We start from the raw sequence: 56,052 nt of genomic DNA on the forward strand, positions 1-56,052 counted from the left end.
GGCATGCCGACCGAGAACGGCAAGCCCCGCGCCGACGGCTACACCCGCTCCGATCACCTACGCGACACCGTCTACTGGCTCACCCGCGCCAAGGCCGACGGCATGAACATCGTGGGCTACAACTACTGGTCGCTCACCGACAACTACGAGTGGGGTTCCTACGCACCGCGATTCGGCCTCTACAGCGTCGACGCGCTCACCGATCCGAACCTGACGCGCAAACCCACCGACGGCGTGGACACCTACCGCCAGATCATCACAGCCGGCGGCGTCCCGAGTGCCTACGAGCCGGTGCGCTTCCCCGCGGAATGCCACCTGGTCGATCCACCCGCCAGCTGCGACTCCCCCGTCACCGTCCCGACCGCGACCCCGGTCCCCTGATGCGGGCGGGCTCAGCGATCGAGTTCGCGCACCGCCCGCTCAATTTCCTCCACCAGCGTCGCCCCGCCGACCTCGTGTGCGGCCGTCCGGAAGCGGTCGCGGAAGCGGTCGAGGTCGTAGCCCACCCCTTCACCCGTGTACTCCGCGCCGGACGCTTCGCGGATGACCCGGATCATCTCGTCGGCGAGAGTGGCCAGATGTGTGCGAATCAGCTTGCGCAGCACGCCCGAGAGGGCGATGTCGGTGCCGACGTCGTAGAGGATGAGCGCACCCGACAGCATCGCCGGTTCCGGCACTCGCCAGCGGTCGCCGTCGGGTTCGAGGTAGCCGGCCGCCACCAGATCCTCGAGCACCTCCGGGCGGCGATCACCGAGCAACGCGGTCAGACCCTCGTCGTCGAGGACCGTCCCCGCCTCCGGGTCGCCGCTGTAGCGGGGGTCGAAGACCTCACGCCAGTCGCCGTCGCCGGGAACTTCGGCGTCGAACACCTCGCGAATCGCGTCCAGGCGCAGCCCGCGCGCCTGCATGGCGGTGATCGCCTGCAGTCGTTCGAGGTGTTCGGGCCCGTAGACGGCTTCCTTTCCCGCGCGTCCGGGCTTGGGCAGCACGCCGACCGAGTGGTAGTAGCGGATGGTGCGGGCGGCGACCCCGCTGAGTTCCGCGAGTTGCAGTCGGCTGTATCGGTCCACGCGAACAGCATAGATACCGCTACCGGCGTACGTTGACAGTGGCAACTGTCCGCGTTAGCGTAACCGCCGCCACACTGTCGACGACGACACAGGGAGAATCCATGACCCAACGCGACACCGATTTCGACGTCCTCATCGTCGGATCCGGATTCGGCGGCAGTGTGAGCGCGCTGCGGCTGACCGAGAAGGGCTATCGCGTCGGGGTGCTCGAGGCCGGTCAGCGCTATGCCGACGACGAGCTGCCCGAGACCAGCTGGGATCTCAAGAAGTTCCTGTGGGCGCCCAAGCTCGGCTGCTTCGGCATTCAGCGCATCCATCCGCTGCGTGACGTGCTGATCCTGGCCGGGGCGGGCGTGGGTGGCGGTTCGCTCAACTACGCCAACACCCTCTATGTCCCGCCCGCGCCGTTCTTCGCCGACCCGCAGTGGCGTGACATCACCGACTGGCACGACGAGCTCATGCCGTACTACACGCAGGCGCGCAAGATGCTCGGCGTGGTCACCAACCCGCACATGACCCCCGCCGACGAGATCTTCAAGCAGGTCGCCGACGACATGGGTGTGGGCGACACCTTCGTGCAAACCCCGGTCGGTGTCTTCTTCGGCGAGGCGGGCAAGACCGTCGACGACCCGTACTTCGGTGGCGCGGGACCGCGGCGCACCGGCTGCATCGAATGCGGCGAGTGCATGACCGGCTGCCGCCACAATGCCAAGAACACGCTGGTCAAGAACTACCTGTACCTGGCGGAATCCGGTGGCGCGCAAGTGTTCCCGATGACCACGGTCACCACCGTGCGCCAGCAGGCCGACGGCACCTGGGATGTGGAGACCGAGCGCACCGGGACCTGGGTGCGCAAGCAGCCCAAGACCTACACCGCCAAGCACGTGGTGCTGGCCGCCGGTACCCGCGGCACCCAGCAGTTGCTGTTCGCGATGCGTGACAAGGGGGTGCTGCCGAATCTGTCGGAGCGGCTGGGCGTGCTGACGCGCACCAACTCCGAGTCCATCGTGGGCGCGGCGACGCGCAAGGTGAACCCGGACATCGACTTCACCCGCGGTGTCGCCATCACCTCCTCGATCCACCCGACGCCCGACACTCACATCGAGCCGGTCCGCTACGGCAAGGGCTCCAACTCGATGGGCCTGCTGCAGACCCTCATGGTCGACGGCGGCGGCAAGCTCCCGCGCTGGCTGCGGTTCCTGTGGACGGTGCTGCTGCATCCGTTGACGCTGTTGCAGTTCATGTCGGTGAAGAACTGGAGTGAGCGGACCATCATCTCGCTGGTCATGCAGCATCTCGATAATTCGATCACCACCTACACCAAGCGTGGGCTGTTCGGTCGCAAGCTGACTTCCAAACAGGGCCACGGCGAACCGAATCCGACCTGGATCCCGGCGGGCAACGAGGTCACCCGCAAGGTCGCCGACAAGATCGGCGGCGTGGCGGGCGGTTCCTGGGGTGAGGTGTTCAATATCCCGCTGACCGCGCACTTCCTGGGCGGCGCGGCGATCGGCGCGGACCGCGAGCACGGTGTCATCGACGCTTACCACCGTGTTTACGGCTACCCGACGCTGAGCGTGGTCGACGGTGCGGCGGTGTCGGCGAACCTGGGTGTGAACCCGTCGCTGACGATCACCGCGCAGGCCGAGCGCGCGGCGGCGATGTGGCCCAACAACGGTGAGGCCGACACTCGCCCGGCGCAGGACGCGGGCTACACCCGTATTGCACCCGTTGCACCCAAGCAGCCGATGGTCCCCGCGAGCGCCCCGGCCGCGCTGGTGCTGCCGATCGTCGAGATCCGCAGCGGCGAGAGCAAGTCCACCCCGGCCTGACGCCATCGCGACCGGCTGCACCCTTCGACCAGCAGCACCCTTTTCGACACAGCAGCGGGCCCGCCGATCAGTCGGCGGGCCCGTTTCGCTGTCCCGATGAGCGGACGCGTCGTCCCGATCAGCGGGCGTGGATGTGAGCCATGGGCGAGGTGGGCGGCGGGACGTCGCCCAGCGGCGCCCGGAATTCCTGCAGCGCGGCAAGCACATCCACGTGCCGGGCGGCGTAGCAGCGCACCTGCGGCAGCGCGTGGGCGACCTCGCTGCGCTCGAGCGGCTCGGAGTCGATGTAGCCGACCTGGTCCAGGCCGACGCCGAGGGTTTCGGCGATGCGGGTGATGGCCGCGGACTTGCGACCCCAGCCGACCTCGACGGCGGCAAAGCGTTCGGCCACCCCGTGGCGACGCAATTGCTCTACCGTCCAGGCCCATTCACCGCGCGAGGCGATGGCGTGCATGACGCCACGCTCGGCCAGGATGCGCAGGGAGCGCGCGGCATCGGCGCGCAGCGCACCGGCGCTCGAGTCGCACACCACCCCGTCCCACAGGGTGTTGTCGCACTCCCACACAAGCAATTTCACGTTCGCGGCGTTCATTGAGCCCCTACCAGTCAGCAACCATCCGGTACCAAGGGTGCCGGACGGTCCCCTCTTTTACGAACCGCCCTGCGCGTGCCATCGTAGGGTCCGTCTGGGTCAATGCACCAGCGCAGGGTGAATTCGGAACGCTGAAGTTCCCATCTCCCTGCGGGTTCGGTGTATATATGATCGCCGCTGGTAGCGTCGGATCCGGGCGGGACGGATCGGATCGAAAGGGGCAATGCCCATGCGGCGGCGCTGGAAACTCGCGGGTGGCCCGCCCGTGCTCGCGCTGGCACTGGTACTAACCGGTTGCGGCGCGGCCGAGGAGTCGGCACCGGTGGTGGTGAGTTCGCTGACCCTGGCACCACAGACGGCAACCCCCACGGCCGGACCCCCATCAGGATCGTCCGCACCGATCGCCCCGGCCCCGACGGCCTCGCCGATCGGCGTGCCCACGATCGACCCGTTCCCGGATCAGGCGCTCATCGATCGCACCGAGTGGACCGACGACATCGACGGCCGCCGCCTGCACATCTACCCGACCCAAGCCGGACGCACCGACAAATTCCCCGCCGCCCTCGGCCGCGCGTGGCAGGAAGTGCTCACCGACGCCCCCGACGCCGACACACCCGGCATGTACGACCAATTCCGCTGCCACTGGGAGTGGGCGCGCGTGGTTGCCCCCGACAAACCCAGCTGGAACATCGAGCCCTGGCGCCCCGCCGTCGGCTACGACGCGACCGTGGCCGCCATGTGCAACCCGGGCGGCCCCGAACGCTGACCCGCCCGCGCGGAAGCGTTCTTTCGACGCGGTAACGAAGGCGTACCGACGAAAGAGGTTGCCCCCGAGAACCTTCGAGCCGCACGGTAATTGTGCGTATCGTTGAGGAGGTCCAGCGCGAACTCTTCGGAGGGAGGCACCGGTGCGCGCCTCCGCACCAGCGTCAGTCGGCGCTGCACGAGCGTCGAGTGCTGTCGGGCCTGCCGCCCGCGAAACGGTAGTCACTGCTGCGCGGACCCTGTTTCCCGCGCTGAGCGCGACCTCGGACGTGTATCTGGATTCCGCGTCCACCACACAGAAGCCCTTGCCGGTGATCGAGGTGGTGCAGGGCTATCACAGCGCGCGGACCGCCAATGCCGGGCGCGGCACCTATCCGTGGGCATCGAGCCTGACCCGCCGCATCGAGGAGGTGCGGGCGGCGATGGCCGAATTCATCGGGGCCGCAGCGGATGAGGTGGTGTTCACCGGTGGGGCGACGGCCGGGTTGAATGCGGTGGCGTTGTCGTGGGCGCTGACCAATCTCGCGGACGGCGATGAAATCCTTTACAGCCCACGCGATCACGCGTCGAATGTGTATCCGTGGTTGCAGGTGCGGCAGTTGCTGGCACGGTTCGGGCGCAGCGTCACGCTGGTGCCGTATCGGGTGAACGCGCTGGGTGAGGCCGATACCGACGACATTGCCGCCCGGATCACCGCGCGCACGCGGTTGATCACCGTGAGCCATCTGCATCACGTGTTCGGGGCGCTCAACACCCTCGAGGAGTTGCGCGGACGCATCGATCCCTCGATCGCACTGTGTTTCGACTGCAGTCAGTCCGGCGGGCATCTGCGGGTCGATGTCGGTGAGCTGGATGCGGATTTCGCGGTGTTCTCCGCGCACAAGATGTTCGGTGCGCCCGGCACCGGGGTGTTGTACAGCCGTCGCCGACGCCACGGCGAGCTCGCGCCGTTCCTGCCCGGCGGGAATTCGGCGGTGTCGCTGGGTGATTCGGGGCTGCTGGCCGGGGCGATGCCGCAACTGTTGGAGGGCGGCACCCATAACATTCCCGGGATTCTCGCGCTGGGCGCGGCGCTCGAGGTGCTCGGCGAGGTGGGCCTCGAGGCCATCGCCGAACACAATCGGGCGTTGACACAGCGGTTGATCGCGGGCTTGCGCCCGGTTCCGGGGCTGGAGTTCCTGCCCGGGCCCGCCTACGCGCCCTGTGAGACCGGCTACGGGATCGTGTCGTTCACGCTGGCCGGGATCAGTTCCAACGATCTGGGTTTCGTGCTCAGCGAGCTGGGTTTCCTGGTCCGCACCGGTGCGCACTGCGTGCCCGCCGAGACGAACGCACCGGAGGCTCCGGCCGACGAGGACTCGGTGCGGGTGTCGACCCATCTCTACAACACCTTCGACGAGATCGACCGGTTCACCGAGTGTGTCGCCACGATTGCCGAGGAGGTCTCTTGACAACCACCGGTCCCGAACCCCGCTACGACCGGCGCGCCGCGTCGCGAGTGCTGGCCGTGCTGGCCCGCCCCGGGCTGGGTGCACCACCGGTGCTGCCACCGCCGCGGCGCATCGAATACACGTGCGCGGCATTGCAACCGGAGCCGGGCTCGCACCTCAACCTGTCGCAGCGGCTGTATCTGGAGCGGTTCATGCGGCCGTGTCGCGCCGATCAGGTCACCAGCGCCACCCATCGCATCGCCTGGACCGACAGCGACGGCATCCCCAACACCGGGCACTTTCGCAGCGGCGGGCTGGGTCCGATCGTGCCGATCGCCATGCGCGAGACGGTGCTGACGCTGTGGCACGCGCTGCAGGCCGATACCGCGCTGGCGCAGCGTATGTCGGAGTCGAGCCCGCGTGACGAGGCGGTGCTCGAGGGCACCACCACCGATCACGAACCGTACGAGATCTTCCGGGTCGGCATCGAGGCGGCGGGCCGCGCGCTGGCCCAGCACGCGCTGCTGGCGCGAACCACGCCGTATCGCAGCGCCGCCGAATTCGCGGTCGGGATGAAGGATTCGGGCATCTATTCGGCGGTGGCCACCCGCTGGTTCTGGGAGTTGCAGGCCTCGAGCTATCGGCGCGGCATGATCGCGGTCACGCTCAGCACCCAACCCGATGGGACCGTGCGGTATTCGGCCGAGACGGTGGCGACGCTGCGCGCCATGAAGGACATGACCATCGAGGAGGCGCACCGGGTCATGCGCCGCGCCATGCACACCGAGGGGTTGAGCGAGGCCGAGGCGATCGCCAAGTACCACGACGAGCTGGATCTGATCTCGCGCCAGTACGCGCTGCTGCCGCCGGGCACCCGCCCGGCCTGTCTGGCGGCGATGCCGCATCAGCTCGACGGCGCGCACTACAGCATCCTGCCGCTGGTCATCGACAAGTTCACCGACCTGTTCACCCGGATCGTCGAGCGGGTCACCGTCGCCGAGGTGGCGGCCGAAACCGGTTCGGAGACCGCCGAACTGGCGGCCGAGGATCGAGTGTTCTACGTGCCCGACATGACCTGCAAGCATTGCGTGCGCACCATCACCGGCGTGCTGGAGTCGATGAGCATCGACGTGACCGAGGTCGATCTGGTCAGCAAGCGCGTGATCGCCGACTTCCGCAGTCCCCGCAACCGGCATCGCGCCTTCGAGGCGTTGCGCGACGGCGGCTACAACCCGACTTTGGTCACGCCCGCGGCGGCGGCCAGCGAAACAGCGGTATGACGGCTGCCGCGCCGCCGGGGCTGCCGGCGAAGATGCATGCGCTGGTGCGGGGGTTCCTGGAGTCACCGGGCGCGGTGGAGGCGGCGGTGGCCGAGTTCGGGTCGCCGGCGCATCTGGTGTTTCCGCAGGTGTTCGCGGAGAACCTGGAACGGTTGCGGGCGGTGCTGGCCGCGCGGGTGCCGGGGTTCCGGATCTGTTACGCGCACAAGGTGAATCAGTCGCGGGCGTTCGTGGTGACCGCCCGGGCGGCCGGGGTGGGCATCGATGTGGCCTCGACCGCGGAGCTCGACAGTGCGCTGGGGGCGGGGTTCACGCCGGGCCGCATCGAGGTGACCGGGCCCAAAGGTGCTGAGTTCGTGGCGCAGTTGGTCGGCAGCGGGGTGACGATCAATGTCGATAATCAGTGGGAGCTCGAACGCATTGCGGCGCTGACTGAACCGGGGGCGCGGGTGCCGGTGCTGGTGCGGGTCAGTGGTTTCGCGGGCACGCCGGTGAGCCGGTTCGGGGTGCCCTTGCAGCGCGTGGACGCCGTGGTGAAGGTGCTGGCCGCCGAGCGGGAGCGGATCGAGTTCCGCGGGTTCGCCTTTCATCTCGACTCCGGTGAACCGGCCGAGCGGGTGCGCGCGGTGGAGAGTTGCCTGGAGTTGACCGAGCGCGCGTACGCGGCCGGTTTGACGCCGTCGGTACTCAACATCGGCGGCGGATTCCGGCAGGTGTTCACCGCCGATGCCACGGCATTCGACGCATATGTGCACGCGCTGCGGGAATCGTTGCTGGGTCGCGGGGAGCCGATGACCTGGGGCGGCAACACTTTCGGGTTCCATCTCGAGGACGGCGCGGTGCACGGGACACCGGTTTTTCACAAATACGCCAACACTGTGGATGCCGAGCGGATGCTCTCGGATCTGCTCGATACCGGGCTGGAATCACACGGCGGCCGCGAGATCGCGGCGGTGGCGGCGGAGAATCTGCTGGACGTGTGGCTGGAGCCGGGCAAGTCGCTGGTCGATCATGCCGGAATCACGGTGGCGCGGGTGGAATTCGTGAAGGAGACCGCCGACGGGTCGACGCTGGTGAATCTGGATCTCAGCCGCGACACCGTCACACCGGCGGATCAGGAGGTGATGGTGGATCCGATCCTGGTGCCCGCGAACGAGACCGCCGGGCCTGCGAATTCCGGTGCGGTCGGGGTGTTCCTGGCCGGGCGGCTGTGCCTGGAACGGGATCTGATCACCAATCACAAGGTGTGGCTGCCGCGCTGTCCCGCGCCGGGGGACTTCCTGGTCTTCCCCAATACCGCTGCCTACCACATGGATTTATCGGCAGCGCGCGCATCGATGCATTCGGTGCCACCCAAACTGGCAGTGACGCAACGGTCCGGGACGTTTCGCGTGCGCCGCGACGTTGACTACCGGCACGAGGTGCCCTGATGCGCTACGACCACATCACCGAACTGATCGGCAACACACCGCTGCTGCGGCTGGATCCGGCCGTGCACGGGCTGCCGCATGTCGAGTTGTACGCGAAACTCGAGTTCTACAACCCGTTCGGGTCGGTGAAGGACCGGGTGGCGTGGGGCATGATCCGCGACGACCTCGACGACATCGTCGCCGGGAAGAAGACGCTGATCGAGGCGTCGAGCGGCAATACCGCCAAGGCGCTGCGGATTCTGGCCGCCATGCACGGGGTCGGGTTGCGGGCGGTCACCAATCGGATCAAGGTCGCCGAGGTGCGGGAGCTGTTGCAGCTGTTGGGCACCGAGATCGAGGAGCTGCCCGGACTGTCGGAATGTCCGGATCCGACCGCGCCCAACGACGTGTACTCGGTGATCGAGTCGACCATGGCCCGCACACCCGGGGCCTGGTATCACCCCTCGCAGTACACGAGTGAGAAGAACATCGAGGCGCACTATCAGGGCACGGGACGCGAGATCCACGAGGATCTTTCGCGCGACGGCATCACCCGCGTCGACTATCTGATCGGCGGGCTCGGCACCACCGGATCCACGCGCGGCACCGCGACCTTTCTGCGCAAACACAATCCGGATCTCGAGACCATCGCCGTGGTCTCCGAACGCGGCGACTTCATTCCGGGCATCCGCTCGGAAACCGAGATGTGGGATGTGGGCCTGTTCCAGCCCGACTTCTACGACCAGATCCTGGCCGTGGAAGCCGGGCGCGCCGTCGACGCCACCCTCGCACTGGCCACCACCCACGGCGTCCTGGCCGGGCCCACCAGCGGCGCGACCTACGCTGCGGCACTGGACTTCCTGGCCACCATCGAGCCGCGCACCGAACCGCTGGTCGCGGTGTTCATCGTCTGCGACCGCCTCGAACCGTATCTGTCCTACATCCGCAAGCGCCGCCCGGAACTGTTCGGCAAGCCCGGCCGCGCCCAACCCCCAACGAGTACCGAGCTTTCCGCCACCCCCACCCTCACCCCCGACGCCCTCGAGCGACTCGACCGTGAGGCCCGGCCCACCATCGTCGACACCCGCGGCGCGATGGCCTATCGCATCGGGCATGTGCCGGGCGCGTTGAACATTCGCGACGACCAACTCGAAGACATGTTCACGCAGGGCATCCCGTTCTCCCGCTCGCGCCCACTGGTTTTCGTATGCCCCGTCGGTGAGGTGTCCCTGCGTTTCGCCGCCCTGGCCCGCCGCAGCGGCTACGACGCGTTCAGCCTCGCCGGCGGTCTCACCGCCTGGCGAGACGCGGGCAAACCCCTCGAATCCGCGCCGCGTCCGGGCTAGGTCGACGGGATGATGGCGAGGGTGCCGTCGCGGCCTGGGATCGCGACGCCCCAGGACTGGGGTGTTCGGAGGGTCGCACCGAAGTAGCTCACGGCGACATCTATGGTGAGGATGGGGTTCTCGCCGCCGGGGAGCGGTCCGGGACCGATGACCACGCTGCGGTGGCCGTCGGTGAGATCGAAGGCCACGACCCAGCCGGACTCGGGTTTGCCGAACTCGTATTTGAAGGCGTCACCGCACTCGCTGTTGTCTTCCCGCCGCCAGGCCATGAGGAGTTCGTTGCCGGTGATGGTCCAGTCGCACGCGTGCAGACCGTCCGGGATCTGTGCGCTCCACTGCGGTTTGGCATCCGGCCCCAGCAGCCGGAAGGTCTTCCCGCTGAACAGCCCGGTGGACGCGTACACAAACGAACCGTCCAGAACGTGCCCGTCCAGTAGGACGGTGGAGGCGTCGCAACCGCTGTCGAAATGGCCGATGGTCGCACCGGTCCGCGCGTCGACGGTGTCGCAGCCGTCCGGCAGCGCGAGTGCGGCGACCTTGTCCACCGTCATCCGGATCAATCCCCGTACGCCGGAACGCTTCCACAAGACCTGGCCCGTACCGGCGGCCACACCGGCCACCGTGTAGTCGGGAGATTTGCCACCCGCGGTGTACGGGCCTTCCGGGCATTCGTACAGCATCACGTCGCTGCCGCGCACCGGGGTGGATTCCCTTCCCGGCACACAGCCGACCGCCGCGGGGTCGAAGGTCCATGTCGGCTTGCCGGTGTGCTGATCGGCCCGGAACGGCTCGGCCACACCGGTATCGGTGTCGATGATCAGCGGTGTCAGATCCGAGTAGAAGGCCAAATCGAGGTATTGATCGCCGACAGCACCGGAGCCGAGCACATTCGGTTCCGCGCCCGCGCGGCGCACCTGCCAGCGGGTCTTTCCGGACCGTGGATCGATCCCGACCGCCCACCCTAACGAGGGTTCGGTCACGAGGGCCCAGGGCCCGGCCGGGGCCGACCCCAGCTTCGCTATCCGATCGATCGGCGGCATCGAGGTCCGGGACAGGTCGAGCATCGGCAGATGGTTGATCGCCGGATTCGATTCGGCCGCCGTGTCGTTCACGTCGACGGCGTGCAGACCGCCCGCCGATAGCGCGGTGACGGTGGCGACGGTCGCCGCCGCGACCACGGCCGTCCCGGACCTCCAGGCCCAGGCCCGAATTCGGCCGGTCGGATCGATGCCAAGGCGTCCTGTGATCAAGACCGACACCGTCGGGACAAGCTGCAACACGACGACGAGTGCCACTTGCGTCACCGTGAAGCGCAACAGCAGGTACCCGATCGACGTCGGAAACGGCAGGTAGCTGGTGAAATTCGCGGGCCCGTACCGAGCCTGGGCGATCACCGAGGGCGCGGCGGCGAGCGCGATCAGCAGCAACAGCCACGTCACCGCCATCAACCGCAGCCGCCGCCACGGCCGCCGTGCCGCTCGAACCACCACCCACACGCCCGCCGCGGGAGCCGGAATCAGCCAGGCCAGCAAGACCATCGGGCGATGCCCGAGGTAATGATTCCCGCTCCGCACCGCGACAATGCCGAGGGCAACGAGATACGTCACCGCCGCGGACAGCAGCACACCGTCCTGAACCCGCTTCACCCACAACTCGATCCGGCTGCTCGCCGCCCCCTCGACAATCACGCCGCAACCCTAGAGCACTCGAATCCACGCCGCGGACCGGCTGGTTCGGCTACTTCGTGTCGATACGACCGATCGGGTGCGATGTGTCGGCCATCTCGGCTTGGGTTCGCGTCCAGTCGGAATCGTCGCGAGACAGCGCGGAACGCAGGTAGGCGAGGGTTACCCGCTGCACCGTGGCGACGCGCTCGGGATTCTCGTCGGTGGTTTCGGCGACGTCGTAGCCGGAGATACCGCCCAGACCGTGTTCGGCGCCGTACAGGGTGAGCAGGGATTTGGGGCCGGGGGCGAAGGTGTAGGGGTCGACGTGCCAGTCCGGGCCCGCCGCGGTCAGATGGGGTGAGGCGTCCTTGTCTCCGGCGACCACGAGCGCCGGGGTCGTCATCGTGGTGAAGTCGGTGGTCGAAAGGAACGGATAGTTCTGGGCGACGAAGTCGGTGACCGCATCACCGCGGCCGGGTGCCGCGAACAGCATGCCCGCGGCGATGCGGGGTTCGGCGTGGCTCACCAGGTTCCCGCTGGCGGGATCGGTGAGGCGCGCACCGAGTAGCAGGCCGGCGGTGTGCCCGCCCATCGAGTGCCCGGCCACGGCGACCTTGCTCGGATCCAGGCGGCCGCGCAGCTGTGGGACCGCGGCCTCGATCGCCTCGAGCCGGTCGAGGATGAACGTCATGTCCTCGGCGCGTGATCGCCAGTGCGGAACCGACTCGGCCGCAGTTTGTTTCAGGGCGGGGTGGTCGGCGAGGGTCATGGAGTCCAGATGCGTCGGCTGGATCACCACGAAACCGTGCGCGGCCCAGTAATGGGCGAGCGGGGCATAGCCGTCGAGGGAGGACAGGTGGTTGGAGTGACCGAGGCCGTGGGACAACAGCACGATCGGCAGGTTGTTCCCTGTGACGGGCGCGGAGACCCGCAGCTGCAGATCGACCGCGCGTCCGGGACTGTTCAGCACCACCGGGGCGACCGAGGCCACCGCCATGGGATTGGTGTCAGAGGCTGATTCGTTCATGACTGGATTCCTTCCCTGAATCGTGTGACCGCTCGAGCTAAGCTGCACAAGCGGAACGATGTTCCGGAACTATACGGAACAATGTTCCGCTTTGTAAACAGTTCGTGGGAAGGAGTGCGCGCGGTGTCGAGCACAGACGGGTCCGAGCAGGTCTCGGGGCGCGGTAAACGCGCCGATGCGGTGCGCAATCAGCAGACGCTGCTGTCGGCGGCGGCCGAGGTGTTCGTGACGTCGGGTGTCAATGCACCGATCCGTGAGATCGCCGCCCGCGCGGGTGTCGGGATCGGGACGATGTACCGGCATTTTCCGACGCGGGCGGAGTTGGTCGTGGCTGTGTACCGCCACCAGGTCGAGGCGTGCGCGGAGGCGGGCCCGATCCTGTTGGCCGAGAACGATTCCGCGTTGACCGCTCTGCGTCTTTGGATCGATCTGTTCATCGATTTCCTGGTCACCAAGCACGGGTTGGCCGACGCGCCGCGCAGCGACGGCTTCGATGCGCTGCACACGTATTTCCTCGACCGGCTGGTGCCGGTCTGCGCGCAGTTGCTCGCCGCTGCCGAGGCGGCCGGTGAAATCACGCCCGGTACCGAGGCTTTCGAGCTGATGCGTGGCGTCGGCAACCTCTGCATCGGCCGCGACGACGATCCGCGCTACGACCCCCGCCGACTGGTCGGCCTACTGCTGCGGGGGTTGCAACTCCCTGCCGGTAAGGACAACTAGCCGCACTCGGAGCCGTGCAGCAGGTTCAGGTCGACGGCTTCGGCCATGGCCTGATAACCGGCGGGGTTGGGGTGCAGGTTGTCCGGCCCGGCGAAGCGAGGATCGAGGGTGCTGGGGTCGGCCGGGTTCGCGAGGGCGGCAGCGAAATCGATGACGCTGTCGGCGAGGGTCTGGTGGCGGATCCAGTCGTTGAGACGCAGGCGCACGCCATCGGCCAGGGGCGCGGACAGGCCGTCGGTGATGGCATTGGCGGCGGGGGTCAGGGTGCCCAGATGGACGTGCAGGCCCGCGGCTTTCATGCGGGCGATCAGGGTGGTGTATCCGGCGACGAGTTGCTCGTAATTCGCGCCGATGGGGACGCCGAGGTCGTTGATGCCCTCCAGGAGGATGACATCGGTGACGCCGGATTGTGCGAGGACATCGCGGTCGAGACGGTCCAGGGTGCTGGGTCCGAATTGCGGGATGAAACCACCGGCGAGCACCCGGTTGCCGGAGATCCCCAGGTTGAGCACCGAGATAGCGCGCCCGGCCGCGTCGAGGCGGCGTTGCAGGAAGTCCGGATAGCGGGAGTCGGTGTCCACCACGTTCGAGTCCTGCGGGACGCCCAGCACATTCGAGGCGACGTAGCCGTCGGTGATCGAATCACCCAGGGCGACCAGGCTCGACACCGAACCGGGGGCCTGCACATCGATGCCGGAGGCCAGCGGCACCGCGGTGGTGTGCAGGGCGAAGGCGTCGGGTGCGGTGTCGGCAGTGTGGTCGCCGGTGCCGGGTAGCGCGTAGTAGCTGGTGGCCTCACCGTCGAAATGCTCGGTCGACAGCGGCGCGAACTCCGGCAGATGCACGCTCACCGCGAGCCGCTGCCACGCCCGCACCGGCAGCTCGATCGGATCACTGATCAGGTCGTCGCCCGCGGCGATGGTCGCGCCGGCGCGGCCGGAGAAGGTCACCGGGCGAAGCGATTCCGGGTCGACGCCCGCCCCGCTCGCCTGCACCCCGATCGTCACCGCACCGATGGTGAGCGGCAGCGGGCGATAGCGGTTGGTGAGATGGAGGCGGACGCTGCCGCCACCCAGGTGCGGTGTGACGACGATCCGATAGGTCTGATCGCCGACGGAAACCTGCGGGGCCAGCGCGGGATCGGCCAGTCCCAACCAGTCCGACGGCGCGGCCGCCCACGCTCCGACCCAGTGCGATCCGGTGCACGCGAGCGGCGAAACCGGTTCCGCGCCTGCCGTTCCCGCGCCCAGAGCCGGCATGCCCAGTGCGAGCGTCGCGGCCATCGCCATCCCCAGTGCACCCGGTCCGGGCCCGCCGAGCCTGGTCTTGGGCCGGTGTGTTGGTAGGGACATCGATACTCCGTGGGTCTGGCTGCGCGCAGTAGTTCGCGTGCGGCGCACCCTATCGCGGCCGATTACTCCGGCGATGCCGAACGCGAATATCGTTGTCCTGCCCGCTGGTTGGCACCGACTCGGCGGTGTGGGCCGGGACACGCTAAGGTCCCGTGGTTGGGATCAGTAGTCGGGCAGGGAGATTCACCATCAGTATCGAGCCAACCGCGGGTCTGCCCGTCGGCCTGCACATCACGCGCAACGTCTGCAATGGGGTCACGGCCCTGTGTTTCGGTTCGGGGGTGGTCGCCATCCTCGCCGGGACGTACGCCAATTCGGGGACGGAATGGAGTCTCATCGGGATCGGGCTGTGGGTGCTGGCGTTGATCGCCCGCATCGGGGTGTTCGCCATCTCCCGGTCGATCTCCGGACACGCCGAATAGCAGCGGTTCACGGGCGCGCGTGTTCGCCCGTGGCGAGCCGGTGCGGGGTTCAGGGGCCGCAACTGGCAGGATATTCCCGTGGAGTGGGCGTTCGGACTCGTCGTGCTGGTGTCGGTGGCGGTCGCATTGGCGGCCGGTGCGCGACGGCTGGGGTGGGGTGAGCCGTTCGTTCTGACGGTGGCCGGTGTGCTGGCCTCGTATCTGCCGTTCGTGCCGGAGTTCGATATCGAACCCGAGCTGGTGTTGCTGGGGTTGCTGCCGCCGCTGCTGTACACGACCGCGATCCGCACCTCGCTGGTCGACTTCCGGCCCAAGAAGACCTCGATCACCATGCTGTCGGTGGGGTTGGTGTTGTTCACCGCGTTCGCGGTGGGCGGGGTGGTGTATTGGCTGCTGCCGGTGCCGTTCTCGGCCGCCGTCGCGATCGGGGCGATCGTCGCCCCGCCCGACGCCGTGGCGGCCACGGCGGTGGCGCGGCGCGTGGGGATGCCGCGGCGGATCGTGACCCTGCTCGAAGGCGAATCCCTGTTCAACGACGCCACCGCGCTGGTGACGCTGCGGACCGCGGTCGCGGCCATGGCGGGCAGTGTGACGATGTGGCAGGCGGGGGCCAGTTTCGTCGGCGCGGCCGGTGGTGGCGCGCTCATCGGCGGTGTGGCAGCGATGGTGCTGGCGTTTCTGCGACGGCGCATCAACGATCCGGTGTTGGACACCTCGGTGTCGCTGCTCGCGCCGTGGATCGCCTATCTGCCTGCGGAGGCCATCCACGCTTCAGGCGTGATCGCGGTGGTCACCTGCGGGCTCATCCTCGGTCACGGTGCGCCGCAATGGCAGAGCGCGGCCTCGCGCATCGCCGAGCACACCAACTGGCGCACCATCCAGTTCCTGCTCGAGAGCGCGGTCTTCCTGCTCATCGGCTTGCAGGTGCGTCATCTCGTGGAGGCTGCGTGGCACAGCGGGCTGCCGCACACCACGCTGCTGCTGACGTGTGCGGCGGTGCTGGTGACGGTGATCGTGGTGCGGCCGATCTGGACGTTCCCGGCCACGTATCTGGCCTGGGCGATCGAGGGAAAGCGGCAGGGCAAGCCCAAACCGGATTGGACCGGTCCAGCCGTCGTGGGCTGGGCGGGCATGCGCGGCGTGGTGACGTTGGCCGCGGCGCTGCTGCTGCCCAGTGATACACCGGAATTGGCGACCCTGCGACTGCTGGCCGTGGTCGTGGTGGGCGGAACCCTGCTGCTGCAAGGACTCTCGCTGCCGGCGCTGGTGCGGGTGCTGCGCCTGCGCGGGCCCAGTCAGGCCGAAGACTTGCTGCAGGAAGCCAATCTGCTGCAGCAGGCCACCACCGCGGGCCTCAAGGCGCTCGAGGAGAACATCTCGCCGGAAACCCCACCCGACGTCGTCGACGCCCTGCGCAACCGCGTGGTGGTACGCGCCCAATCCGCATGGGAGTTGCTGGGCCGCTCCGAATCCCAGCGCGTCACCCCCAGCGGCGAATACCGCCGACTACGCCTGGCCATGCTCGCCGCCGAACGCGAAACCGTGCTGCGCATCCGCGATTCCGGCGTCATCGATCAGGAAGTCCTGCAAGCGGTCATGGCCACCCTCGACATCGAGGAATCCACCATCGACCGCATCTCGGAAGCCGACGATGACGACGGCCTCGCCCTGAGCTCCCCCATCACCGCCGGTTGCGAACACCTCCGCGAAGCCCCCTGCGTCCGCACCCCCGACACCCCCGATGCCTGCGGCGAATGCCTCGACGAGGGCCTGGTCTGGGTCCACCTCCGCATGTGCCTCGACTGCGGCCACGTAGCCTGCTGCGACTCCTCCCCCGGCAACCACGCCACCAAACACTTCAACAACACCGCCCACCCGGTCATGCGCAGCGTGGAACCGGGCGAATCCTGGCGCTGGTGCTATTTGGACGAACTGTTGGGCTGAGTCGCGCCATGTTGTCTAAGGGCACGGTATCCGGTAATCGAATCCCGCAGGCAGATGAGGTTTCATCCGGTCGATTTCCGGTTGCCCTGTCGCAGAACAGATGTGCGATGCGATCGCAGAGAGATCTAAGCTCCAGAGATATAGGCCCGAGGTGACGTCGTAGGTGACCACCGCGTCAGGAATGCCCAGAGGGTAGAGCTCCCAACCGCCTGCGAGCGGGCTGATCGATACGTCACCAGGTACGGGGTGCGATGGATCGCTCAGATCCCACACGCGCACTGACCCGCTCGTATCCGAAACTACTGCCCGGCCAGTCTGTCCGACGAACTCGAGACCCCTGATCCCTTCGGCAGAGACGTCCAGAACTCCGCTAGCTGTCATCAGCCCAGTTTCGCCGGTGTCCGTCCAGGACTGAATCTTCCCGCCCCTATATACGGTTGTCAGTGTCTGGAGGTTCGGGTGAAACGCGAACGATGAGATCGGCAATCGAGCGGACAACAGTGGACCGTATCGCTCGAGCCTGTGCTCATCTGTCCACCTCCAAAGTTGCAGTTTCCCAGCGATATCGAGCACGGCAATCAGCTTGCCATCGGGGCTGAACCCGATCTGCTGGAAATTCGCCAGCAGGTCGCCGACGGGTTGGGGACTCGAACGGTCCGCGAGGTCCCACACCCGTATGTGTTGATTCTGGACGATGATCAAGAACCTGGAGTCGGGGCTGAAATCTTTCAACGCGAACGGCCACGCCGAATCCGGCTCGTGGATCGCCGCCCCGATGGCAGTGCTCAAAAGGACCGGGTGCGATGGGATGGTGAGATCGTAAAGCATTACGGTGGGCCAATTTTGCGACTTTTCCAAGAAGGCAACGGCAAAAGTCTTTCCATCGGGACTCAGCTTCGCACCCAAGCAACGAATGCCACAGTGGATGTTCGCGATCCGGCGCGGACGGTACGGGTCGGACAGGTTGAACAAATCTACGACTTGATCGGCATCGACAACCGCTGACATCAACCGCGCGTCACTGCTGAAGGAAAGTTCAGATAGGCGCGGGTCACCTCCGGCATCACCTCCGACCACAGCAGTCGGCAATGTCCAGATGCGCAGTTCACCCTTAGCATTTTCGGTCATCACACGCCCTGCGGGACCCACCGCCACAAGCCCGATTTCGTCATTACCGACCGTCAACGCCGGCCCCAATTGGGTAGGGTGAAGCGGATCGCTCAGATTCCACACTCGCGGTTTCTTGGTACCTTGATCGACAACAATGAGCGTTGAATCATCAGCGAAGGCCAGATCCGGGCTTGTCATCTGCAATGGGTCGATCTTCAGCGGCGGAAATGATTGTGGGTGTTGCAAATCGGCAATATCCCACAGCCGCACGGATCCATCATGACCACTCGAAGCGAGGTAGCGTCGGTTCGGGCTCATGACAAGTTTTCCCGATAGCCCCCTGGCTGTCGAACATTCGTGTTGATCGCCGATCTGCGCCGGGCTGTCGCCGTCTATGCTCACCAAAGTAATAAGCGCGCCACAGTGATCCGACACTGCCAGCAGCGTGCCGTCATGACTGATCGCAATCGATCCCATGTTTTGCGATAGTGGCAATGGAATGTACCTGGATCTCGCCGGATCGCGATAGTTCCACATATGTACACCATCGCCCTCCCCCATTGCGAGGACGGGATCAGTCGGGTCGAATGCTACGCCGACTCCAAAACTTTCGTTCCGATCGACGTAGAAGTCGATCTTGCGTGGCGAGCCTGGCTGACTAATGTCCCACAGATCGGCGTTACCACCGAAGTAGGAAACTACAAGCAACGTACCATCGTTGTTCAGCACCAGATGTTCAATGAGATCGCCGGTGGGTTTCAGCTTGTCGACAAGTACGTGCGGCTTCGCCATATCGGTCAGTGACCACACGCGGATACTAACTTCAGTTGCAGTACCGTACTCGGCGGCCAGCACATTGCCATCCCCGCTGTAGCCTACAAGTCGAGGTCCGTCGGGTTCGATGGTGCCCAATGCCACCGATAGCGGCTGATACTCGGTCCTGACCATCCGTGACACGACCGCGGGGTCGGATGGCCGAATTCTGGATGCTGTCAGGACGAGTTGCGCGGACAGTGATGGGTCCGTATCGACCAGACGATCCGACTCGGCCAGAATTGCAGCGAAATCCGCGTTCCGGTGTTGGAGATCGCTGTTGTCGAAGGCCCCCTTGACGACGACCCCGATTCCAGCGATCACCGCGACCAGCAGTGCGACCACCGCGAGACTGGCTATCCGGATTCGGCGCTGGGCGCCTGCGGAGGCCGTGAGGAATTGCTGATCGGTTCCATCGAGAGGACCGTGTTGGCGCGCCCACAGCCTCGCATCCGCGAGTTTCGTCCCTCGATACAGGTCTTCACGATTTCGCCCGCCCCGATCCCACTCGGCGGCGGCCAGCCGAAGTTGTTGACGCACGAGTAATCCCGCACGGTCGGCAGCGATCCACTGGCGCAGTCTCGGCCAGGCGCGGAGCAGGGCGTCGTGGGCGATCTGCGCGGTGTCGCTGTCGACGCTGACGAGTCTGCTTTGGACGAAGGCACCCAGGGCATGTTCGAGGGCTGCGGTGTCGCGGGGGTTGGCTCTGAGCAGGTCGTGGATGTCGAGGCTGCGGCGGGTGTCCTCGGTGTCGGTGCCGAGGTGAATCATGCGGAGTAGCAGAGCTTTCGCGGCTTCACGGTCGGTGGGGGCGAGGCTGGTGTAGGCGTTCTCGGCCTGCTGAGCGACTGCGTGGCGGATGCCGCCGGTGGACGCATAGCCCGCCAGAGTCAGCGTGGCGCCGGATCGGCGAGACCAGATGCGTTGCAGGGCATAGGAGAGCAGGGGTAGGGCGGCGACGGCTCGGTCGGGCTCGTCGGCGAGGTCTTGGAGGAGTTCGGTGGTGAGGCCGGGTTCGAGGGTGAGGCCGGCGAGGCGGGCGGGTTCGTCGATGACCTGGGTCAGGTCGTCGATGGTCATGGGGGTGATGGGGATTTGGCGGTGGCGGATGGATTCGAGGAGGTCGGGGTACTTCCAGCAGTGGGCGTAGAAGTCGGCGCGTAGACCCACCACGATCAGCGCGACCGCGCGGTCGAGGGTGGTGAGGGCGGTGATGAAGGCTTGGCGTTCGGATTCGTCGGTGCAGGTGGTGAAGGTTTCTTCGAATTGGTCGATCACCATCAGCAGGCGGGTGCCGGAGGGAAGGTTCTTCGACAGCAGTGGGGTCAGGTCCGCCGGAATCTCGGAGATCGCCTGTCGGAGCTCGTCTTCCGACTCCTCACAGAGGTCACTGAGGCGCTGTGCCAGCGTGGTGACCGGGTGGGGGCCCGGTGTCATCGCCAGTGTCGGCCACGCGCCCGAACCGGCGATCGACAGGTCTCCGCGTGCCACGGCGGGCAACAGTCCCGCGTGGAGCAGCGAGGTCTTGCCGACCCCGGAGGTACCGACGACGACGCTGAGTCCAGCGGTGGAGAAATCGGCCAGTTTCTCCAGCAGGTTCGACAGGACGGCATCGCGGCCGAAGAAGTAGGCCGCGTCGTCGGAGGTGAAGGATTGCAGGCCGCGGTAGGGGCAGTCGGTGAGATCCTCGAGATCCGTTGGCACCTCGGGTGGTTGCCCGTTGGTTCCGGTCAGAGCGGGTGCGGCGGGGTTCAGCGCGAGGACGACGTCGCCCGCGCGGCCGGACATGCTGCGGACCGGGGCGGGTGCATGGTGGGTGGGTAGCTCACGGCGGAGGTGTCGCCAGGCCCCTTCGATGGTGATAAGTGGCGGTAGTCCTGGGTCGCCGTTGGTCAGGAGGGTCAGTAACGCGCCGGTGAAGGCGGTGTGGGTGTCTCCGATGGGGGCGAGTGCTTGGACGGTGGAGGAGGCGGCGGCCAGCAGGTAGGCGCCGCCGGTTTCGGCGAGGTTGAGGATCTCGGAGGGCGCGCGGGGGGCGTTGCCGCGGGCGCGGCCGGCGAAGCAGCAGTCGAGGATCACCACGACGGTGCGGGCCGGGCAGTGGGTGATCAGGTCGCGAATTCGACTGTAGGGCAGAGCTTTGTAGGTCAGATCGGTGAGGTGGTCGGTGGCGAAGGTGGCCAGGTACAGCTCGTTGTCGGCGTTGAGCAGGCCGTGGCCGACGAAGTAGAGGACGAAGGTGTCGGTGGCCTCGGTCATCGCCGATTTGAGCGCGCCATAGAGGGCCGATGGGTCGACGGGGTCGATGAGGGTGGTGAGGGTGTCGGGCCGGACGTCACAGTGGTCGGTGAGGGCGGCGGCGATGTCGGTGACGCTGGCCGCGACGGCGGATACCGGTGGCAGGGCGGAGCCTTCGGTGTAGCTGCCGGAGCCGACTACCACTACTCGGACTCCGGGTCCGTTCAGGCCGAGACGAATCGCGGGACCTGTTGGGTCAGTCGGCATCTGGCGTGCTGTCGAGGCTGCGGCTGAGCTTGTCCACGGCCGCATCGACTTCCGACAGGGTCATGCCGGAGACCGCCTTCGCCTCGTACTCGAGCGAAGAGCCGTCAGCGCGCACCAGGGTGATCTTCACATCGCCGGTGCGGCGTTGCAGCCACTGGATCACCACCGCCGAAAGGGCTTTGGCGCTCGCCGCCACCGCACCACCGCTGCCGAGCGCGACGACGAGCGTATCGAGCACCGGCCCGAGTTTGCCTACGTCGAGGAACATGGGCTCCGGCTGCACCCGGCCTCGCAGTTCGTCCTCGGCTCCGAGCCAGTCCCGTAGCGCCGCCAGCTCGGCCGACACGTCTTGCGCCTCGATTCGGATGGCAATGTCCACGCCCACCGCTCCCCCACATGCTGTTTCGGCAATCCTGGCCACCCGCGGCTCGGCTGTCAATCCCGTTAGCTCACAACGCTCTTCGTGGAGGCCCGCCGTCGGGGCTTGTCACAGATGCGACGAAATCGTATAGTACGAAATCGTGGTATCTACGTCGGCGTCTTCGGAATGGTCTGCTGTGCTTGCGTTGCAGCGGGCGACACATGCCACGTTGCAGGTGCTTGCGGGGCAGTTGGTTGATCTGGATTTGACTGCTTCGGAGATCAACGCGTTGGCTAACCTGGCCGATGGCCGCGGGCGCACGGTGTCCGAGTTGGGGGTCGACGTGGGTACCCGGCCTACGACGTTGACCAGCGTGTTGGATCGGTTGGAGCGGCGGGGGCATATCACGCGCGGTAGTCGGCCGGGTGATCGGCGGGCGGTGTTGATCGAGCTCACGGCGTCGGGGCGGGCGACCGCCGCGATCATCCGGCAAGCCATGGCCGATCTGGAGCGCCGGGCGCTTGCGGGGCTGCCCGCGGACGTTGTTGCGGGGCTGCGGGATGCATTGCAAGCACTGACGGAGGTGTCGTCATGACCTCACAATCGGAGTTCCCCGACGAATTCGACGAGATGATGGCCGAAGTGATGGCTGAGGCTGAGCGGTTCGGGCATCGGCAGCATGTGCATCTGACGTGGCTGGCGGTGCGGCGGTGTGGGGTGGCTGCGGCGATCGAGTTGGTGAGCAATGGGATTCAGCGCACGGCGCGGTATGCGGGGGCGCCGCAGAAGTATCACGTCACCGTCAGTCGCGCCTGGGTGGAACTGGTCGGGCATCATGCCTTCGAGTCCGGGGAGGACGAGTTCGCCGCGTTCGCCGAGCATCATCGCGCCCTGCTCGACAAGCGGCTGCTGATGCGTTTCTATCGGCCGGGCACGCTGGCGCTGCCGCAGGCTCGGAACGGGTGGGTGGAGCCGGATCTCACCGATTTCCCTTGGCGCGCACAGCCGTAGCGGGACGCGGGCGGGCAGGGCTGCCCCAGGCGAGGTGGTCGACGGCGAGGAAGGGTTCGTCGATGACCGTGGCGGGGGTGGTTCCGGTGAAGGACATGACGTCTCGGTGTAGGTGGGATTGGTCGACGTAACCGGATTCGGCGGCGACCGCGGCCGGGGCGTGGCCCGCGACCAGGCGGTGGACGGCGTGGTCGAAGCGGATGAGTTTCGCGGCGCGTTTGGGCGGGAGGCCGAGTTGAGAATTGAAGCGCGACCACAAGCGCTTGCGGCTCCAGCCCAGTTCGGCGGCCAGGTCCTCGATACGGGGTGTGCCGTGGCCGGTGACGAGCCGCTGCCAGGCCCAGGTGATCTCCGGGTAGACCGGCGCAAGGGCGGCGCGCCCCGCGACCCAGTGCTCGGCCCAGGCGAAGCGCTCGTCCCAGGAGCGGAAAACGTTGAGCTGCTCGCTGATTCGGGTCGCCTCGGGGCCGAGCAATTCGTCGAGAGTGACGACCGCATCGTTGAGGTCGGCCACCGCAGGGCCCAGTACCGCCTGCGCGAGCGTCGGTGCCAGCCGCATCTGCAGGCAATCGGGGGCGCGCACGTCCGGGCCGTGCAGGACATCGCCGAAACCGGCCCCGATGACGAAACTGCCCCGATGTCGTCGCCCGGCGGGATCCTCGAGGGTGAACGGGTCGCCGAGGACGAACAGCACGGTGACGGCCGGATGCGGGATCAGGCGTAGCCGGGCCGGGGTCAGGCCGCGGTCACCGAAACCGGCCATCGTGACGCCGGGAACGCGCAGCGGCCGTCGTGGGCCGGCGATGTCCCACAACAGCGCATCGCCGTGCTCGGTCGTCACGGACCCCATGCGGCCATGCTACCGAGATCGGTGACGGGAACATTTGTCCAATCCACCGGCACCCCTCGGCGGCGATAGTGCAGGAATGACTGTTTCCGACAACCCGTTACGCGCCGGTGAGCTGCACATCAGCCAGGATGCCCCCGGGACGCACCGGCGTTGCTGCTCATTCACGGCACCGGCGCCTCGGGACGATCGTGGGAAGCGATGGTCCCCTTGCTGGCCGGTTCCCACCACGTCGTGCGGGTCGATCTGCTCGGATGCGGCGAGTCGCCCGGACTTGACGGCACGCCATACACCGTCGCGGACCAAGCGCGGCGGCTCGGTGCTGTGGCGGATCGACTCGGTCTCGAAACCCTGACGGCTGTAGGCCATTCCAGCGGCGGGGCGGTGGTCACCGCGCTCGCCGAGCAGCGACCCGCATTGGTGCGCGCGGTCGTCATCATCGACTTCGGGCCGGATATGAGCGGCTATGTCGCGCCGGACATTGCCTCCGGATCCACGCAGGCCTCGGCCGAGGACCCGTTCCGGCGGCTGTTGGGGTCGGCGTTCAGCCCGGACTTCGAGATCCCCCAGGAGTTGGTCGATCAGTTCCGCGCGGTCGACCCCGCCGTCTTCGCCGAAGCATCGGCCGCCAACGGCGCCTACCTGGACGAGCTGTCACTGCCGGAACGCCTTGCGCCCCTGGGCAAGCCGCTGCTGGTCATCTTCGGTGAAGACGACAGCCGGTGGCGCCCCTCGGGTGCCGCGCGGTATCTCACCGTGCCCGCGGCGACGGTCGAGTTGCTCGCGGGTGTCGGGCATTCACCGATCCTCGAGGATCCGGCGCGCACCGCCGCGCTGCTGCTGGCCTTCACCGCCGAACAAAACCCACACGCCGACTGACCTACCCACTTACCTGACGAGGAGAAACCCATGCAGGAAACCGAACTGACCGCGGTGCCCGAGACGGCCCTGTGGACGTTGCGCAACCGGGCCGAGGAGGCACTGCGGCCCGACTCCACCTTCACCGACACAGAAGCCGTGCGCCTGTATCGCGCGCTGAGCGGCGAGGACTTCGAGCGGTTCGGGCCGCCGAGTCAGGTGCATTCCATGCGGGCCGTGGTGATCGACACGGTGATCACCGACTACCTCGCCGCACACCCCGACGCGCCGGTGGTCGCCCTCGGGGAGGGTCTGCAGACGACCTACTGGCGACTGGGGGAACCCGCAGTCGCCTGGTACTCCCTCGACCTGCCGGAAATGGTTGCCACCCAACGGCAACTACTGCCCACCGCGCCGGGAATCACGCGGCTGCCGCATTCGGTGCTCGACCGCTCCTGGCTCCAACAGGTGCCGTCGGGGCCCGCGGTGATCACCGCCGAGGGCTTGTTCATGTACCTGCCGCCCGCCGACGTCGCGCAGTTGATCGCGGACCTCGCGCGCCACTTCCCCGGCGGCACACTCGTTTACGACTCCATCCCGCGCGTGTTCAGCATGGCGACGATGCGGGGCAAGGTGCGCCTGAGCGACCGCTACGTCGCACCGCCGATGCCCTACAGCCAATCACTGCGCCAGGCCCGCCGCCTGCCCGATCGCATCCCGGGAGTCGTTGCCGCACAGGACCTCATCCCGCCGCGTGGGCGTGGGCGGTGGGGTTCACCGCTGCTGCGCTGGGCCGCGAACACGCCGATCGGCCGTGCTCTGCGGCCGTCGATGACGTTGCTGCGCTTCGCGGAGTGACCCCACACGGTTTCGTGGAGTGACCCGGCAACCCCGTCCTTGACTTTCCTACCGGGAAAGTGGAGTCTTACTTTCCAGGTAGGAAAGTAGGGAGGCGTCATGGACGGAATCACTCCGGACCAGGCTCGGGCCGCACTCGAGGCGGCGGGGCAGGCACGGCAGCAGATGGCCGAGGAGGTGGGTCTGCCACGCGGCTACTGGTGGGGAATGGCCTGCGGCTGGATCGTTTTGGGGGTGATCGGCGATTTCGGCCCCAATTGGCTGACGATCGTGGCGACCTTCTTGTTCGGTGCGGGTCACTCGGCGCTGGCGTCGCGGTGGCTCGACGGGCGCCGACGCACCGGGCAGGTGCAACTCAGCACCGAAGTCGCAGGTCGGCGCACACCGCTGGTCGTGATCGGGATGCTGCTGGGCCTGGTCGCGCTGACCGTCGCGCTGGCGTTCGCGCTGCACGCCGACGGGGCCGAGCACACCGGCACCTTCGCGGCACTGGTGGTCGCGGCGATCATCGGTTTCGGCGGCCCGGAGATGCTGCGGGTGCTGCGCCGCTGGGCCCACGCATGACCGCGGCCCGCTTCGACGAATTGATCCACCCCAGTACGCGATTGAACCTGGTGGCGACGCTGGCGGCCGCCGACTGGGCGGAGTTCGCCTTCCTCAAGGACCGCCTGCAACTGTCGGATTCGGCGCTGTCCAAACAGCTTGCGACACTCGAGGAAGCAGGCTACGTCGCCACCGAACGCCGCCTCGAGGGCAGCCGACGCAAGGTCCGCGCCCGCCTCACCCCGGCCGGGCGCACCGCCTTCGACGGGCACATCGCGGCCCTGCGCGAAATCGTCGCGGGTGCGACGGAACTGCGCACCGATTAGCGCCTGGGCAACTGCACCGGACTCGGTTCGCCGAGCCGGTGCGAACCGGTCTAGTTGCGGTCGGCCATCGCCTTGGCCGCCCAGCGCACGGCGTAGCCGACCACGAAGCACGGCAGCGACATCAGTGCGAACAGCAGTGCGGCGATGACGAATCCGCTGGCGGTGCCGAGGATCCAGCCGGGCAGCGCCGGGTTGCACCCGGCCGACAGGCCCGGCACGGAGGTGCAGTCGTGGAAGGTGCGGGGCCCGGAATACCGCCCCCACAGGGCGATCCCGGCCCACACCAGTACCGCGATCACGGCGTTGAAGGCGTAACCGCAGCGCACCAGTTTGCGCACGAAGATCAATGCGCCGAGCTGATCGGAGTAGAGGCCGTCGGCGATGTCGTCGCTGACGCCCAGATGCCTTCCCCATCCCGAAGGTTCGAGGGTGGTGTGGGTTTCGGGCGCGGCGGGGGCTTCGGCGTACAGGGTTCGGGCCATGAGCGGGTCCTTCTCACCGCGAGCGTCTCTGGCAGCCAGTGGGATTCACGGTGGTGATCGAAACTGGTACGAGCAGTGTCGATCATGGCAGCGCCGCGCGCATCCCGGAGCCTTTGCGCGGGAATCGTGGTCGATCACAACCGGGGGTGCGCGATCACGCCCGAAGCGGCGTCGCCGAACGCGGGATCGGGGACCGGTTCGGCGACGCCGGGTTTCGCGGCACCCGCACGACGGCGGGACGCGGGGTGCGAGCCGCGGGGAAGCCGGCTCGCCGTGCCCGTCAGCGGGGGCGTCTGCGCGTTGCCACCCCTCGCCGATTCGGACAATCGGAACGTTAGCGGTGCATTAGCTATTCGGCCAATCGAACGCCGGGATTAGGGGATCGTTAGGGGCAGTGCGGTTTTGGCTTCAACCGCTGCGAACTCGCTGATTGCGAGCGATCTTCCAGCGTTCGGCGGCACCGGTCGGTACGGGACGAGTAGTCCGATACTCGCGTGTCGGGTCCCCTGAACGCCGACACTTCCCTTATGCGCCAACGGCGTCGCAGATCCCTCATTCACCCTCATCTGGGGAGATGATCGACGATGATCCGGTCACGGAAGTCGGCCCTCACCGCATTCACCACCTTCGTCGCCGCCGGCGCGGCACTCGTGCTCACCGCACCCGACGCCGGGGCGTACGTCACCAGCGTCACGGTGGCAACCGGTTCGAGCATCGGCGGCGGCTACGGCACCAACTGCTCCTACACGGTCACCGTGAACGGCAGTCCCAACGAATACGTCTGGCTCTACGACAGCGCGTCGGGCAGTTTCAACCCGCAGCAGTTCAGTCTCGGCAGCGGCGGCACCGCCACCTCGAGCTGGACACCGACCGCCACGGGTCAGCATTACGTGCAGGCCTGGTCCTACAACGGCTCGCAGTGGGCGCTGGTGACGGTCGGCACGGGCATCAATCTGGGCAGCGCCTGCGTGGTCACCAGCTGAGCCGACACACCCGCAATCCCATCAATACCGATCGGTCCGGTGCCGGGTGTGCATGCCCGCCCGGCACCGGGCATTACTCTTGACCCGGTGCAGACCGAGCAACCGCCCTCCGACGCCGAGCCCCGCATCTGGGGTGGAACGACCCTCACCGAACGCCGTGAGGCGCGCCGTACCGCGCTGCTCGAGGCCGCACTGGATCTGATCGGCGAATCCGGGGCGGGCGCGGTCACCATGCGCGCGGTCTGCCGCCGCGCCACCCTGACCGACCGCTACTTCTACGAATCCTTCGCCAGCCGAGACGAACTCCTGGATGTGCTCTACCGCCAGATCGCCGAGGAGTTCCTGGATCCGATGACCGCCTTCGCCGTCGTCGACGATCCGGTGCGCGACCGCATGCTCTCGGAAACCTTGGTGGACAAGGTCCTCGAGGACCCCCGCAAATCCCGGCTGTTCCTGGTCGAGCCGTATTCCTCGACGGGACTGGGCCAGACCACGATCGCGGTGATGCCCGCCTTCACCCGCCTGATCCAGGACCACCTCTTCGCCCACATCGACGATCCGGTGCGCCGCCGCCTGGCCGCGGTCACCATGGCCTCGGGCAATGCGGGCATGTTCTCGGCCTGGCTCAACGGCACCCTGCGCGCCTCCCGCGATCAGATCGTCGATCACCTGGTGGAGACCATCGACGCCTATCGCGGCGTGTATCGCGACTGAGAGCCGCTAGCCACCGACGATCGGGCCGCGGCCGTGGGTGATCGCCATGTCCAGCAGGCCCGGGAAGCGGGCCTCGAGGTCGGCGGTGCGCAATCGGTTCATCCGCCGGGTGCCCTCGTCGCGCTGGGCGATCACCCCCGCCTCGCGCAGGGTCTTGAAATGCCCGCTCTGGGTGGACTTGCTGACCGGTAGGTCGAAGGTGGCGCACGCGAGCTCGGCGCCGGCGGCCGCGGCCAGGCGCGCCACGATGCGCAGGCGCACGGGGTCCGAGAGCGCGGCCAGCACGGTGGTGAACCGCAGCTCGTCGCGGTCGGGGTGCACCAGTTCGGTGGCGGTTCGGCTTGCCATGGGTCCCAGCCTAATCCACATGTTCACAATTTCCGAACATGCTGTTATGTTCGGAATAGTCGAACATGCTTGGGCAGGGAGGAACGCATGACACTCGAGCGATCGCTCACAGTCGGCCCCGGAGGCACTGGGCTGCAGCATGATTCACCGATGGGGAGCCGAGTGCGATTCTGGGGCACAGCCTATGCGCTGTTGATCCTGCTGACCGGCACCAATATCCCAACGCCGCTGTATCACGGCTACGGGCAGCGCTTCGGGATCTCGGCGCTGACCACGACGCTGGTGTTCGCGGTCTATGTCGGTGCGCTGATCCCCTCGCTACTGATCGCCGGTCCGGCCTCGGATGCGGTGGGGAGGCGCCGGATTCTGCTGCCCGCGCTCGTGTTGGCCGCGCTGGGCAGCGTCGGATTCGCGCTGGCCACCGATGTCGGGTGGCTGTTCGCGGCGAGGATTCTGCAGGGTGTCGCGCTGGGGGCGGCCTCGGGGACCCTGACCGCCGCCATCACCGAACTCGAGCCCCACGGTGATCGCCGCCGCGCAGCCCTGGTCGCGGCGGTCGCCACCGCCGGGGGCATGGTGGCCGGTCCACTGCTGGGTGCGCTACTGGCGCAATATCTTCCGGACCCGTACGTCACACCGTTCGTGGTGCACCTCGCGCTGCTGGTACCTGCGGTGGTAGTCGTGGCCGGGCTGCCCGAGACCGGCGTGCGGACGCGCTGGCGGCCGCGGCGCCCCAGCATCCCGGCCGGGATGGGCCGCACCTTCGCGATCGCGGGTTCGGCGACCTTCCTGGGTTTCGCGGTGGTCGGGGTGTCGCTGACCCTGGTCCCCACCTATGCGGCCACCCTGTCGGGCAGCACGAATCTGGTGGTCGCCAGCGCCGCCGCGGCCCTGCTGCCGCTGGCCTGGGTGGTGGCCCAGTTGCTGGGTTACGGCAGATCCGAACGCGCCCTGGACCTGATGGGCCTGCCGCTGCTGGCGGCCGGGCTGGCGTTGCTGGCGGTGGCGGGCACGGTGTCGTCACTGTGGCTGCTGCTGGCGGCCGCGGCCCTGGCCGGGGCCGGCCACGGGCTGGTGTTCCTGTCCGGGCTGACCGCGATCAACGCGGCCGCCCCCGCCGACCGGCACGCCGATGTGGTCTCGACCTATTTCGTGATGGCCTACTGCGGCACCGGCGGCCCGGTGATCGGTGTCGGACTGCTGGCGGGCGCGACCGGATTGCTCTCGGCCGTACAGATTTTCGGCGCGGTCGTCGCGGTCCTATGCCTGCTACGACTCGGGGCGCGAGTCGCGTGGGATCGCCCGCGAATCCCGGTGTCGCGCTGACGGCGGGCCGCTGCGGGAGGGCGACGGCGGTCACATCGATTTGCCGATCGGCGGGTGCGGGTGTTTACTCGGGGCCGCAAGGTGCCGTCGTTAGCTGAGGCTCCTTCACGGATACAGGCCGGCGATCCCGAACGTCGAGAGACGCCCCGGATCAGGACAGGTTGCCCCGAGTTAAGGGGTAGCCCCGACCGGCTCCCACCCGCGGGTGGGTTTACGCCGTGGAGTGCTGAACGTCTTACGAGGGGTGGTACCCGAACCGGCGGTTTTCGCTGTTCCCACTCCCCTGGCATGCGTTTGCGCTGTGCCGAGGAGGTGGTGGTCGTGCCCGATGGACCGTATCGAAGTCCGTTAGCCAATCGTTCACTCGGCGACACCGCTGCAATCCCTCGCCCGCTACTTCATGCCCTGTAGCGTCCGATCGGGAGCGTCTGATCTGTAGCGTGCGCCGTCCTCCCCTGTTTCGGAGAATGCAATGACCACGTGGGAAATGCTGCTGCGCCTCGGTACCGGTGTCGGGCTGGGTGCGGTGATCGGGTTCGAGCGCCAGTTCCGGGCGCGGATGGCGGGTTTGCGCACCAACGCGCTCGTCGCCGCCGGGGCGACGTTGTTCGTGCTGCTGTCGGCGCACGGCTTCAGCGGACGCGACGCGGACCCGACTCGTGTTGCGGCACAGATTGTTTCGGGTATCGGCTTCCTGGGTGCGGGTGTCATTCTGCGCGACGGGTTCAATATCCGCGGTCTCAACACCGCCGCCACCTTGTGGTGCGCGGCTGCGGTGGGTGCGTTGGCGGGTGCGGGGATGTATCCGACCGCGGTGGCGGGCACGGTCGCGGTCGTGGTGGTCAACACCGCGCTGCGCACGGTGGCGCGCACGGTGGATCGCCCGGTCACCGACGGCCCCGAAGCCCAGGTGGCGTTGTATGCCTTCACCGCCGACACCGATGACGATCACGAGGCGCATGTGCGGGCGCTGCTGGTGCAGTCGTTGACACGCACCGACTTTCAGCTCAATTCGATCTCGAGCCACGACACGAAACCGGGCCGGGTGCAGGTGCGCGCGGAGCTGACCGGGGATCGTCGTGACGATCGGCAGATGGAGGCGGCGGTGAGCCGGTTGAGCCTGGAACCGTCGGTGACCAGTGTCGGGTGGCGCACGGTGCCGATGCCGATGGAGGACGAGCAGTGAACGCCTCGCTGCAGTCGTATCCCTCACGCGGAGCGCTGGATCGGCCGCGCTCGCGGTGGGCGGATATCGCGGTCTTCCTCGCGGCGGCGGTGCTGATCTGGATCGTGGTGAAGGTGTCGGCGGGCATGCATGTGCCCTTCGACGAGAATGCCGCGCCCGCCGCGATTTCCACCGATCCCGGTGAGCTGCCCTACTATGCGGCGCGTTCGCTGCTGCGGATGTTCGTGGCGCTGGGGCTCTCGATTCTGTTCACTTTCACCTTCGCGACCGCGGCGGCGCGACTGCCGCGCGCGGAGAAGGTGCTGCTGCCGGTGCTCGACATTCTGCAGTCGGTGCCGATTCTGGGCTTTCTGTCGGTGACGGTGACCGGGTTCATCGCCTTGTTCCCGGGTTCGTCGCTGGGTTTGGAGTGTGCGTCGATCTTCGCGATCTTCACCTCGCAGGCCTGGAACATGGCCTTCGCCTTCCACCACAGTCTGGTCTCGCAGCCACGCGAACTCGATGAGGCCTCGCGCAATCTGCGCCTGTCGCGCTGGCAGCGGTTCTGGCGGGTGGATGTGCCGTCGGGGATGTTCCCGCTGGTGTGGAACGCGATGATGAGTTTCGGTGGCGGCTGGTTCTTTTTGACCGCCGCGGAGGCGATCAGCGTCAACAACCGCCAGTACGTGCTGCCGGGGATCGGCTCGTATGTGGCCGCGGCCAGCGAGGAGTCCGACACCGCCAAGGTGGTGCTGGCCATCGCGGTGATGATCGTGATGGTGGTCGGGCTCAATGTGGCATTCTGGCGGCCGATCACGGTGTGGGCGGAACGATTCCGGGTGGAGGACAGCGAATCCGCGGACGCCCCGCGCTCACTGATGCTGGATCTGTTGCGCCGCAGCCATGTTCCCGGCCTGCTGGGCCGTGTGCTGGGGCCGCTGGTGTATCCGATGGACCGGTTCATGCGGGTCTTCGGGCTGGCTGAGCATCCCTTGTATGTGACCCCGGTGCGGCGGCGCGCCACCGATCTCGTCTTCGCGCTCGTGGTGGGTGCGGGACTGATCGCCGGGGTGATCGCGATGGTCCGCTATATCGCGAGCACCGCGGGGTTCGGGGAGGTCGCGCACGCGGCCGGGCTGGGTGCGATCACGCTGCTGCGGGTGATCGTGCTGTTGATCTTCGCGACGATCGTGTGGGTGCCGATCGGGGTGTGGATCGGGTTGAATCCCAAGGTGTCTCGGCTGGCGCAGCCGATCGTGCAGGTGCTGGCCAGTTTTCCGGCCAACTTCCTGTTCCCGCTGGTGGCCGCGGTGCTGGTGGCGACCGGCGCGAGCCTGCAGTGGGCGGCGGTGCTGCTGATGGCGCTGGGTGCGCAGTGGTACATCCTGTTCAATGTGATCGCGGGTGCCTCGGCGGTGCCCAATGATCTGCGCGAGGCGGCGGCGAATCTGCGGCTGCCGCGCCTCCTGTGGTGGCGCAAGCTGATCCTGCCCGCCATCTTCCCCAGCTTCGTGACCGGCGCGATCACCGCGGCGGGCGGCGCGTGGAACGCCTCGATCGTGGCGGAGATCGTGAAGTACGGCGACACCACCCTGACCGCGACCGGTCTGGGCGCCTATATCGCCGAGGCCACCAAGTCCGGGGACTCGCCGCGCATTCTCATCGGCGTGCTGGTGATGAGCGCGTTCGTCGTCGGCATCAACCGGCTGTTCTGGCGTCGTCTCTACGCGCTCGCGCAGCGCCGCTACTCGCTCTGAGAGGAGCCTGACATGACCGAAACCATTGCCACCGGCGAGGTTCTGATCGATCTGCAGGACATCGACATGTCCTTCACCGGCGCGTCGGGCGAGCGGCTCAATGTGCTCGATCAGGTGAATCTGCAACTGCGCGACGGGGAGATCGTGGCGCTGCTGGGCCGCTCGGGGTCGGGCAAGTCGACGATGCTGCGGTTGATCGCGGGGCTGCTGGCGCCGACCAGCGGTGAGGTGCGCTACCGGGATCGGCCGTTGCGGGGCTCCAATCCCGGTGCGGCGCTGGTGTTCCAGTCGTTTGCGCTGATGCCGTGGCTGACGGTGCAGGACAATGTGGAGTTGGGGTTGGCCGCGCGCGGGGTGCCGCCCGCGGCGCGGCGGCAGCGTGCGCTCGAGGCGATCGACCGCATCGGTCTGGACGGTTTCGAGACCGCCTACCCCAAGGAACTGTCCGGTGGGATGCGCCAACGCGTCGGGTTTGCTCGCGCGCTGGTGCTGGAGCCGGACCTGTTGCTGATGGATGAGCCGTTCTCGGCGCTGGATGTGCTGACGGCGGAGAATCTGCGCACGGAGCTGGTGAATCTGTGGGCCACCAAGGACTTTCCCACCAAATGTGTGTGCATCGTGACCCACAATATCGAGGAAGCGGTGCAGCTGGCGGACCGCGTGGTGGTGCTGGGCTCGAATCCGGGGCGCATCATCGCCGAGGTCACCGTGGATCAGCCGCGGCCGCGTAATCGGCGTGCGCCGGGGTTCGTGGCGTTGGTGGATCAGATCTACGGGCTGCTCACCGGCCGCGACACCGAAACCATTGCCACGCCCACGGATACCTCGACGCCGTTCGCGGTGCCGCTGCCGGACGCCTCGGTCGGCGGGATCGCGGGTCTGCTGGAGTTGGTGTACGGCAACAGTGGTCGCGCGGATCTGCCGGTGGTGGCCGATGAGCTCAACTTCGAACTCGATGATCTGATGCCGCTGGTGGATGCGGCGGCGCTGCTGGGTTTCTTGCTGGTGGAATCCGGTGACGTGATCCTGACGAATGTGGGCGCGAACTTCACCAATGCCGACATCCAGGGCAGCAAGGCCGTTTTCGCCGCGCAGGCCCGCCGCCGCGCCCCGCTGGTGCGCACCATCTGCAGTGCGCTGGTGGGCAGCAGCGACGAGACCGTGCGCGCGGATTTCATTCTGGATCTGTTGCAGCGCGGCTTCTCCGACGAGGACGCACGCCGGCAACTGGATCTGGCCATCGAGTGGGGCCGCTACGCCGAGTTGTACGACTACGACACCGATTCCGGGCGGATCACCGCCGACCCGGCCGCCGACCTGCGCGCCTCCTGAACGGCCCGCTGCCGCGCTACCCGGCGGATCCCGCCGTCGGGTGCGGGTTCTGCTCCGGGGTGCAGCGGTAGAGCTTGCCGTCGATGGTCGTCCAGGTCTGGCTGCGGCCCAGGAATTTGCATTGGTCGATGTCGGATTTCAGGTAGATGTTGCCGTCGGGTCCTCCGATGCACTGGTTCTCGGCGAAGATCTTGCCGTTTTCCACGGTGTAGCTCACGCAGTCGGGGGCAGGTTCGGGGTCGTCGGCGTGGGCAACGGCCACCCCGGCCCACAGCATCGGTCCCACGACGAGCGCGCTTCCGGCGATTCGTTTCAGCACATCTGCTCCTTTGCGTTCGGTACGTCGCGATCTGTTACTCCCTGACACGAACCGTCCTTTTCCTGTGCGCCGGGGTGACACAAGATCGGTGACAGGCGTCGAACGGTCCGCCGGGTCGGTCGCCTCTCGGCTGCGAAAGGCTTGTGTTACATGGGAATTCACTACTGCTATACACCGGTTCGGGTCGGCATCGAGAACTTCGAGCGGAGTGTCGCGTACTACGCGGATGTCTTCGGTGAGCCGTGCCGGTTGCATTTCCGCTATGAGACGGGCGGGCTGGATATTGCGACCGTCGGGCGGGTGGTGGTCGTCGGTGGATCCGAGCGGGATCTGGCCGCTGCGCCGCGGCAGGATCTGGTGGCGATGGTCGATTCACTCGAGCGTTGGCGGGCGGGGCTGCCTGCGGGGACCACGGTCGTGCAGGAACCCGCTGATATCCCGACGGGCCGAAATATCTTGGTGCGCAATCCCGACGGCACGCTGTTCGAATACGTCGAGCTCGATCCGGCCCGGGTGGCCGCGGTCAATCTCGCCGCTGTCGGGCGGTGAGCGCCGAGCGGCTGGTGGTCGGTATCAGTGGTGCCACCGGCATCGCCTACGGGATCCGCGCGCTCGAGGCCGCGCGCAAGGCCGGTGTCGAAACCCATCTGGTGGTGACGGCGGCCGGTCAGCAGACCCGCGCCTTCGAAACCGATTTGTCCGCTGCGGATTTGGCGCAGTTGGCCGATGTGGTTTATCGCCCGGCCGATATCGGGGCGGCGATCGCGTCGGGCTCGTTTCGGACGATGGGGATGCTGGTGGCGCCGTGCTCGATTCGCAGCCTCTCGGCGATCGCGTACGCCAACAATGACAATCTGCTCACCCGGGCGGCGGATGTGACGCTCAAGGAGCGGCGTCGGCTGGTGGTGATGGTGCGTGAAACCCCGCTCACGCTGGCGCATCTGCGGGCCATGACCGCGGTCACCGAGATGGGTGGCGTTGTCATGCCGCCGGTGCCCGCGTTCTATCTGCGCCCGCAAACCCTCGATGACGTGGTCGATCACAGTGTCGGCCGTGCCCTGGATCTGCTCGGCATCGAGCAGCCCGATCTCCCCCGCTGGGGCGAATGACCGCCCCTTGGGCCTGTGCGAAGGAAAAACGTTGTCCCACATCAAGAGCCTGCGCGACTATCTCGACGCGTTGGAGGCGATCGGCGAGTTACAGCGGATCGAGTCCGAGGTCGATTGGCATCTCGAGGTCGGTGCGATCATTCGCCGCAGCTACGACCTGCACGCGCCCGCACCGTTGTTCACCAACCTGACCGGCTACCGGGACAGCGGTATGCGGCTGTTCGGGGCGCCCGCTTCGCTGAGTGCTGCCCGGCATCCGCTGGCGCGGTTGGCGTTGTCGATCGGGTTGTCCGCCGAGAGCACCGGTCAGCAGATCGTGGACGTGCTGGCCGATGCGCGTAGCAAACCCGGGATCGAACCGGTGGTCGTCGATCGTGCTGCGGCGCCGTGCAAGCAGCACGTCATGGTCGGTGACGCTGTCGATCTGACGGTGTTTCCGACCCCGTGGATTCACGGCAATGACGGCGGCCGCTACATCCAGACCTTCGGCACCAATATCGCCAAGACCCCGGACGGGTCGTGGACCAACTGGTCGATCAACCGGATGATGATCCACGACAAGGCCACCCTCGCGTGTCTGCTGCCGCGCACGCAGCAGATCGGCATCATCCGCTCGCAGTGGATCGAGGCGGGCACACCGATGCCGGTCGCGGTGGCGTTGGGTGTGGAGCCCGGGCTGCCGGTCGTGGGCGCGATGCCGTTGCCGCAGGGGGTCGATGAAAGTCATTACCTCGGTGCGGTTTTCGGTGAGGGCCTGGAGTTGGTGGCGGCCGAGACCGTCGATCTGCTGGTGCCTGCGAGCGCCGAGATCGTCATCGAGGGCTATGTCGCGATCGAGGAGACGGTCCCGGAGGGCCCGTTCAACGAGTACCCCGGCTACAACGCCACCGAGTCCTCGCCCAAGGCGGCCTTGCACGTCACCGCGATCACATACCGCGACAAGGCGATTCTGCCGGTGGTGGCCGCGGGGCCGCCCGTCGAGGAGGACAGCACCGTCACCGGCACGGCCGCGGCGGCCGAGATCCTGCATCTGCTGAGGGAGGCCGGGCTGCCGATCTCCTCGGCCTGGTACAACCCCGAGGCAGCGTTGCACTGGCTCACCCTGGCGGTGCGCCGCGATTGGCACGAGACTACCGGTTTGGCCTCGCACGAACTCGTGGCCAAGATCGCCGAGGTGGTGCTGGGCGGTCCGGCCGCCGTGCACGCCCCGAAGACCCTCGTGGTGGAAGACGATGTCGACATCACCAACCTCGCGGAGGTGGTGTGGGCGTTCGCGACACGCTCGCACCCGGATGTCGACCGCGGCGAATTCCACTATCCGCGCAAGCTCACCGACCCGCTGGCCATCTACCTGAACGCCGAGGAGCAGCACGGGTTCAGCGCGGGCAAGGTGATCTACAACTGCCTGCTCGCCGACCTCTATCCGACCGACCGTCGACCGTCCAAGGGCAGCTTCGAGCACGGCTGGCCCGCCGAGATCCAGGCGCGGGTCCTGGACCGTTGGAGCGAGTACGGCTACCGGTGAGCTCCGATTCCGTTGTGAGGCAGCCGTTCACACCATGGCGGTGGGGATGACGGTGGTCAGGCCGCCGTCGACGAGGAGGTCTTGGCCGGTGATGTAGGAGGCGTCGGCGGAGGCGAGGAAGGCGACGGTGGCGGCGACCTCGGCGGGGCTGCCGATGCGCCCGGCCGCCACCAGGGTCGCGGCGGCCGCCTGGGCGTCGGGGGTGACTTCGGCGCGGTAGGCGGGGGTGTCGATGAAGCCGGGGCTCACGGAGTTGACGCGAATGGCCTTGGGGGCCAGCTCGGCTGCCAGGGTGCGGGTGAGGTTGTGCACGGCGGCCTTGGTGGCCGAGTAGAGGGCGGTGCCGGGGGTGCCGCGGTAGAGGGCGAAGGAGGCGTTGATGACGATCGCGCCGCCCTCGCTCAGCAGGGGCAGGGCGTGCTGGATGGTGAAGAACGCGGCCTTGAAGTTGATGGCGACCACGCGGTCGAATTCGTCGGGGGTGACGGCGGTGACGGGTTGGAAGGCGCCGATACCGGCGTTGACGAATAGTACGTCGATGCGGCCGAAGCGTTCGCGCAGGGTGCGGGTCAGGGCGGCGAGATCCTCAGGATCGGTGGCGTCCCCGGCGATCGCGGTCGCACCGGCGCCGAGTTCGGTGACGGCGGCGTCGAGGCGGGTCTTGTCGCGGCCGGTGATGATCACCTGCGCGCCTTCGGCGATCAGGCGGTGGGCGGTGGCCAGGCCCATGCCGCTGCTGCCGCCGGTGATGAGGGCGATCTTGTTGTCGAAGCGGGATGCGTTGTGTGTCATGGCTTCGAGCTTGCTGGGGTGCGGGCGGGGCAAACAGTGCGTGTTTATGGTGGGTGTGCCACCACCACCTTCGGTCGTGTGCGTACCGGGGCCTACTGCCGTGTCGGTGGCCAATTCCCCCGCTGCCCAGGGTGTTTCGCGTCCGGGTTAGGGTGCGGCGCATGACGCGTTATCACCGCATCGCCGGGCAGGATCTGGGTCGGCTGGGGGCCTTGAGCGATGGCATCTTCGCGGTCGCCATGACGTTGCTGGTGCTGGAGTTGCATGTGCCCGCCGGACAGGCGTGGCAGGAGCGGCTGTTGTGGAGCGCGGGGGCGGTGTCGGCGGAAGAGCCGGTGTGGCATGCCCTCACGCATGTCGGTCCCCAGTTCTTGATCTGTTTCCTGGGTTTTCTCACCTTGGGGATGTTCTGGATCGGGCAGCAGACCCAGCTCAATCTCCTTGCGCGCGCCGACCGGACGCTGGCGTGGATTCATTTGATGCTGTTGTTCGGTGTCGCGATGGTGCCGTTCGCGACCGCGTTGCTGGCGGCGTTTCCGCAGTCGCGGTTGGCGTTGGGGGTGTACTGGGTGGGGCTGCTGTATCTGGGGTTGGTGCAGTTGGGCAGTCTGCGGTATGCGCGGCGGGCCGGGCTGCTGGCCGAATCCAGCGAACCCGGTGATGTGCGCGCGATCCGGGATCGGATCGTGGTGGTGCAGGTGCTGTATGCGGTGAGCGTGGCGTTGTGCCCGGTCAGTACGTATCTGAGCATCGGGTTGATCATCGCGCTGCAGGTCAATTCGGCGGTCTCGCCGCGGATTCTGCACCGGTTCTGACCCGCGGGAATCAGGGTCGATGCCGGGGAGGTCCCTGATGCGGGCGGGTGGCTCGCGGCGACAGGATGGTATCGAGCAAGTGTGGTCGATACGAGGAGGAACGATGACCACGGGTGATTACGGGCAGTACGGGTACCTGGGGTCGACGGTCGGGGTGACCCCGGCGGGGATCGGCTCGCGCGCGGCGGCGCGGTTCATCGACTGGATCATCGCCGGGATCGTCGGGGCGATCCTGTTCTGGCTGTTGAACATCGGCTCGAACCTGCCGGGCTGGATCGACATCCTGCCGGGTGCGGGCTTCGGGTTCCTGTACTTCGTGGGCTTCGAGGTGTTGACCGGTGCCACGCCCGGCAAGCGGATTCTGGGCCTGCACGTCAACGGCGCTCACGGCGCACCCAAGCCGAGTCTGGCGGATTCGGCCAAGCGCAACGCCTACATGCTGTTGAACCTGATCCCGTGGGTCGGTGGGTTGCTGTGGTTCTGCGCGGCGATCGCGATCGCGGTGACGGTGTCGGCGAGCCCGACCAAGCAGGGCTGGCACGACAACTTCGCCGACGGCACGCAGGTGGTCAAGGGCTGATCGCGGCGATCACGACTTCGACTGTGCGCCAACGTCTTCCCCTCATGCTGGGTGTGGCGACGCTGCTGCTCACCGCCTGCGGCGTCGCCGGACCCACCCCGATCTCGTTGGCGGAGCGGTTGCGTCGCGACGCCGAGGCGATCCACGCCCTCGGCATCAGCGGAGTGCAGGCCCGCACCATCACCGCCGACGGCACGGAGTTGATCACGATCAGCGGCAACGCAGACCCGGCCACCGCCGCCCCGATCGACCCGGACGGGTATTTCCGGATGGCCAGCACCGCCAAGACGCTGCTGGCGACGGTGGTGCTGCAACTCGACGCCGAGGGCACCCTGCACCTCGACGACACTCTCGCGCGTTGGCTGCCGGAGGCGCTGCGGGGCAGCGCGATCGACGCCGACCACATCACCGTGCGCCAACTGCTGCAGCACACCAGCGGAATTCACGACGATCTGCCCGGCTACACCACCCCCGCGGAGTACTACCAGCAGCGCCACGACATCTACACCTCCCAACAGCTGCTCGCCCGGGCCGCCGCCCACGCCCCCGATTTCGCCCCCGGCGCGGGCTGGGCTTACTCCAACACCGGCTACGTCCTGCTGGGCATGATCATCGAGCGAGCCACCAGCCGCACCTCGCACCGGGAAATCCAGGACCGCATCCTCACCCCGCTCGCGATGACCCGCACCCACTGGCTCGGCACCTCCCCCACCCTGCCCGATCCGCACGCCCGCGCCTATCAATTCTTCGGCCCTGGTTCGGAACTCGATGTCACCGACCAGATCGCCGTCGATCCGGACATCCTGTCCTGGGTCACCACCACCCGCGACGAGAACACCTTCTTCCGCGCCCTGCTCTCAGGCCGCCTCCTGCCCGCCGCCCAACTGACCGCCATGAAGCACACCCTCCCCGTCAGCGCCGACCTGCAACAGCTATGGCCCAGCGGCCGCTACGGCCTCGGCCTGGCCGAACGCCCCTTGTCCTGCGGCGGCGCCTATTTCACCCACGAGGGCGGCGACGGCGGCTACATCACCCTCAACGGCGTCACCCCCGACGCCACCCGCAGCACCGTCCTGTCCATGTCCGAAGCTCTCGGCGACACCCCCACCCACATCCTCGCCCAGGAATCGGCCGCCTCCACCTTCATCGACCACGCCCTGTGCTCCCGGGATCTCAATCCCACCAAGTGACAACGGCCAGCCCCCGCGCCGATGCCCCGATATAGAACTCCCGCAGGGAACCCAGGTGCGGGGCCAGGTATTCGGCTGGGTGACAAAGCAATTGCGTGATGGACCCGCCGATCGCCTGCCGGGCCTGTTCGGCATCGATCGGCAGCGCGGCGAAGGTCTGCGCGACATCCACGTCCTGCAGTGCTTTCCCGATCTCGGCGACGATGTCGGACTCGATCACGGTGACCGGATGCACCATGATGCTGCGCGGGTGATCACGGTAGTCGGCGTTGAGCTCGTCGCCACCGTCGATACCGTGCCGCAGCGTGCCCAACGCCTCCGATCCCATCCCGGCGAGCTCGAACACCCGCAGCAACGCTTCACCGGCCCAATCGAGGTCGTAATAGTCGCTCGCAGGCGCCGCCGAGAACGAGCAGAGCCGGTCGACCTCCTCCGCGGATTCCCGAAGACGGACCAACTGCCCGTGGGAGATCCGTGCGAGTTGCTGAGTCACCGCCACACCGCCATCCTGCCCGACAGTCCGCGATGACAGTGGGTGCCGCGCGCAGTTCAAGATCAGGGAGCACTCAGTGCGGGAATTTGTCCGGTTCACCGCGCTGAGTACTCCCTGATCTTGGTCGAGGGGTGGGTTACAGGCGGGCGGGGGCGGCGATGCCGAGGAGGGAGAGGCCGTGGGCGAGGGTGTGGGAGGTCAATTGGCACAGGGCGATTCGGTTGGTGCGGGCCGGGGCTGGGGCGGTGAGGACGGGGCAGGTGTCGTAGAAGGTGGTGAAAGTGCGGGACAGGTCGTAGAGGTAGGTGGCTAGGCAGTGGGGTTCGAGGGTGGTGGCGACGTCGGATAGGACGCTCGCGTAGTCGTCGAGGGTGAGGAGCAGGGCGCGTTCGGGCGGGGCGACGGGCGCGGTGGTGTCGATCTCCAACATTGCGGGGTCGTCGGTCTTGCGGAGGATCGAGTGGATGCGGGCGTGCGCGTATTGCAGGTAGACGGCGGTGTTGCCGGTGAAGGCGGTCATGCGCGCGGGGTCGAAGGTGTAGTCCTTGATGCGGCTGGAGGAGAGGTCGGCGTATTTGACTGCGCCGATGCCTGCTTGTTCGGCGATCGAATCGAGTTCGGCGGCAGGTAGGTCGGGGTTTTTGTCTGCTACTACCGTGCGGGCGGCTGCTACGGCGGCGTCGAGGAGGTCCATCAGGCGGACGGTGGTGCCGGCGCGGGTTTTGAAGGGGGTGCCGTCGGGGCCGAGGATGGTGCCGTAGGCGACGTGTTCGGCGGTGACGGCGTCGGTGAGCCAGCCTGCGCGGCGGGCGGTTTCGAAGATGAGCGCGAAGTGCAGGGATTGGCGGGAGTCGGTGACGTAGAGCAGTCGGTCGGCGTGCAGGGTGGTGATGCGGTAGCGGATGGTGGCCAGATCGGTGCTGTCGTAGCCGTAGCCGCCGTCACGTTTGCGGACCATGAGCACGACCGGGGTGCCGTCGGGGCCGTCGACGTGCTCGGACTCGACGACGATCGCGCCGTCACTGGGGATGGCGACGCCGGTGGCGAGCAGCTCGGCGGTGGTGGCGGCCAGCATCGGGTTGTAGAACGACTCCCCCGCATAGTCGTGCGCGGTCAGTAGCACGCCCAGGCGGTCGTAGATGGCGGCGAAGGCTTTCTCCGATTCGGCGACGATCTCCCGCCAGCGGGCCACCGTGGCGGCGTCACCGGATTGCAGGGCGACCACGCGGGTGCGGGCACGGTCGGCGAAGGCGGGGTCGGCGTCGAAGCGGGCGCGGGCGGCCTTGTAGAGGGCGTCGAGCGCCGAGACGGTGGAGCCGGTGGTGAGATCGTCGGCGTGCCAGGGCTGTTCGGGGTGTTCGTCGATGTATTGGATCAGCATCCCGAATTGGGTGCCCCAGTCGCCGAGGTGGTTGGCGCGCACCACATCCGCGCCGAGGAACCCGAGTACCCGCGCGAGGCTGTCGCCGATGATGGTGGTGCGCAAGTGCCCGACGTGCATCTCCTTGGCCACATTGGGTGCGGAGTAGTCGATGACGATGCGCTGCCCGCGGGCGGGCTCGCCCACCCCGAGGCGCGGATCGTGCAGCCGCGCGGCCAGTTGCGTCCAGAGCGCGGTGTCGGTGACGGTGATGTTGAGGAATCCGGGCCCGGAGACGCTCACCTCGGCGATGACGCCGTCGGTACCGAGTCCACCGGCAATGTCAGCGGCCAGCAGCCGGGGTGTCATGGCGAAGCGTTTGGCCAGCGGCAGTGCGGCATTGGATTGGAAGTCGGCGTGCTCGGAGCGGCGTACCACCGGGTCGGCGCCTGCCAGGTCGGGGCGGGCACGCCCGATCGCCTGCGCCACCGTGGTGGCGACAGAGGTTTGCAGTGGCACGACGGGGGCGGCATCCATCTCGAGGTTCCTTTCCCGGGAATGATCGAGAAACCTCAGTATCGCAGCGCCCGCCACCGGTTTTCGCTGCTCGCGCGCTCAGGCGGGTGGGGCCAGGCGCAGCCGCGGCAGCCGGGTCAGGCGGGCGGCGGTGTCGTGGGCGGGGCGGGGGTTGTAGAGCACGATGTGGCGGTCGGGTTGGTCGGTGAGGGTGAGGGTGGTGGTGTCGAAGTAGAGGTCGCCGACCTCGGGGTGGTGCAGGGCGTTGACGGCTTGCTGCGCGGCGCCGACGTCGTGGCGTGACCACAGGGTCGCGAATTCGGTGCTGCGGGTGGCGAGTTCGCCGATGACGGTGGTGAAGCCGGGATCGTCGGGGCAGGGGGCGGTGTCGGCGCGGTAGGCGGCCACCACGGCGGGGGCGGCGTCGGACCACACGTCCCGCATGGCCAGGTAGCGCGGGTTGGTGAAGTAGGTGATCAGGCAGTTGTGGCCGGGGCCGTCGTAGCCGAAGACGGCGCGGGCGATGTCGTTGCAGGCCAGCACGTTCCAGTAGCGGTCGCGCAGCACGGCGGGCCGGTCGCCCCAGGCGTCGAGCAGGTTGCGCAGCTCGGGGCTCAGCGTGGGCCCGCTGTCGACGGCCCGGCACGGCGGGTTCATGCCGGCCAGGACGTAGAGGTGTGCGCGTTCGCCGTCGTCGAGTAGCAGGGCGGCGGCGACGGCGTCCAAGACTTCTGCCGAGACGGTGATGTCGCGGCCTTGTTCGAGCCACGTGTACCAGCTCACACCGACCCCGGCGACGACGGCGACTTCTTCGCGGCGCAGGCCCGGCGTGCGGCGGCGGCCGGCGGCGGGTAATCCGACCTGTTGGGGGCTGATGCGAGCGCGCCTGCCGCGCAGGAACTCTCGCAACAATTCTCGCCGCCCGTCACCACTTGCCATGCCCCACGCTAACAACGACGCCTGCCCGGATCGTCCCGCGCCCGGCTAGCATGTGTCCGAATTGGGTCTCGAGGGGGTCGGATGCGGCAGATTCTGGTGGCGGCGATGGTGGCGCTGGCGGTGTCGATTACGGTGACGCCGTTGCTGATTCGGCTGTTCACCCGCCGCCGGTTGGGGCAGCAGATCCGCGAGGACGGTCCGGCGACACATCTGGCCAAGCGCGGCACCCCGACCATGGGCGGCATCGCGCTGCTGATCGGTATGTGGGCCGGATACGGGGCCGCGCACCTGGTGGGTTCGCACTATGACGGCGTCGGCCCGTCGGCGTCGGGGCTGCTGGTGCTGGGGTTGGCCACTGCGCTGGGCGGGGTCGGGTTCCTCGATGACTACATCAAGCTGTCCAAACAGCGCAGTCTTGGATTGACCGCGTCGGGCAAATATGTCGGGCAGCTCAGTGCCGCCGTCATTTTCGGGGTGCTGGCATTGCATTTCCGTGGCGGTGGCGGGCTCACGCCGGGCAGCAAGCAGGTGTCGATCGTGCGCGACATCTCCACGGTGTCGCTCGGGGTGACCGGGTTTCTGGCGGCGGCGTGCCTGCTGGTGGTGGCGTGGTCGAACGCGGTGAACGTCACCGACGGCCTCGATGGGCTGGCCGCGGGGTCGATGGGGTTGGCGTTGGGGTCGTATGTGCTGATCACGTTCTGGCAGTACACGCATTCGTGTCAGGCCCGCGCGGTGCCGGGCTGCTACACGGTGCGTGATCCGCTGGATCTGTCGATCGTGTGCGCGGCCGCGGCCTCGGCGTGTGTCGGATTCCTGTGGTGGAACGCGGCTCCGGCGAAGATCATCATGGGTGATACGGGGTCGCTCGCGTTGGGCGGGTTGCTGGCCGGGTTGTCGATCACCAGCCGCACCGAGTTGCTGATGATCGCGGTGGGGGCGTTGTTCGTGGCCGAGATCGGTTCGGTGGCTTTGCAGATCGTCATGTTCCGCACCACACGGACCCGGCTGTTCAAGATGGCGCCGTTTCATCACCATTTCGAGCTGACGGGCTGGCCGGAGACGACGGTGAGTATCCGGTTCTGGCTGTTGTCGGCGATCGCGTCGGCGACCGGGTTGATCGCCTTCTACGGCGAGCATCTCTCGACCACGGGCTCGCAGCTGCCCTGAAACACGGTGTGGCCCACCCGCAATCGTGATTGCGGGTGGGCCACACGGGCATGCGGTGCGGTCTTGCGGTCAGTGCACCACGATGGGCGCGTCGGCCGCATCCGCGGGCACCGCGGGTTTACTGCGTGGCAGGAAGAACGCCGGAATCAGCGTGGCGACCAAGATGCACAGCGACACCACGAAGGTGTGCGCGAACGCCTTGGCGGCCAGATCGAAGCCCTCATTGAGCAGGGTTTGTGGCAGATGCGCGAGCTGATCGGTGTAGCGCGACCCGATGGCGGCATTGGCCAGGCTCGGATTCTTGGCACCCGGCGGTAGCGGGATGCCCTGGTCGGCGAGTGTCGCTCCGCGGTTCTCCAGACTGGTCAGCACCACGGAAATGGTTGCGGTGCCGATGGATCCGGCGGTCTGGTTGACGATGTTCATCAACGTCGAGCCGCGCGCCACCTGGGCGTGGGTGAGCGTCTGGATGGCGGCGGTCATGGTCGGCATCATGGTGCAGCCCATGCCCAGACCCATCACGAACAGCGCCACACACAGCGCCGCATACGGGGTGGTGGCGCTGACCTGGGTCAGGAACGCCATGCCCAGGCTCATCACCACGATGCCGGTGAGCACGATCTTGCCGGGGCCGATCTTGTCGACGAGCCGACCGGCGATCGGCATGGTGAGCATGGCGCCCAAGCCTTGTGGCGCGATGAGCAGACCGGCCATGAGCGTGGATTCCCCGCGCACCTGCTGCAGGTAGCTGGGCAGCAGCAGACCGGATCCGAAGAACGCCATGGCGAAACACACCATCGTGAGCACCGCGAACCGCAGCGACCGGTTCTGGAACAGGTGCAGGTCGATGAGCGGGTGTTCGGTGCGCAACGCGTGGAACACGAACGCCACCAACAGGATCAGCCCGATCACCGCCGGGATGAGCACCTTGCCCGACTTGACGGTGCCCTCACCGGGAATCGAGGACACACCGTAGAGGAACAGCGCCAAACCCGGTGAGGCCAGCAGCATGCCGACGAAGTCGAAGGTCTGCGAGGGTTCGGGGTTGTCGCGCGGGAAGACGATGAACGCCAGCGTCAGCGCGATCGCGCCGATGGGCACGTTGATCAGGAAGATCCAGTGCCAGGAGAAGGAGTCGATGAGCCAGCCGCCCAGGATGGGTCCCATGATCGGGCCCAGCAGCATGGGCACGCCCAGCACGGCCATGACGCGTCCGATGCGCTGCGGGCCGGCGGCGTGGGTCATGATCGTCATGCCCAGCGGCATCAGCATGCCGCCGCCGAGACCCTGCACGACGCGGAAGGCGATGAGCGACTCGATGTTCCAGGCCGTCGAGCACAGGATCGAGCCGAGCACGAAGAACACCAGCGCCATCATGTAGAGGCGTTTGGTGCCGAATCGGTCGGCGGCCCAACCGGTCAACGGGATGACGCTGGCCAGGGCGAGGGTGTAGCCGGTCATCGACCAGGCGGCGATGGCGGTGGTGGTGTTGAAGTCGTGCTGGAAGGTGGGGATCGCGACGGTCACGACCGTCACGTCCAGGATGGACATGATGGCGCCGAGCACCACGACGCCGGCGATTTTCAGTACGCCCGCGTCCAGTTTGTCGTCGGCGGAATCGGCCGCCGCCGTATCCGGAGGAGTGGTCACCGGTTCAGCCTGCCAGCCGGTCGGTCACGAAACCAGCACCTTTTGATATCGCCGTGAGTCGGCACATGCGCAGCCACCTCGTTTCGACGGCGGCGCGCGGCCGTCGTCCTCGTCGTGGACGGTGGATCACCCCGACACGCACAGGGCCGGGGCGCCGAGCCCACCGATCATACCGAGCGGTAGCAATTGTGGAGCAATGTTGCGGCGTCCCAGGTCGATCCGTGATCCGCGCGTACGCTGGGCGTTCTCAGCGATCCTGGTGGAGGAGTTCACACGCGATGACCGACCCGGTAGTCGGCTTGACCGGTACGCTGACCTCGCCGATCCGGGGTAAGGGAAACCTCGGGGAGGTGCGAGTCGCCATCCGAGGGGGAACCGAGCTCTACATCGCACGCGCCGAGGAACCCCTCGCGGCCGGTGTCACCGTGCTCGTGGTGGCCGTTCATCCGGGGCGGCTGGTCGATGTTGTTGCGTGGATTCCCCTTCCGGGCGATCGATAGATCGACAATCACTTATTCACCAGTAGAGGGAGACAACGATGCTGGGCTACCACGTACCCGATCCGGACGAGGCCATGCTGGTCAGCGGATCGCGCGGCAACAAGGACGGGTCCACGCCGTTTCGGGTGATCATCGGCCACGGCACGTTCGTGGTCCCGATGTTCCGCAAGGTGCGGTTCCTGTCGCTGGCGATGTTCGAGGCCGAGATCGGCGAACGCTGTGTCACCAAGCAGGCCATCCAGCTGGATGTGCGCGCGGTGATCGCATTCAAGGTCGCCAACGACACGCAGTCGATCGTCAATGCGGCGCAACGGTTCCTGTCCGAGCAGGAGCGCGAGATGAGCGTGCTGACCGGGCGCATCTTCTCCGGGCATCTGCGCTCGATCGTGGGCTCGATGACGGTGGAAGAGATCATCCGCGAGCGCCAGAAGCTCGCCGACGAGGTGCTCGTCGCCTCGAAGGTGGAGATGAGCAATATCGGGTTGTGGGTGGATTCCTTCCAGATCCAGTCCATCGACGACGGCAACCTCGGCTACATCGCCGCGCTGGCCGCCCCGCACAATGCCGCCATCCAGCGCGACGCCTCGATCGCGCAGGCCTCCGCCGCGCAGCTGGCCGCGCAGGCCGAGCAGGAGTCGCAGCGCAAGCAGGCCGAATACCAGCGTGAGACCGCGATCCTCAAGGCGCAGTATCAGCGCGATATCGACAAGGCCAATGCCGAAGCGGCGCAGGCGGGTCCGCTCGCGCAGGCCACCGCGTTGCAGGAGGTGCTCTCCGCGCGCGCCGAGCAGGCCCGCAAGGAGGCCGAGCTGCGCGAGCAGCAGCTGCAGACCGAGGTGGTCAAGCCCGCCCAAGCCGAGGCCGAGCGGGTGCGCATCCTGGCGGTCGCCGAGGCCGATCGCACGCGCATTCAGGCCGAGGCGGCGGCGTCGAACAATCGGATCGCGTTGGACCAGTTGCTGATCGAGCAGTTGCCCGAGATCGTCAAGCAGGCGTCGCTGGGGTTGTCGAAGGCGAATCTGACGGTGCTCAACGGTCCCGACGGGGTCAGCGAGATCGTCAACGGCATGGTGGGCCAGGGCCTGACCGTCTTCAATTCGTTGCAAAAGGCACTTTCTTCCAACAATGATCAGCCTGCGGACTAGAGTGGCCGTCTGAGAGGGACGCGGCGACGAGGAGCGGGTGTTTAGGTGTCCATCGGGAAATTGGTGTCGTTCGACAGCTCTCGGGGTTTCGGGTTCATTCGGCCGGAGGACGGCGGACCGGACGTGTTCGTGCACGTCAACGACATCGGGCTGGATGAGGACGAGCTGCGCCAGGGGCGGGTTTTCGAATTCGATGTGACCGAGGGTGATCGCGGACCCAAAGCGATCAACCTGGCGGTGGTGCCCGGGCAGGTCAGTCCGCCCCGGCACAAGGGCAAGGAGCATCGCGTGACGGGGGCGATGAGCGCGAACGAGCATCGTCGGTTGATCACCGAGCTGCTGTTGGATGCGTCGCCGCAGTTGACGGCGGCGGAGATCGTGACGATCCGGGATCGGCTCACGGCGTTCGCGGATCAGCACGGGTGGCTGGAAAACTGACCGGTTCGCATTACGATCGGTTGCGGGTCCACCGCGAACCGAGGAGGCCGTGTGCAACTGCCCGTGATGCCACCGGTGAAACCGATGCTGGCCAAATCGGTCTCCGAGCTGCCCCGCGAGGCTGGGCTGCTCTACGAGCCGAAGTGGGACGGCTTCCGCTGCATCGTGTTTCGTGACGGCGACGAGATCGAACTGGGTTCGCGCAACGATCGGCCCCTGACCCGGTATTTCCCCGAACTGGTGGAATTACTGGGTCAGGCGCTGCCGCCGCGGTGCGTGATCGACGGGGAGATCGTCGTGGTCACCGAGAACGGCCTGGACTTCGACACGCTGCAGAACCGGCTGCATCCCGCGGCGTCACGGGTCAACAAGCTGGCGGTGGAGACACCGGCGAGTTTCGTGGGCTTCGACCTGCTGGCTCTGGGCGATGAGGATCTGACCGATCGGCCCTTCTCCGAACGGCGCCGGGTGCTGGAATCGGTGCTCGACGGCCAGTTTTCGCGCCTGCACCTGACCCCGATCACCACCGACGCGGATACCGCGGCGGACTGGTTCACCCGGTTCGAGGGGGCGGGGTTCGACGGGGTGATGGCCAAGGCGGCGGATCTGGCGTATCTGCAGGACAAGCGGGTGATGCTCAAGATCAAGCATGAGCGGACCGCCGACTGTGTGATCGCGGGCTTCCGCTGGCACAAGGACGGCGAGGGGGTCGGGTCGCTGCTACTGGGGCTGTTCGACGACGAGGGTGCGCTGCATCATGTCGGGGTGGCGAGCTCGTTCACCGCGGCCCGGCGCAAGGAGCTGGTGACGGAGTTGGAACCGTTGCGGCACAACGCACTCGAGAATCATCCGTGGCGCTCGTGGGCGGATGCGGCCGCCCAAGCCAAGGCCGACGGCAAGATGCCCGGCGGGGTGAGTCGCTGGACCGGCGGCAAGGATCTGTCGTGGGAGGCGTTGCGGCCGGAGTTGGTGGCCGAGGTGCGCTACGAGCATGTGATGGCGGGCCGATTGCGTCACGGTGGGCGGCTGGTGCGTTTCCGCAGCGACCGCACCCCCGAATCGTGCACCTACGCTCAGCTCGACGAGGTCGCCCCGGCCGAACTGGCCGATATCTTCGCCGAGGCCAGGGCCGCGAAAGGGAAGCCGCAGTGAGTGATTCGGTGGATATCGAGGTGGCCGGGCACACCGTCACCATCTCCAATCCCGGCAAGATCTACTTCACCAAACGTGGTGACACCAAGCTGGATCTGGTGAATTACTACCTGGCGGTGGCCGAACCGATCATGCGCACCATCGGCGGCCGGCCGGTACTGCTGGAACGCTACCCCGACGGGGCGTCGGGCAAGTCCTGGTTTCAGAAGCGGGTACCGAAATCGGTGCCGGACTGGCTGCAGACCACGGTCGTCTCGACTCCCAACGGCACCGAGAGCGACGCCCTGGTCGCCGTCGACATGGCCCACATCCTGTGGGCAGTGAACTTGGGCTGCTTGGGTTTTCACGTCTGGGCCACCCACGCGGGCGCCGAAGCCGCCTCCACCTTCCCGCCCGTGCACGACGCCGCCGGAACCGTGCTGCCGCCCACCGGTGTCACCGATGAACTGCGCATCGACCTCGACCCCTCCCCCGGCATCGGCTTCGAAGACCTGCGCGCCGCCGCGTTCTCGGTGCGCGCGCTGTGCACCGAACTCGGCATCGATGTGCGTGTGAAGACCTCCGGCTCCCGTGGCCTGCACCTGTATGCCCTGCTGCAACCGAACTGGGACGGCTACCAGGTCCGCGCCGCCGCCGTAGCCCTGGCCCGCGAACTCGAACGCCGCCACCCCGACGACATCACTGCCGCCTGGTGGAAGGAAGAACGCGGCTCCCGAGTCTTCGTCGACTTCAACCAAAACGCCCCCCACAAAACAGTTTTCGGCGCCTGGTGCGTCCGCCCCAAGGTGGGCGCCCAAGTCTCCACCCCCATCTCCTGGGACACCCTGGAGTCGATCGTCCCCGACGAGTTGACCATCGCCACCGTCCCGGCCCGCGTCGCGGAGTTCGGCGACCCCTGGGCCGACCGCACTCCCCAATCCCTCGCCACCCTGCTGGAAATGTCCGAAAAGGACATGGCCGCAGGCTTGATGGACGCCCCCTGGCCCCCCGTCTACCCGAAGATGCCCAACGAGCCTTCGCGCGTGCAGCCGAGCAAGGCCCGTAAGGACACCAGCGACTGAGTCCCGCGGCCCGGCCCGGATTGAATGATCCTGTTGCGGCGCTGTGGCCGTGACGACGTGTTACCGCAGGAAGACGCAACCGCGGGTGAGACCGCGTCCCCGTGGAGATTCGATACCCCCTCGCTACGGTTACCGGACGACCCGCACCCGCCGCAGCGAGGCGTGGCGCGGGGCGTGTTGGGCCACGGCGTTGTGCCGCTTTCAGGACACGGCGAGGGGCGTGAGTCGCCGGGCGCGCTGAGGGTAGCGGGCCGAGGCTTTCGCCAGGGCGGTGGCAACGCGGTGATCCGAGGAGCGGTTGTCCAAGGCGAGGAAGGCGGCGTCGGTGGGGATTTGGGCGATCAGGCCCGCGACGAAGGCGATGTCTTTGCCGGTGCGGCCGGAGTCGAGCAGTGCGGTGAGGGAGGGCAGGCAGTCCGGTCCGGCCTGACAGAGCATGCTGTAGATCGGCTCTTTGCCCCAGTACAACGTCTGGACGGGGGCACCGCCGACCAGGTGGACGAGGCGATCGAGTTGGTCGGCGGTGGTCGCGGAAGCGACGAGCATGCGCAGGGGCGCGGCGCAGCCGGGGGTGGCGGCGTCCGGGTCGGAAAGGTCGGCGTCGAGCCAGTTCTGGCGTTCGGGGAGTAGATACGACGAGAGCAGGCGGGCGTGGATCGAGCCGTGGCGGCGCAGCGCCTCGACCCGGTCGGCCGCGGCGACGTAGGTGTCGTGGTCGGCGGTGGCGAGGTGGGCGCGCAGCCGGGTCAGGTCGCCGTCGTAGCTGTGCCACCACTCGTCGCCGCCGGGGCGGTACTCGAGCGCGTCGTACCAGTTCAGAGGGCTGTAGCGGGCATAGCGGTTCCATGGCGACCAGCCCGCGGGACGGCCCTCGGCGGGAAAGCGGCGCCACACCCGCAGCCTGCCCATCTCGGCGACCGCATCGACGGCGAACGACAATCCTTGTGTCGCAACCCATCCGTCGATGACGGTGTGGGTCAGGCCGGTGCGCAGGTGTTTGCCGTGGGCGACCGCGCTGCCGCAGCAGGCTTGTTCGTCGTCGCGCACGATCACCGCGACCGCTGCCGCGCCCAGCGGAGTGACCTCGGCGGCGTGCAGGTATTCCAGTCCCGCCCGGGCGAGTTCGGCCGTGCCCTCGCGTTCGGTGTTGGCGAGGATGCCCGCGAGGCTGTTTCGGTTGCGGTGCAGCACATCTGCCAGTCGCCCGGCCGCGTCGGGCGCGATATCGACGGGGCGAGCCGGTATGACGTCGCGGAAGGGTTCGGCCTTGGCCAGCCAGCGGGCCGGGACCTTCCAGGTGTTCTCATCGAGCATGCCCGCACGCTAGCGGCGGGCACCGACAGCCGAGCACCGCCGGGTGCTGACGAATGGTGTTGTCGCAGTATCGCTTCGGGGTCAGGCGGCCCCGGCGGTGCGTTGTTCGGCGATAGCGGCGGGGTGGCGGGCGGCGCGCAGGATGAGGTGCAGCAGGGGGACGGCGAAGGTTTGGTCGAGGGGGCTCCAGGCTAGGGACATGCGGTTGTGGACGAAGCCGACGGAGATGCCGGAGGCGGGGTCGGCCCAGCCGGTGGAGCCGAAGGCGCCCATGTGGCCGTAGCCGCGGGGGGCGCGGGCGGCGGGGAGGCTGTGGTAGCCCAAGTGCCAGAAGGGGACCAGGAGGCTGTGGTCGAGGCGGTAGGTGCGGATGCGTTCTAGTTCGCGGACGGTTTTGGCCGACAGGTAGGGGCGGCCGTCGAGGTAGCCGTCGCAGGCCAGGGCACTGTACATGCGGGCGAGAGCCTGTGCGGTGCACACGGCGTTGCCGGCGGGCAAGCAGGTGGCGAGGATGGCGGGGTCGTCGCCGCGGAAGATGGATTCCAGGCCAGGGACATACAGGGAGGCCAGGGGGTCGCGCACGAGGCGGGGCAGGCGCGGGACCAGGGTGGCGACGCCTGCCGGGATGCTGCGTTCGGCAAGGGTTTTCACCGAACCGACCAGGTCGGCGCCGACAGTGCGGGCGCCGACAGGTGGGCGGCCGAGGTGGATGCCGTCGACGCCGAGGGGTTCAGCGACCTCGCTGCGGTAGAGCTGTGCCATGTCGCGGCCGGTGATCGCGCGTGCGAGGCCGGTCATGAGCCAGCCGATGGTCAGTGCGTGGTAGATCGGTTTGCCCAGCAGGTGATCGGGTTTCGCGGCGGCGAGGCGGGCTTCCATGAGTTCGTGGTCGAGGACCTCCTCGGCGGTGGTGGCCGGGAGCGCGGACAGCCCGGCGCGGTGGCTGAGCAGTTCGGTGACGGTGATGCGGGCTTTGCCGCCCGCGGCGAATTCGGGCCAGTATTCGGCGACCGGGGCGGCGTAGTCGAGCATGCCGCGGTCGGCGAGGCGGTGCAGGACGGTGGCCGAGACACCCTTGGACGCGGAGTAGATCATCGCGCCGGTATCGGCGGTCCAGGGGGTGCCCTGCGCGTCGGAGGAACCGGCCCAGACATCGACGACGAGTTCGCCGTGCTGATAGACCGCCAGCGCGCCGCCGTTGCTGCGGCGGTTGGCGAAGACGCGGGCGAAAGTTCGTACGGCGGAGGCGAATCGGGGGTCGGCGGCGCCGCTCACCCCGGTGGGCAGTCCGGCGTCGGCGGCGGAGCTGGAGGTCGTCATCGATTCACGGTAGCGGTGGTAGGACACCGAAAACAAGGTGTGTCTGGGACAATTCTCGTACGGGGGATCGGTCATCCGGCCCACAGAATCTGTCGGTGGGGTCTGCGACAGTAGGACCATGGATCCGGTCCTCTTCGCCGACGCGGCCGCCTTCGACACCTGGCTCACCGCCAATCACACACTCCCCCAAGGGGTGTGGATCCTCATGGCCAAGAAGGGCTCGGGCATCCCGTCACTGACCGAGGACGAGGCGGTCGATGTGGGCCTGTGCTGGGGCTGGATCTCCGGTCAGCGCAAGAGCTTCGACACCGATCACTACCTGCAGAAGTACGTACCCCGCCGCCGCAGCAGCCACTGGTCGCAGGTCAACGTCGACAAGGTGGCGGCGCTGACCGCAGCCGGACGCATGCGCACGCCAGGACTCGCGGAAGTGGCCGCCGCCCAGGCCGACGGCCGCTGGGCGGCAGCCTATCCCCCGCAGTCGAGCTTCACCGCACCCCCGGACCTCGTCGACGCCCTCGCCGCCCGCCCCCACGCCCGCGCCGCCTACGACGCCCTCGACCGCACCCGCCAATACGCGATCGTCCTCGACCTCTACCGCGCAATCGCCCCGAAAACCCGCGCCTCGCGACTATCCAAGACCCTCGCAACCCTCGAATCCGCCTGAAACCGGCCGATTCCGGGTGACAGTGTGATGCTTGCCGTCCCGGGGCTGACGGCTAGTTCAGCCGCGCTGCCGGACGTCCAATCCTTGCGAACCCGGCGCATTTCGGCGATGTTCAGGCCTGCCGATCGGACTGTCGGTAGGATCGCGAGTATGACTCGACGGACCACGAAAGTTTCCCTATCCCTCGAGACCAGCGCCTGGGAGATCGCCGAAAGGGAAGCCGCGAAGGCAGGGTTGTCCCCTTCGGCCTGGGTCTCCAAGGCCTGCCGGGACAAGGCGATCCGGGACTTCCGGCCGACGAACACCCCGGTCGCCGACGCGGCCGCCGCTGAGACATATGAGGCCGAGCAAGCCGCAGCCGACGCGGCCGAGGCCGCCCGCCGCCACAGAGGAGCTGCGTGAGGCGAGGCGATGTTCACTACTACGGCCAACCAGGTGCAGCGCTGACGAAGATCGTGCTGCTGGCTTCCAATCAGGCGGTGCTCGATAGCGAGCGGGCCTGGTTCATGGGGTTGGACCTCCTCGATGAAGGCGACGGCGACCTGCTGACGGTCACGATCCCCGGGCATGGGTGGGTGAACACCGCCGCGACCCACCGGCTGTATCGGCACTGGGTGGGCGAACGGATCGGCAGCACCGACGAGGAGACGATGCACAACGTCGAGGAAGCGCTACGGGCGTCACTGGACCTGTGACGTCATCGCCACCGTGCACCCGGTTGCGCCTGCTGTCGCCTCGGTTCCGTTGCGCGTCCTCGATCTTGATCGACACGGGCATACCGGCCCGGTCGTCGAGAGCTGGCCACGGCACATTCCCGGTACACCGACGAGCCTGCAATGCGCCGATGTCGGGCGCATCCGACGTGTTGGCGACGCGACGAGATTCCTTGTCACGCAATGCGCTTCGGTGGCCATCCGCACGGCTGTGATCAGCTTTTGGTGGTGTCGAATTCGGCGCGGGCGGCGAGGACTTCGTCCATGTGGCCTTCGGCCCAGTGTTGGAGTTGGGAGACGACCAGGACGAGGCTTTCACCGAGAGGGGTGAGGGTGTAGTCGACGCGGACGGGGACCTGGGCGGTCATGCGGCGGGTGACGAGGCCGTCGCGTTCGAGGGTGCGCAGGGTTTGGGTGAGCATTTTGTTGCTGACCGAGGCGACGGTGGCACCGATTTCGCCGTAGCGCAGGGGGCCGGGGCGCAGGGCGGCCAGGATCAGGCAGACCCATTTGTCGCCGATGGTGTCGAGCATGTTGTGGGTTGGGCAGGCGGCGAGGAAGGCGTTGTAGTCGGTTTTGGCCTGTTCGCGGCGTTGGCTGGCGGTGGTGGTCGTCATGTCGCTCCCCTGTCGACGAATCGCTGCCCACTTACAGCCGACTCGCGGTGTGCCGCATTCCCGCTCACGGCAGCGGATTTCGGCCATGCCGACCACTCCAGGCGGTGAGCTGGGCACTTTCGGGTGCCTACTGGCCCTCTGCCGCGTGCCGGTCCTACCGTTGAGTCACGCCCCGCACCGATCCGATATCGAGCGGTGGCGTTCCACCGGTGGACCTTCCCTTTCTTCGCAATTCACAGGAGTATCGCCATGCGTGCTGTTGGTTTCTCCCGTTTCGGCGGGCCGGAGGTTCTCGAGGTGTTCGAGGTGCCCACGCCGGTCCCAGGTCCGGGTGAAGTGTTGGTGAAAGTCGCTGCGGCGCCGGTGAATCCGGTCGATATCGCGGCGCGGGCGGGCGCCTTCGCGGCCATGCTGCCCGAGCGGGCTCATTATGTGCCCGGTGTCGAATTCGCGGGCTGGATCGAGGATGTCG

Annotated in this window: 57 protein-coding genes and 1 riboswitch (2 of these 58 only partly in view); of the genes, 38 read left to right on the plus strand and 19 right to left on the minus strand. The window is 67.4% G+C overall.

All coding sequences use genetic code 11. The features are described 5' to 3' along the window. Nucleotides 1–381 carry the end of a family 1 glycosylhydrolase gene (locus ACYVN4_RS06850; RefSeq protein WP_460718433.1) on the plus strand. It extends 972 nt beyond the left edge of the window, so 381 of the gene's 1,353 nt are visible here — the last part of the coding sequence; the start codon falls outside the window, past its left edge; it ends in the stop codon at nt 379–381. A gap of 11 nt (nt 382–392) precedes the next feature. On the opposite strand, the gene ACYVN4_RS06855 is transcribed toward ACYVN4_RS06850, so the two are convergent. Further along, complete coding sequence (locus tag ACYVN4_RS06855; RefSeq protein WP_460718434.1) at nt 393–1,070, minus strand: MerR family transcriptional regulator; 678 nt, start codon at nt 1,068–1,070, stop codon at nt 393–395. Nucleotides 1,071–1,171: 101 nt separating this feature from the next. Between ACYVN4_RS06855 and ACYVN4_RS06860 the strand changes: the two genes are divergently transcribed. Beyond that, on the plus strand, nt 1,172–2,902 hold the full coding sequence (locus tag ACYVN4_RS06860; RefSeq protein WP_460718435.1) for a GMC oxidoreductase: 1,731 nt from the start codon (nt 1,172–1,174) through the stop codon (nt 2,900–2,902). A gap of 118 nt (nt 2,903–3,020) precedes the next feature. Here the strand turns inward: ACYVN4_RS06860 and ACYVN4_RS06865 are convergent, their stop codons facing one another. Continuing rightward, on the minus strand, nt 3,021–3,479 hold the full coding sequence (locus ACYVN4_RS06865; RefSeq protein WP_460718436.1) for a hypothetical protein: 459 nt from the start codon (nt 3,477–3,479) through the stop codon (nt 3,021–3,023). A gap of 244 nt (nt 3,480–3,723) precedes the next feature. On the opposite strand from ACYVN4_RS06865, the gene ACYVN4_RS06870 reads away from it, so the two are divergent. The 5 genes from ACYVN4_RS06870 to ACYVN4_RS06890 all read left to right on the plus strand — a co-directional run bounded on the left by ACYVN4_RS06870 (nt 3,724) and on the right by ACYVN4_RS06890 (nt 9,724). Then, a complete protein-coding gene (locus ACYVN4_RS06870; protein WP_460718437.1) occupies nt 3,724–4,260 on the plus strand; it encodes a DUF2599 domain-containing protein in 537 nt (178 codons plus the stop codon). A gap of 142 nt (nt 4,261–4,402) precedes the next feature. Beyond that, nucleotides 4,403–5,710 carry an aminotransferase class V-fold PLP-dependent enzyme gene (locus ACYVN4_RS06875; protein WP_460718438.1) on the plus strand — a complete coding sequence of 436 codons (1,308 nt, stop codon included), beginning with the start codon at nt 4,403–4,405 and terminating at the stop codon, nt 5,708–5,710. Next, nucleotides 5,707–6,969, plus strand: coding sequence for a heavy-metal-associated domain-containing protein (locus ACYVN4_RS06880; RefSeq protein ID WP_460718439.1), 1,263 nt, complete (start codon nt 5,707–5,709; stop codon nt 6,967–6,969). The genes ACYVN4_RS06875 and ACYVN4_RS06880 overlap by 4 nt, the downstream gene beginning before the upstream one ends. Next, the gene (locus ACYVN4_RS06885) at nt 6,966–8,399 is read left to right on the plus strand and encodes a type III PLP-dependent enzyme domain-containing protein (protein ID WP_460718440.1); all 1,434 of its coding nucleotides are present in this window, start codon (nt 6,966–6,968) and stop codon (nt 8,397–8,399) included. Before ACYVN4_RS06880 ends, ACYVN4_RS06885 begins: the two co-directional genes overlap by 4 nt. Further along, entirely contained in the window at nt 8,399–9,724 is a 1,326-nt protein-coding gene (locus tag ACYVN4_RS06890) for a pyridoxal-phosphate dependent enzyme (protein WP_460718441.1), read from the plus strand. Before ACYVN4_RS06885 ends, ACYVN4_RS06890 begins: the two co-directional genes overlap by 1 nt. Here ACYVN4_RS06890 and ACYVN4_RS06895 read toward each other — a convergent pair. Together ACYVN4_RS06895 and ACYVN4_RS06900 are read right to left on the minus strand one after the other, a co-directional pair. Next, entirely contained in the window at nt 9,721–11,412 is a 1,692-nt protein-coding gene (locus ACYVN4_RS06895; protein ID WP_460718442.1) for a hypothetical protein, read from the minus strand. The genes ACYVN4_RS06890 and ACYVN4_RS06895 overlap by 4 nt on opposite strands. 49 nt (nt 11,413–11,461) lie before the next feature. Next, the gene (locus ACYVN4_RS06900) at nt 11,462–12,418 is read right to left on the minus strand and encodes an alpha/beta hydrolase family protein (protein ID WP_460718443.1); all 957 of its coding nucleotides are present in this window, start codon (nt 12,416–12,418) and stop codon (nt 11,462–11,464) included. A gap of 123 nt (nt 12,419–12,541) precedes the next feature. Between ACYVN4_RS06900 and ACYVN4_RS06905 the strand changes: the two genes are divergently transcribed. Beyond that, nucleotides 12,542–13,138 carry a TetR/AcrR family transcriptional regulator gene (locus tag ACYVN4_RS06905; protein WP_460718444.1) on the plus strand — a complete coding sequence of 199 codons (597 nt, stop codon included), beginning with the start codon at nt 12,542–12,544 and terminating at the stop codon, nt 13,136–13,138. On the opposite strand, the gene ACYVN4_RS06910 is transcribed toward ACYVN4_RS06905, so the two are convergent. Further along, on the minus strand, nt 13,135–14,490 hold the full coding sequence (locus ACYVN4_RS06910) for a GDSL-type esterase/lipase family protein (RefSeq protein ID WP_460718445.1): 1,356 nt from the start codon (nt 14,488–14,490) through the stop codon (nt 13,135–13,137). The genes ACYVN4_RS06905 and ACYVN4_RS06910 overlap by 4 nt on opposite strands. 152 nt (nt 14,491–14,642) lie before the next feature. On the opposite strand from ACYVN4_RS06910, the gene ACYVN4_RS06915 reads away from it, so the two are divergent. Together ACYVN4_RS06915 and ACYVN4_RS06920 are read left to right on the plus strand one after the other, a co-directional pair. Then, on the plus strand, nt 14,643–14,912 hold the full coding sequence (locus tag ACYVN4_RS06915; protein ID WP_460718446.1) for a hypothetical protein: 270 nt from the start codon (nt 14,643–14,645) through the stop codon (nt 14,910–14,912). Nucleotides 14,913–14,990: 78 nt separating this feature from the next. Beyond that, complete coding sequence (locus ACYVN4_RS06920; protein WP_460718447.1) at nt 14,991–16,856, plus strand: Na+/H+ antiporter; 1,866 nt, start codon at nt 14,991–14,993, stop codon at nt 16,854–16,856. A gap of 15 nt (nt 16,857–16,871) precedes the next feature. On the opposite strand, the gene ACYVN4_RS06925 is transcribed toward ACYVN4_RS06920, so the two are convergent. Together ACYVN4_RS06925 and ACYVN4_RS06930 are read right to left on the minus strand one after the other, a co-directional pair. Further along, nucleotides 16,872–21,221, minus strand: coding sequence for a caspase, EACC1-associated type (locus tag ACYVN4_RS06925; protein WP_460718448.1), 4,350 nt, complete (start codon nt 21,219–21,221; stop codon nt 16,872–16,874). 52 nt (nt 21,222–21,273) lie between these two features. After that, nucleotides 21,274–21,663 carry an effector-associated constant component EACC1 gene (locus tag ACYVN4_RS06930; RefSeq protein WP_460718449.1) on the minus strand — a complete coding sequence of 130 codons (390 nt, stop codon included), beginning with the start codon at nt 21,661–21,663 and terminating at the stop codon, nt 21,274–21,276. Between the two features lie 178 nt (nt 21,664–21,841). Between ACYVN4_RS06930 and ACYVN4_RS06935 the strand changes: the two genes are divergently transcribed. Together ACYVN4_RS06935 and ACYVN4_RS06940 are read left to right on the plus strand one after the other, a co-directional pair. Beyond that, nucleotides 21,842–22,240: a MarR family winged helix-turn-helix transcriptional regulator gene (locus ACYVN4_RS06935; RefSeq protein ID WP_460718450.1), complete on the plus strand. Its 399-nt coding sequence runs from the start codon at nt 21,842–21,844 to the stop codon at nt 22,238–22,240. Further along, a complete protein-coding gene (locus ACYVN4_RS06940; RefSeq protein ID WP_460718451.1) occupies nt 22,237–22,656 on the plus strand; it encodes a hypothetical protein in 420 nt (139 codons plus the stop codon). The genes ACYVN4_RS06935 and ACYVN4_RS06940 overlap by 4 nt, the downstream gene beginning before the upstream one ends. On the opposite strand, the gene ACYVN4_RS06945 is transcribed toward ACYVN4_RS06940, so the two are convergent. Continuing rightward, complete coding sequence (locus tag ACYVN4_RS06945) at nt 22,625–23,506, minus strand: AraC family transcriptional regulator (protein WP_460718452.1); 882 nt, start codon at nt 23,504–23,506, stop codon at nt 22,625–22,627. The two genes, ACYVN4_RS06940 and ACYVN4_RS06945, sit on opposite strands and share 32 nt — an antisense overlap. A 198-nt stretch (nt 23,507–23,704) precedes the next feature. Here ACYVN4_RS06945 and ACYVN4_RS06950 point away from each other — a divergent pair, with 198 nt between their 5' ends. From ACYVN4_RS06950 to ACYVN4_RS06965, 4 genes are all read left to right on the plus strand, one after another. Next, entirely contained in the window at nt 23,705–24,382 is a 678-nt protein-coding gene (locus ACYVN4_RS06950; protein WP_460718453.1) for an alpha/beta fold hydrolase, read from the plus strand. Nucleotides 24,383–24,412: 30 nt separating this feature from the next. Then, nucleotides 24,413–25,219 carry a class I SAM-dependent methyltransferase gene (locus ACYVN4_RS06955; protein WP_460718454.1) on the plus strand — a complete coding sequence of 269 codons (807 nt, stop codon included), beginning with the start codon at nt 24,413–24,415 and terminating at the stop codon, nt 25,217–25,219. A gap of 99 nt (nt 25,220–25,318) precedes the next feature. Beyond that, a complete protein-coding gene (locus ACYVN4_RS06960; protein WP_460718455.1) occupies nt 25,319–25,783 on the plus strand; it encodes a hypothetical protein in 465 nt (154 codons plus the stop codon). Then, nucleotides 25,780–26,088, plus strand: a complete 309-nt coding sequence (locus tag ACYVN4_RS06965; protein WP_460718456.1) for a transcriptional regulator — start codon at nt 25,780–25,782, stop codon at nt 26,086–26,088. The genes ACYVN4_RS06960 and ACYVN4_RS06965 overlap by 4 nt, the downstream gene beginning before the upstream one ends. A 50-nt stretch (nt 26,089–26,138) precedes the next feature. Here the strand turns inward: ACYVN4_RS06965 and ACYVN4_RS06970 are convergent, their stop codons facing one another. Next, on the minus strand, nt 26,139–26,570 hold the full coding sequence (locus ACYVN4_RS06970) for a hypothetical protein (protein WP_460718457.1): 432 nt from the start codon (nt 26,568–26,570) through the stop codon (nt 26,139–26,141). Between the two features lie 584 nt (nt 26,571–27,154). Here ACYVN4_RS06970 and ACYVN4_RS06975 point away from each other — a divergent pair. Both ACYVN4_RS06975 and ACYVN4_RS06980 read left to right on the plus strand, forming a co-directional pair. Next, the gene (locus ACYVN4_RS06975) at nt 27,155–27,553 is read left to right on the plus strand and encodes a hypothetical protein (protein WP_460718458.1); all 399 of its coding nucleotides are present in this window, start codon (nt 27,155–27,157) and stop codon (nt 27,551–27,553) included. Between the two features lie 87 nt (nt 27,554–27,640). Further along, on the plus strand, nt 27,641–28,267 hold the full coding sequence (locus ACYVN4_RS06980; RefSeq protein WP_460718459.1) for a TetR/AcrR family transcriptional regulator: 627 nt from the start codon (nt 27,641–27,643) through the stop codon (nt 28,265–28,267). A 6-nt stretch (nt 28,268–28,273) separates the two neighbouring features. Here the strand turns inward: ACYVN4_RS06980 and ACYVN4_RS06985 are convergent, their stop codons facing one another. Further along, nucleotides 28,274–28,615, minus strand: a complete 342-nt coding sequence (locus ACYVN4_RS06985) for an ArsR/SmtB family transcription factor (RefSeq protein WP_460718460.1) — start codon at nt 28,613–28,615, stop codon at nt 28,274–28,276. Between the two features lie 150 nt (nt 28,616–28,765). Here ACYVN4_RS06985 and ACYVN4_RS06990 point away from each other — a divergent pair, with 150 nt between their 5' ends. From ACYVN4_RS06990 to ACYVN4_RS07005, 4 genes are all read left to right on the plus strand, one after another. Then, the gene (locus tag ACYVN4_RS06990) at nt 28,766–29,941 is read left to right on the plus strand and encodes an MFS transporter (RefSeq protein WP_460718461.1); all 1,176 of its coding nucleotides are present in this window, start codon (nt 28,766–28,768) and stop codon (nt 29,939–29,941) included. Nucleotides 29,942–30,020: 79 nt separating this feature from the next. After that, nucleotides 30,021–30,194: riboswitch (M-box (ykoK) riboswitch) on the plus strand. 219 nt (nt 30,195–30,413) lie between these two features. Then, on the plus strand, nt 30,414–31,127 hold the full coding sequence (locus ACYVN4_RS06995) for an MgtC/SapB family protein (RefSeq protein ID WP_460718462.1): 714 nt from the start codon (nt 30,414–30,416) through the stop codon (nt 31,125–31,127). Beyond that, the gene (locus ACYVN4_RS07000) at nt 31,124–32,863 is read left to right on the plus strand and encodes an ABC transporter permease (protein ID WP_460718463.1); all 1,740 of its coding nucleotides are present in this window, start codon (nt 31,124–31,126) and stop codon (nt 32,861–32,863) included. Before ACYVN4_RS06995 ends, ACYVN4_RS07000 begins: the two co-directional genes overlap by 4 nt. A gap of 12 nt (nt 32,864–32,875) precedes the next feature. Next, nucleotides 32,876–34,195, plus strand: a complete 1,320-nt coding sequence (locus ACYVN4_RS07005; RefSeq protein WP_460718464.1) for an ABC transporter ATP-binding protein — start codon at nt 32,876–32,878, stop codon at nt 34,193–34,195. Nucleotides 34,196–34,211: 16 nt separating this feature from the next. On the opposite strand, the gene ACYVN4_RS07010 is transcribed toward ACYVN4_RS07005, so the two are convergent. Next, entirely contained in the window at nt 34,212–34,514 is a 303-nt protein-coding gene (locus ACYVN4_RS07010) for a hypothetical protein (RefSeq protein ID WP_460718465.1), read from the minus strand. Between the two features lie 150 nt (nt 34,515–34,664). Between ACYVN4_RS07010 and ACYVN4_RS07015 the strand changes: the two genes are divergently transcribed. The 3 genes from ACYVN4_RS07015 to ACYVN4_RS07025 are packed head-to-tail and all read left to right on the plus strand — an operon-like array spanning nt 34,665 to nt 37,148. Continuing rightward, nucleotides 34,665–35,063 (plus strand): VOC family protein, encoded by a 399-nt coding sequence (locus ACYVN4_RS07015; protein ID WP_460718466.1) that lies wholly within the window; start codon nt 34,665–34,667, stop codon nt 35,061–35,063. Then, nucleotides 35,060–35,623 carry a UbiX family flavin prenyltransferase gene (locus ACYVN4_RS07020; RefSeq protein WP_460718467.1) on the plus strand — a complete coding sequence of 188 codons (564 nt, stop codon included), beginning with the start codon at nt 35,060–35,062 and terminating at the stop codon, nt 35,621–35,623. The genes ACYVN4_RS07015 and ACYVN4_RS07020 overlap by 4 nt, the downstream gene beginning before the upstream one ends. 31 nt (nt 35,624–35,654) lie before the next feature. Beyond that, nucleotides 35,655–37,148, plus strand: a complete 1,494-nt coding sequence (locus tag ACYVN4_RS07025; RefSeq protein ID WP_460718468.1) for a UbiD family decarboxylase — start codon at nt 35,655–35,657, stop codon at nt 37,146–37,148. A 27-nt stretch (nt 37,149–37,175) separates the two neighbouring features. Here the strand turns inward: ACYVN4_RS07025 and ACYVN4_RS07030 are convergent, their stop codons facing one another. Further along, complete coding sequence (locus tag ACYVN4_RS07030; RefSeq protein ID WP_460718469.1) at nt 37,176–37,940, minus strand: SDR family NAD(P)-dependent oxidoreductase; 765 nt, start codon at nt 37,938–37,940, stop codon at nt 37,176–37,178. 161 nt (nt 37,941–38,101) lie between these two features. Between ACYVN4_RS07030 and ACYVN4_RS07035 the strand changes: the two genes are divergently transcribed. The 3 genes from ACYVN4_RS07035 (at nt 38,102) to ACYVN4_RS07045 (ending at nt 40,525) form a co-directional block, all read left to right on the plus strand. Continuing rightward, nucleotides 38,102–38,755 carry a TMEM175 family protein gene (locus tag ACYVN4_RS07035; RefSeq protein ID WP_460718470.1) on the plus strand — a complete coding sequence of 218 codons (654 nt, stop codon included), beginning with the start codon at nt 38,102–38,104 and terminating at the stop codon, nt 38,753–38,755. Nucleotides 38,756–38,858: 103 nt separating this feature from the next. Next, a complete protein-coding gene (locus ACYVN4_RS07040) occupies nt 38,859–39,335 on the plus strand; it encodes an RDD family protein (protein ID WP_460718471.1) in 477 nt (158 codons plus the stop codon). A gap of 23 nt (nt 39,336–39,358) precedes the next feature. Next, a complete protein-coding gene (locus ACYVN4_RS07045) occupies nt 39,359–40,525 on the plus strand; it encodes a serine hydrolase domain-containing protein (protein ID WP_460718472.1) in 1,167 nt (388 codons plus the stop codon). Here ACYVN4_RS07045 and ACYVN4_RS07050 read toward each other — a convergent pair. The 3 genes from ACYVN4_RS07050 to ACYVN4_RS07060 all read right to left on the minus strand — a co-directional run bounded on the left by ACYVN4_RS07050 (nt 40,509) and on the right by ACYVN4_RS07060 (nt 43,833). After that, a complete protein-coding gene (locus ACYVN4_RS07050; RefSeq protein WP_460718473.1) occupies nt 40,509–41,024 on the minus strand; it encodes a hypothetical protein in 516 nt (171 codons plus the stop codon). The two genes, ACYVN4_RS07045 and ACYVN4_RS07050, sit on opposite strands and share 17 nt — an antisense overlap. Nucleotides 41,025–41,154: 130 nt before the next feature. Then, nucleotides 41,155–42,915, minus strand: a complete 1,761-nt coding sequence (argS, locus tag ACYVN4_RS07055) for an arginine--tRNA ligase (RefSeq protein WP_460718474.1) — start codon at nt 42,913–42,915, stop codon at nt 41,155–41,157. Between the two features lie 78 nt (nt 42,916–42,993). Next, complete coding sequence (locus tag ACYVN4_RS07060) at nt 42,994–43,833, minus strand: MmyB family transcriptional regulator (protein WP_460718475.1); 840 nt, start codon at nt 43,831–43,833, stop codon at nt 42,994–42,996. 81 nt (nt 43,834–43,914) lie between these two features. On the opposite strand from ACYVN4_RS07060, the gene mraY reads away from it, so the two are divergent. Then, a complete protein-coding gene (gene mraY, locus ACYVN4_RS07065; protein WP_460718476.1) occupies nt 43,915–45,003 on the plus strand; it encodes a phospho-N-acetylmuramoyl-pentapeptide-transferase in 1,089 nt (362 codons plus the stop codon). A gap of 69 nt (nt 45,004–45,072) precedes the next feature. Here the strand turns inward: mraY and ACYVN4_RS07070 are convergent, their stop codons facing one another. Next, nucleotides 45,073–46,653: a DHA2 family efflux MFS transporter permease subunit gene (locus ACYVN4_RS07070; protein WP_460718477.1), complete on the minus strand. Its 1,581-nt coding sequence runs from the start codon at nt 46,651–46,653 to the stop codon at nt 45,073–45,075. Between the two features lie 278 nt (nt 46,654–46,931). Between ACYVN4_RS07070 and ACYVN4_RS07075 the strand changes: the two genes are divergently transcribed. From ACYVN4_RS07075 to ACYVN4_RS07095, 5 genes are read left to right on the plus strand one after another with little or no spacing between them, the layout of a single operon-like run. Beyond that, entirely contained in the window at nt 46,932–47,153 is a 222-nt protein-coding gene (locus ACYVN4_RS07075; RefSeq protein ID WP_460718478.1) for a hypothetical protein, read from the plus strand. 38 nt (nt 47,154–47,191) lie between these two features. After that, nucleotides 47,192–48,298: an SPFH domain-containing protein gene (locus ACYVN4_RS07080; protein ID WP_460718479.1), complete on the plus strand. Its 1,107-nt coding sequence runs from the start codon at nt 47,192–47,194 to the stop codon at nt 48,296–48,298. A 45-nt stretch (nt 48,299–48,343) separates the two neighbouring features. Further along, on the plus strand, nt 48,344–48,736 hold the full coding sequence (locus tag ACYVN4_RS07085; protein ID WP_460718480.1) for a cold-shock protein: 393 nt from the start codon (nt 48,344–48,346) through the stop codon (nt 48,734–48,736). 51 nt (nt 48,737–48,787) lie between these two features. Further along, the gene (locus tag ACYVN4_RS07090) at nt 48,788–49,888 is read left to right on the plus strand and encodes an ATP-dependent DNA ligase (protein ID WP_460718481.1); all 1,101 of its coding nucleotides are present in this window, start codon (nt 48,788–48,790) and stop codon (nt 49,886–49,888) included. Next, nucleotides 49,885–50,949: a DNA polymerase domain-containing protein gene (locus ACYVN4_RS07095; RefSeq protein ID WP_460718482.1), complete on the plus strand. Its 1,065-nt coding sequence runs from the start codon at nt 49,885–49,887 to the stop codon at nt 50,947–50,949. The genes ACYVN4_RS07090 and ACYVN4_RS07095 overlap by 4 nt, the downstream gene beginning before the upstream one ends. Before the next feature lie 201 nt (nt 50,950–51,150). On the opposite strand, the gene ACYVN4_RS07100 is transcribed toward ACYVN4_RS07095, so the two are convergent. After that, nucleotides 51,151–52,263, minus strand: coding sequence for a hypothetical protein (locus ACYVN4_RS07100; RefSeq protein ID WP_460718483.1), 1,113 nt, complete (start codon nt 52,261–52,263; stop codon nt 51,151–51,153). A gap of 81 nt (nt 52,264–52,344) precedes the next feature. After that, on the minus strand, nt 52,345–53,583 hold the full coding sequence (locus ACYVN4_RS07105) for a serine hydrolase domain-containing protein (RefSeq protein WP_460718484.1): 1,239 nt from the start codon (nt 53,581–53,583) through the stop codon (nt 52,345–52,347). Between the two features lie 118 nt (nt 53,584–53,701). On the opposite strand from ACYVN4_RS07105, the gene ACYVN4_RS07110 reads away from it, so the two are divergent. From ACYVN4_RS07110 to ACYVN4_RS07120, 3 genes are all read left to right on the plus strand, one after another. After that, a complete protein-coding gene (locus ACYVN4_RS07110) occupies nt 53,702–54,250 on the plus strand; it encodes a YdeI/OmpD-associated family protein (protein ID WP_460718485.1) in 549 nt (182 codons plus the stop codon). Nucleotides 54,251–54,400: 150 nt separating this feature from the next. After that, the gene (locus ACYVN4_RS07115) at nt 54,401–54,652 is read left to right on the plus strand and encodes a hypothetical protein (RefSeq protein ID WP_460718486.1); all 252 of its coding nucleotides are present in this window, start codon (nt 54,401–54,403) and stop codon (nt 54,650–54,652) included. After that, a complete protein-coding gene (locus tag ACYVN4_RS07120) occupies nt 54,649–54,945 on the plus strand; it encodes a hypothetical protein (RefSeq protein WP_460718487.1) in 297 nt (98 codons plus the stop codon). Before ACYVN4_RS07115 ends, ACYVN4_RS07120 begins: the two co-directional genes overlap by 4 nt. A gap of 233 nt (nt 54,946–55,178) precedes the next feature. Here ACYVN4_RS07120 and ACYVN4_RS07125 read toward each other — a convergent pair whose 3' ends face one another. Next, nucleotides 55,179–55,580, minus strand: a complete 402-nt coding sequence (locus ACYVN4_RS07125) for a winged helix-turn-helix transcriptional regulator (protein WP_460718488.1) — start codon at nt 55,578–55,580, stop codon at nt 55,179–55,181. Between the two features lie 249 nt (nt 55,581–55,829). On the opposite strand from ACYVN4_RS07125, the gene ACYVN4_RS07130 reads away from it, so the two are divergent. After that, nucleotides 55,830–56,052 carry the start of an NADP-dependent oxidoreductase gene (locus ACYVN4_RS07130; RefSeq protein WP_460718489.1) on the plus strand. The gene runs 689 nt beyond the window's last position, so 223 of the gene's 912 nt are visible here — the first part of the coding sequence; its start codon is at nt 55,830–55,832; the stop codon falls past the right edge of the window.

The sequence above is a fragment of the Nocardia heshunensis genome (assembly GCF_054782115.1).

Excerpts from the sequence above, each read along its gene's own strand:
- ACYVN4_RS06860 (WP_460718435.1), top strand. The coding sequence starts at position 1,172 with ATGACCCAACGCGACACCGATTTCGACGTCCTCATCGTCGGATCCGGA.
- ACYVN4_RS06870 (WP_460718437.1), top strand. The coding sequence starts at position 3,724 with ATGCGGCGGCGCTGGAAACTCGCGGGTGGCCCGCCCGTGCTCGCGCTG.
- ACYVN4_RS06885 (WP_460718440.1), top strand. The coding sequence starts at position 6,966 with ATGACGGCTGCCGCGCCGCCGGGGCTGCCGGCGAAGATGCATGCGCTG.
- ACYVN4_RS06890 (WP_460718441.1), top strand. The coding sequence starts at position 8,399 with ATGCGCTACGACCACATCACCGAACTGATCGGCAACACACCGCTGCTG.
- ACYVN4_RS06900 (WP_460718443.1), bottom strand. The coding sequence starts at position 12,418 with ATGAACGAATCAGCCTCTGACACCAATCCCATGGCGGTGGCCTCGGTC.
- ACYVN4_RS06910 (WP_460718445.1), bottom strand. The coding sequence starts at position 14,490 with ATGTCCCTACCAACACACCGGCCCAAGACCAGGCTCGGCGGGCCCGGA.
- ACYVN4_RS06940 (WP_460718451.1), top strand. The coding sequence starts at position 22,237 with ATGACCTCACAATCGGAGTTCCCCGACGAATTCGACGAGATGATGGCC.
- ACYVN4_RS06945 (WP_460718452.1), bottom strand. The coding sequence starts at position 23,506 with ATGGGGTCCGTGACGACCGAGCACGGCGATGCGCTGTTGTGGGACATC.
- ACYVN4_RS06950 (WP_460718453.1), top strand. The coding sequence starts at position 23,705 with ATGGTCCCCTTGCTGGCCGGTTCCCACCACGTCGTGCGGGTCGATCTG.
- ACYVN4_RS06955 (WP_460718454.1), top strand. The coding sequence starts at position 24,413 with ATGCAGGAAACCGAACTGACCGCGGTGCCCGAGACGGCCCTGTGGACG.
- ACYVN4_RS06960 (WP_460718455.1), top strand. The coding sequence starts at position 25,319 with ATGGACGGAATCACTCCGGACCAGGCTCGGGCCGCACTCGAGGCGGCG.
- ACYVN4_RS06965 (WP_460718456.1), top strand. The coding sequence starts at position 25,780 with ATGACCGCGGCCCGCTTCGACGAATTGATCCACCCCAGTACGCGATTG.
- ACYVN4_RS06970 (WP_460718457.1), bottom strand. The coding sequence starts at position 26,570 with ATGGCCCGAACCCTGTACGCCGAAGCCCCCGCCGCGCCCGAAACCCAC.
- ACYVN4_RS06975 (WP_460718458.1), top strand. The coding sequence starts at position 27,155 with ATGATCCGGTCACGGAAGTCGGCCCTCACCGCATTCACCACCTTCGTC.
- ACYVN4_RS06985 (WP_460718460.1), bottom strand. The coding sequence starts at position 28,615 with ATGGCAAGCCGAACCGCCACCGAACTGGTGCACCCCGACCGCGACGAG.
- ACYVN4_RS06990 (WP_460718461.1), top strand. The coding sequence starts at position 28,766 with ATGGGGAGCCGAGTGCGATTCTGGGGCACAGCCTATGCGCTGTTGATC.
- ACYVN4_RS06995 (WP_460718462.1), top strand. The coding sequence starts at position 30,414 with ATGACCACGTGGGAAATGCTGCTGCGCCTCGGTACCGGTGTCGGGCTG.
- ACYVN4_RS07005 (WP_460718464.1), top strand. The coding sequence starts at position 32,876 with ATGACCGAAACCATTGCCACCGGCGAGGTTCTGATCGATCTGCAGGAC.
- ACYVN4_RS07015 (WP_460718466.1), top strand. The coding sequence starts at position 34,665 with ATGGGAATTCACTACTGCTATACACCGGTTCGGGTCGGCATCGAGAAC.
- ACYVN4_RS07030 (WP_460718469.1), bottom strand. The coding sequence starts at position 37,940 with ATGACACACAACGCATCCCGCTTCGACAACAAGATCGCCCTCATCACC.
- ACYVN4_RS07035 (WP_460718470.1), top strand. The coding sequence starts at position 38,102 with ATGACGCGTTATCACCGCATCGCCGGGCAGGATCTGGGTCGGCTGGGG.
- ACYVN4_RS07040 (WP_460718471.1), top strand. The coding sequence starts at position 38,859 with ATGACCACGGGTGATTACGGGCAGTACGGGTACCTGGGGTCGACGGTC.
- argS (WP_460718474.1), bottom strand. The coding sequence starts at position 42,915 with ATGGATGCCGCCCCCGTCGTGCCACTGCAAACCTCTGTCGCCACCACG.
- ACYVN4_RS07060 (WP_460718475.1), bottom strand. The coding sequence starts at position 43,833 with ATGGCAAGTGGTGACGGGCGGCGAGAATTGTTGCGAGAGTTCCTGCGC.
- mraY (WP_460718476.1), top strand. The coding sequence starts at position 43,915 with ATGCGGCAGATTCTGGTGGCGGCGATGGTGGCGCTGGCGGTGTCGATT.
- ACYVN4_RS07075 (WP_460718478.1), top strand. The coding sequence starts at position 46,932 with ATGACCGACCCGGTAGTCGGCTTGACCGGTACGCTGACCTCGCCGATC.
- ACYVN4_RS07080 (WP_460718479.1), top strand. The coding sequence starts at position 47,192 with ATGCTGGGCTACCACGTACCCGATCCGGACGAGGCCATGCTGGTCAGC.
- ACYVN4_RS07100 (WP_460718483.1), bottom strand. The coding sequence starts at position 52,263 with ATGCTCGATGAGAACACCTGGAAGGTCCCGGCCCGCTGGCTGGCCAAG.
- ACYVN4_RS07105 (WP_460718484.1), bottom strand. The coding sequence starts at position 53,583 with ATGACGACCTCCAGCTCCGCCGCCGACGCCGGACTGCCCACCGGGGTG.
- ACYVN4_RS07110 (WP_460718485.1), top strand. The coding sequence starts at position 53,702 with ATGGATCCGGTCCTCTTCGCCGACGCGGCCGCCTTCGACACCTGGCTC.
- ACYVN4_RS07115 (WP_460718486.1), top strand. The coding sequence starts at position 54,401 with ATGACTCGACGGACCACGAAAGTTTCCCTATCCCTCGAGACCAGCGCC.
- ACYVN4_RS07125 (WP_460718488.1), bottom strand. The coding sequence starts at position 55,580 with ATGACGACCACCACCGCCAGCCAACGCCGCGAACAGGCCAAAACCGAC.